Below are 57,671 nucleotides of genomic sequence, written 5' to 3'. Positions count from 1 at the left end.
AAGCCGCCGCTTGATTTAACCTAATTCTAAATAACTAGACACTTTGCAGTTCTTAAGTACTGGAAATTACTTTTACTTATCGATAGGAAACAATTTGCTTTCAAATACGGTGGCATAGATTGGTATATCTTTAAGCTTGTTGATATCGATTTTGTATGGGTCTTCTTCAAGTACGGTAAAGTTGGCAACTTTACCCACCTCAATACTGCCAAGGGTGTCTTCCATTCCCCAAGAGTACGCGGCTTCTATAGTGATGCCTTTTAATGCTGCTTCACGAGATAACGCCAAGTCTTTACGTAGTACATTGCCATTATTGGTTTGACGTGTTGCGGCACTCCAAGCTAGTAACAATGGGTCAGCTGGAGCCATTGGCATATCTGAGTGCAGAGACACCGGTATTTGCTCTTTCTCGATGGTCGCCAGACGCACCATGGCATGAGCACGCTCTTCACCTAAGCCGACTTCACCAAAACGGTCACCAAAGCCAGTGACGTAATATGGATTCACACTGATGATGGCTCCGAGTTCTTTTAACTCTTTCACTTGCTCATCCGTAGAATTAGCAAAATGCACGATAGTGAAACGATGGTCTTCACGAGGATATTCCGCCTGACGACGTTTTAAAATCTCAATCAGCTTCTCGACCCCTTCATCACCATTCACATGCACAAGAATCTGATAGTCCTTCTCCCAAAACAGTTTGGTGATGTCTTCTACTTCTTGGGGTGTTTGAATCCACTCGCCGTGGTGACCATCAAGATAACCGTCTTTCATCATCATCAACTGAGAGATGATCGCGCCATCGAACAATAGCTTAACTTGGTTTTTAAAGAAGCGAACTTTGCCTTCATCAGGGAACGTCTTAGTGATCTCTTCCACCGCCTGAACCACACCTTCTTTGCCTTTCATAAAGTAAGGCGTCTTACTTTCTGGTGTGAAGAAGGAGTACATTGGCGTCTCATCTGCACCGAGAATTTCTTTGTAAAGGCCAACCATATCCTCTGGTATAAACGCGCCTGGTTCGTTGTAGGCTGTTACCCCTTTCTCATGCAACAATTCCACCATTTGTTCGAGACCAAAACGGAATCTCGCTTCACTGCCTAGATCTTTGTAGATCCGCGGCAATAGGTAAATCAGCGCACCACCTTCCCAAAAGTGGCCGCTTTCTAAGTCTGACTGTGCAACGACGTCTTTACCTTGCTTATCAATGTCACCTTGGTTTAAGCCAAACTTCTCGACGAAGGCAGAATTGACGTAAAACTCATGCGCAGAACGATGCCAAACACCGATTGGACGTGTCTTAGAGATCTTATCAAGATCGGCACGAGTCAGTTCTCCATGAAAGAAATTGTTGTATCCCCACGTCCACAGAACTTCATTCGGATCTTTCATTTCTTTTTCCACTGCGCTAAGTGCAGCAAGATATTCTTCATGCCCATTGACTGCTGGCCATGTACGGCTTGGCAACTGCCATTCTTCTGGCGCAATTACAGGCATACTCAGCGTTAGAGCACCCAGGAACGGATGCAAATGCTGCTCGATAAAGCCTGGCATGATTACTTTGTCTTCCAAGTCGACTTTGTCGGCATTTGGGAACTGCTTGAGTGCTTGTGCCTCTTGCCCAACAAACACGATAGTACCGTCATCATCAGCAACGACCGCTTCGACGCGAGGCTGGCCTTCATCCATGGTGATGATGGTATCTGCGAGGTAAATTGTCTCACCACTATCAGCCGGAACACTCGCTTGATTTTCGGCCTGTACCTCTGGTTTTGGTTCTTGCGGAGTTTGCTTTGCTTCTTCTGCTGGGCTGCACGCCGTGAGTGTTCCCATCAAGCCGAGAATAGCCCCAGCTAGTAACGTTCGTTCGAGTGATTTCATTTCTATCCCTTATATCGCTAGTTTATTGACTACTGTTGTTATGGAATCCCGTTCCCAAAAAAAGGGGCGATGGTGTATAAAGTAAAGACGGCTTTTGTCAGTGTTGAACCGATTTAGCTCACAATCTTGAGAATGAAACATAAAATGGTTTCCTTCAGTTCATAGGATTACCAATGACAGTTTTCACCAACCGATGATCCGAACCAACTGGCTGATTTGTCGATAAGCGGGAACAGATTTTCTTGTGGGCTTTTTCTGATTTAAGCCAAAGGTGATCAATCCCTATCATCGCGAAGGCAGGAACAGGCAAGCCTTTTACTGATGTTGGCCAACTGGCAACAGGTTGAGTTTGGAAACGAGAAAACTGCCCATTAAACCTCGGGCTTGCAGCAGAGAGATTGAAATCCCCTATCACGATCATATCCGGTGTTGGATACAAATCAGTAAGGGTTTCTATGGTTCGAATCAGTGCATTGCGGCGTTGCCATAACGGCTCAGTTCTTGGCGAGGGAGGATGCGCCGTCATCAAGGTAATCGGGTTGTCCACTTGCCATGTTGCTCGAATCACCTCTTGACCATCTGGAGTGTGATAAATCGAAACAGGCTCCAAAGGATAACGGCTCAAAATCATCTGATTTGACGGGTAACCAACGCCGCGCTGGCCGCCATAATAGAAAGGATAAATATCGTCGAGAAGATGAAGCTTCTCCCCCACTTGAGGCGAGAGCTCTTGCATCACCACCAAATCCGCAGGGTGTTTAAGCAAGTAATTAATGAACTGATTGATGTCCCGATTTTCGTAGAACAGGTTGAATTGGACTATCGTCAGCGGATTTTCGCAGGTTTGGTTGTTTGTGATTTGAGTGGGTAAGAGAAACGGAATAGAAGCGAAGCCGATTAAAGCAGAGAAAATGGCTTTCGCCCAGTGACGACAAACCAAAAGTACCAGAGCAAAACCTAGGTAGACGAATAAAAGGAGAGCGGGAATCGAGGTTAGATTCTCCGCCCACCAAATATCATTATATTGCCTTGTCACCAGCCAAATTGAAGCGGGTAAAAACAACACAATCCATTGAATGACTCTCAGCACACGCACGGCTCATTTAGCGATTACATATCATAAGCTTATATGTAATCGACCAACTCGCCAGTGCGCAGCTGAACTGTATCTAAACAGATTGGCTTAAATGGAATGAACCGCTTCCGTTGCAGGCTCTGTGAGCAGCGCTTTTTCGCTCACTTCCACTTTAACCGCAGCGACCTTGAACTCAGGGATCTTCGCATGCGGATCAGTCGCCGTTGTCGTTAGACGGTTGACTGGCGATTCAACAAAGTGGAAAGGAATGAACACCACACCTTTTTGAATCCGCTTAGTCACAAAGGCATCAATCTCAATGCTGCCGCGACGTGTAGACACCGTCAGACGCTGACCATTACTGATGCCTAGCGCTTCTGCGTCTTCCACACTCACCATTGCGCGAGGGCCAGCAAGGTTATCCAACCCTTTGGTTTTGCGCGTCATAGTACCGGTATGGAACTGCTCAAGTACACGACCTGTTGTTAACACTAGTGGGTACTCTTCATCTGGCAGCTCAGCCGCATAACGGAACGGTACGCCCACCATTTGCCCTTTACCACGAGTAAACTGGGTTTGGTGCATGATGCGAGTACCCGCAGGGTTGTTCTTGTTGCTCGGCCATTGCACACCGTTTGGCGTAATGGCATCCCAACGAAGACCCGCGTATTGAGGTGTCACACGTGCGATTTCATTGGTGATATCAGACACGCAGTGGTAATCCCAATCACTGCCCATGGCATTGGCGATTTCTTGAATAATCCACCAATCTTCTTTCGCTTCACCCGGCGCCGTGACAACCGGATTCACGCGCTGAACACGACGCTCCGTATTGGTGAAGTGACCCGCTTTCTCTGCAAACGAGCAAGAAGGCAGAACCACATCCGCGTATTGCGCGGTTTCCGTTAGGAAAATGTCTTGAACCACCAAGAAGTCGAGTGCTTCTAAACCTTCAATCACATGCGCTTGGTTCGGGTCACTCAACACTGGGTTCTCACCCATGATGTACATACCACGAACGTCACGATGGCAAGCCGCATCAATGATTTCTGTCAGGGTTAGACCTTGCTCAGAAGGCAGATTTGGTGCGTTCCATTCAATCGCAAACTTCTGACGCACAATTGGGTTATATACCTTTTGGTAGCCCGGGAAGCTGTTTGGCAAAGCGCCCATATCACACGCGCCTTGCACGTTTGATTGACCACGCAGCGGGTTAATACCACCACCTTCAATACCGATGTTGCCACACAGCAATTGCAGGTTAGCGATAGAACGCACGTTGTCATGACCTGTCGTGTGCTGAGTGATACCCATCGAGTAGTACACAGCCGTACGATCTGCCGTACCGATCATGCGCGCCATTGCTTGAATGTCTTCGGCTTTAACTCCCGTAACCAACTCCACTTTATCGAGATTGTAAGCTGGCGACATTACTTCTTGCAGTAAGGTATCAAAACCGTCGACACGTTCTTCGATGTATTCTTGATCATACCAACCGTTCTTGATGATCTGCTGCATGACACCGTTTAGGAGCATCACATCCGTACCCGGACGGTGCGCCATGTACAACTCAGCATGCTCTGCCATATCGACACGTTTCGGGTCAGACACAATCAAACGAGCGCCGTGGTGGCGAATTGCTTGTTTGATGTGTGAAGCGATGATCGGGTGCGCCGATGTGGTATCCGAACCGATAATAAAGATCACATCCGAGTGCTTAATGCTTGGAATGTCGTTGGTCATTGCACCACTGCCCAGTGACGCCTCAAGACCCGTTACACTCGATGCGTGACACAAGCGCGCACAGTGATCGACGTTATTGGTGCCCAGTTCACGACGGACAAATTTTTGGAACGCGTAGTTGTCTTCATTGGTGGTTTTTGCTGAAGAGAAACCTGCCAATGCGTTGCTGCCAAAATCTTGCTTGATGCCAGAGAACTTGCTCGCAATCAGTTGAATCGCCTCTTCCCAGCTTGCAGGTTGCAGCCAACCGTCTTTACGGATCAATGGCGTGGTAAGACGCTCTTCACTGCCGATGAAATCAAAACCAAAGCGCCCTTTCACACACAGCATGCCTTGGTTAACCGGTGAGTCACCGCCCTTCACGTAACGAATCGTATTGGTTGCTTCGTCCACGTACATGGTCAACTTACAGCCCACACCACAGTATGTACAAATGGTGTCGACCGCTTTCAGATCTTCAGTACGGCCTTGCGAACGGTCACGACTATCGACCATTGCGCCCGTTGGACACACTTGAACGCACGCGCCACATTGCACGCAGTTCGAATCACCCATTAGGGTTAAGCCATTCTTGTTACTTCCAAAGTGTGGACGATCATCAGGACGTAATGCCGGACGACCTTGTTTATCGCACACGAAGTTCAGTACACCGTGTACGGCTTTGTCGCGGCACGCTTGGATGCACTGACCACAGCTAATACAGCGGTTAGCATCAAACTCAATAAACTCAGAGCTGCGGTCAACTTCGTACTTATGACGCAAGTCTTTCGCACGAAGATCTAACCAATCTTGATGTGATTTAATCTGCAAGGAGAAGTCAAAGCTCTGCTCGGCTTCATATTCGGTGGAGTAGTCACGTAGCGCACAATCGGTATTGGCCTGACAGCCACATTCTAGACAGCGCGCGGCTTCCTTCATTGCTTCTTCGTTATCAAAGCCCAACTCCACTTCAGCGAAGCTTTGCTCGCGTTGTGTTGGAGTCAGCTCTGGCATGATAGAGCGAGCGACTTTTTGGATGTTCTCGAAGTGAAGCGGATCGACTTGAGAGAGTTTCTTCTCTTTGCGCGAGTTGAACGCCGCCTTTGGCATATCCGCCATATCGCCATTCAAAAACAGGTCAATGGCTTTTGCCGCAACGCGACCATCACCCACCGCTTCAACTGCCGTTGCAGGACCACGGCGGAAATCACCAATACTGAAGATGTTGCCCGTGCCGGTGTGCATGGTCTTTTCATCTGCATCAGAGGTGTTCCAACGCGTAAGCGGAATCGACAAATCTTCGCCTTCGAGGAAGCTCAGATCTGGCTTTTGCGATACTGCCGCAATCACGGTGTCGAACTCTTCGGTAAAGAACTCGCCAGTTGGTTTAGGGCTTCGACGACCAGATGCATCCGGCTCACCCAACGCCATGCGCTCTAGACGAATCGCACTCACGCGTCCGGTTTCATCGGCAAGGTTTTCTGCAGGGTTGGTCAAGAAGTGGAATTTCACCCCTTCGTGTTCCGCTTCGACAATCTCGTAGTCTTCTGCTGGCATTTCGTCACGGGTACGACGGTAAATCAACGTGGTGTCTGCACCAGCACGACGCGCAGTACGAGCACAGTCAATTGCCGTGTTACCACCACCGATCACCGCGACTTTCTGACCCGTTACATAGTTTTGCTCGGTAACGTAATCTTTAAGGTAATCAACGCCTAAGTAGCAACCTTCAAGGTCACTGCCTGTGTAATGCATTTCAACTGCTTGAGACGCACCGACAGCTAAACACACCGCATCGTATTCTTCGCTCAATTGAGAAAGCGTGAAATCCACACCCAGCTTTTGATTAGTGTGAACTTGCATGCCATTACGGCACATCAGTTCGATTTCTTTATCGAGAATGTCTTTTGGCAAACGGTATTCAGGAATACCGTAACGCAACCAACCGCCCGCTTTTGGCATGGATTCAAAGACCGTAACGTCATAGCCTTCGTTCGATAGGTAGTAGCCAGCCGTTAGACCACCAGGACCACTGCCGACGACGGCAATGTTCAAACCTTTGCTTGGTTTCTTTTCTGGTACGTAGGCTTCATGCGCAGACAAATCCGCATCCGCGGCATGACGTTTTAGCTGACGAATTGCAATAGGCTCATCGACTAACGAGCGGCGACATTCGCTCTCACAAAATGCTGGGCATACACGGCCAATCGATAGTGGCATAGGAAGCGTACGCTTAATCACTTCAATCGCTTTTTGATGATCGTTCTGTGCGATGTGATAAAGGTACGATTGGATATCCACGCCCGCAGGACACGCGGTTTTACATGGCGCTTCACAATCGGCGTAATGGTCCGTCATGATGCGGTTGAGTGCTTTTCTGCGGTGCTCGCTTAATTGTTCTGATTGCGTGACCACATTAAGGCCGCGGTAAACTTCGAGTTCACACGCACGCTTAGTACCGCCACTTTCGACTTCAACTACACACAAGTCACACGGTACTTTTTCATTACTTTTGTTCATTCCGCACAGCGATGGGATCTCGACCCCACACACTTTTGCTGCTTCTAAAAGGGTTAGACCCTCTTCTACAATTCTATATTTTCCATCGATGACAATTTCTATCATGCAACCCCCGCAGCAAAGCAAATCCAAATCTGCACAAGTAAAACCATGCATTCTATAAGGATAATCATTTGTAAGACAAGTTAGTGTGATGTAAAACTTATAAACCACATTTTTCACGTGTCATAAAAAGCGAGGGCTTCTTTCGCTAACTTTCAACACTCGGTGTTTAACAAACGTTTTACTCCCTCGAAAGTGCGAAAACTGAAGGGGTGGACTATTTTGATAATAAGAGTAATAAATGATTGACCTTACCCTTAGGTTAACCTTTAGAATCGAAGGGTTTTCATCATTTTCATCAAACACATGGGAAAGGGTATGCACTTAAAATCGCTGCATACAATCTGGTTAACTCTCTTCACGACACTAGTGCTATTGGTATCTAGTGTGGCGAACAGTGAGCCGTTGATGAATATTCAAATGATGTCTACTGGCATGGCTCACCACCCTTCAATGATGAGTGACAGCGAACACTGCGGTATGCCTGGCATGATGGACGTCTCCATGACAGACGTTTCTATGTCCGAAGATGGCGATGCAAGAGAAACCAGCATGAACTGTGGTGGAGGCTCCGGCATGGTTCACACCTGCTGTACTGCCGCGTGTACGATAGTTTTCGTCCCCCTACCGAATCCTGTCAATAGCCCAATGCCCGTCGTCTATCGCACAACCATTACTCCTGAAGTTGCTTCCCCAGTCGTACACGTCAACCGCGACCTGTACCGACCTCCTATAGCCTAAATCCGTCCTAGCATTCGACCCTGCGCGTATATCGCAGGTTGTTTTAATGCGCCAGAACGATGAGGTAACAAGGCTTTACTGTTCCCGCAATAAAATCCGCACCTCCATCGATCCGGCGAACACTGGATTTAGATTATGGATATCAAACCATACCGCTTAGCTGCACCTATTTTTATGGTAGCTCTGGTCGCTGCGCCAACCTTGGTTAACGCCGCTGGTAAAGAGACACATGCAGCGAAAAATTCCGCATCAAGTGAGCGAGCTTCAACGACCAAGCTTGCCAAACTGATCAACGTCGCTTTGAGTAATGATGGCAATCGTAAGCAATACTCAGCGCAATCTGCTGCCATGCGTGAAACGGGCGTCGCGAGCGCGACCTTGATGGACCCAAAACTGAAAGTGGGTTTTGGTGGCTTGCCTGTCGACAGCTTCAAATTCGATGAAGACCCAATGACCAACATCTCCGTTGGTTTAATGCAACAGTTTGAGCGTGGCTCTACGCTTGATTTACAGCAGAAGAAAGCCAATCAACAAGCCGACGGCCTTGGGCTTCAAGTTCATGCTCGTGAGCTTGAGGTAGCCAACAGCATGACTCAACTTTGGTTAGAGCTTGGTTACCAACAAAAAGCTAAACAAATCATGCTTGAGAATCGCAAGTTGATGAAGGAGATGGAAAGCTTTATTCAAACCAACTATTCGATTGGTAAGAGTGAAGCGCAAGATCTGCTCAACGCCCAACTTCAAGTCAGCAAGTTGGATGAGAAACTGCAAGCCAATGCACAGATGCAACGTCGTCTTATCTCTCAACTTTCCGAATGGTTGGGATCAGACTGGTTGGCGAACGAACAGGCTCTGCACGCGAGCAATCAATTGAACTGGGACACACTGAACAGCAAACTCTCTGCCAGTCAGAATTCGACCAAGCATTATCAGCAACTCAGCCAACACCCGATGGTTAAGATGGCCGACGTCAGCATTTCTGCCAATAAAACTCAGGTAGAAATTGCTGAGCAAGCCTACAACCCGCAGTTTGGCGTCGAAGTAATGTATGCCTACCGCCAAGCCGACAACATGATGGGTGAACCCGCCTCTGATTTGGTCAGCGCTTACCTCACCATGGACATTCCCCTATTCACGGGTGACCGCCAAGATCGCAATCTTGCTGCCGCTCAATACCAAGTTGGCGCGGCACAATCGCAAAAAGACACCTTACTAACGCAGATGAATGCCAAGGTAAACACTTTGCTGGTTGATCGCGGCAACTTAACCCAGCGTTTAGAACGTTATCAATCCACCTTATTGCCTCAAGCGAAAGCGCGCATTCAAGCCGTTGAGCGGGGTTATCAAAACAACACAGCGCAATTTAACGATGTGATTTCTGCCACGACTGATGAGTTGGCTCTGCAATTAGAGCAACAACGTCTGATGACCGACCTCAACATCGCAAACAGCAATTTAGCCACCCTACTCGGTGGTTTCGACTATCAAGTGACTTCACCGGAAGCTCGCTCTATTTCGACATATTAATTTGTGATTCCCCAAGACAGTTGGGGCTACAGCTAGGCGGCAAACGAGAGAATCCCATGAGCACTTTCCCTAACAAACTAAGGGATCTTCTATGTGATTTGGGTGAACGAGAGCAGGCAACAACGCTGTAGCGTCAAATGTGAAGGGAAAAATAAGGTAAAACAATGAAAACATTAAAGATTGCAACCATCGCGCTGATTGTTGGTGGTGCTTTAGGGTTTGGTGCTAATCATTTTCTTGCGGGCTCGGCTCACGACATGAGTGCAATGAGTGGCGAATCTGCTGCAAGCTCTAATGATCCACTTTACTGGGTTGCCCCAATGGATCCGAACTACAAACGCGACAAGCCGGGTAAATCCCCAATGGGCATGGATTTGATCCCGGTTTACGCAGAAGATCTATCCGGTGAACAAGACGCACCAGGTACAGTGACTATTGACCCTTCAGTAGAAAATAACCTCGGGGTTAAAACCGCAAACGCGACACTACAACAGCTATCACCACGCATCGAAACCGTTGGTTATATTGCCTTTGATGAAAGTCTGTTATGGCAAACCAACGTTCGTGTGGCGGGTTGGGTAGAAAAACTCTACATCAATGCTGTGGGTGAGAAAGTGAAGAAAGGCGATGTGCTTTTCACGCTCTACTCTCCAGAACTGGTTAAAGCACAAGAAGAATTACTGAATGCTTACCGCACTGGCCGCAAAGGTCTTGTAAAAGGGGCGACCGAACGCTTGGTAACACTTGGTGTTGACCGTGCTCAAATCAAATCCATTACTCGTAGTGGTAAAGCATCACAAACCATTGAAATCAAAGCACCTGCTGATGGTGTTATCGCAAGCTTAAACGTGCGTGAAGGTGGCTATTTGTCCCCTGCTCAAGCGGTGATCAGTGCAGGTCCTTTGGACAATGTTTGGGTTGATGCGGAAGTCTTTGAGCGTCAAGCACACTGGATGAAAGCGGGTTCTCAAGCCACGATGACCCTTGATGCGATCCCGGGCAATGAGTGGCAAGGTGTCGTGGATTACGTGTACCCAATCCTCGATCCGAAAACACGTACGTTGCGTGTGCGTCTTAAATTCCCTAACCCAGATGGCGCATTGAAGCCAAACATGTTCGCCAATATTGCCTTGCAGCCTGTCACTGACGACGCAGTGTTAACGATTCCTAAATCATCTGTTATCCGCTCTGGGGGTATGACTCGCGTTGTTCTGGCTGAGGGCGAAGGCAAATACCGCTCAGCTCGAATTGAAGTTGGCCGTGAAGCTGGCGAACAAATCGAAGTATTACAAGGGCTTAAACAAGACGATAAGATCGTTACTTCATCTCACTTTATGCTCGACTCTGAATCAAGCCAGTCGGCAGATCTGTCTCGCATCAATGGTGTAGAAGCAGCGGCAGAAACAGCATGGGCTAAAGGTGAGATCACAGACGTAATGAAAGATCACCGCATGCTGACCATCAACCACCAACCTGTACCAGAATGGGATTGGCCGGGCATGGTAATGAACTTCACTTTCGCAGATGGCGTTGAGATGGGTGACTTGAAAAAAGGTCAGGCTATCGAATTTGAAATGCAAAAGACGGAGTCCGGTCAGTACCAAATCATCGACTTCCATTCATCAAAAAGCACTGCTGATAAAAGCGTCATTGCTGCAGAAGTTTGGCTAACTGGTGACATCACCATGCTAATGGCCGACTTTGGCATGATCACCTTAAACCACCTACCGGTTGCAGAATGGAACTGGGATGCGGGCGATATGAACTTCTCAGTAGGTGAAGACGTTGATTTATCGAGTTTTGAAGAAGGACAGAAAGTTCGGTTTCTAGTTGAAAAACAAGGAACTGACTACGTACTTAAACAGCTAGTTCCTGCAACAACAGCCGTCGAGGGTTAATTATGATCAATGCTATTATTCGTTGGTCACTGAGCAACCGATTCCTAGTGTTGGTCGCGACCTTAGCCCTTGTATTAGGCGGACTTTACAGTGTAAAGAATACGCCTGTAGATGCGATTCCGGATCTTTCTGATGTGCAAGTGATCATCAAGACAAGCTATCCGGGTCAAGCTCCTCAAGTCGTCGAGGATCAAGTCACTTACCCACTCACCACCGCCATGCTTGCCGTGCCGGGTGCTGAGACAGTTCGTGGTTATTCCTTCTTTGGTGACTCTTACGTTTATATCATTTTCAACGATGATACCGACATGTACTGGGCACGTTCACGCGTGTTGGAGTACTTAAGCCAAGTAGCGCCAAAGTTGCCACCGAACGCAAAACCAACCCTAGGTCCTGATGCGACGGGCGTGGGCTGGGTTTACAGTTACGTATTACAAGACAAAACTGGCAAACACGATTTGGCAGATCTTCGCAGCCTGCAAGACTGGTTTTTGAAGTACGAATTGCAAACCGTTGATGGTGTCTCTGAAGTCGCGACCGTTGGCGGTATGGTGAAGCAGTATCAAGTGCAGATTGATCCTGCCAAGCTGCGTGCGTACAACCTCACTTTGCAACAAGTGAACATGGCAATCCAAAACGGCAACCAAGAAACTGGAGCGTCCGTTATCGAAGTTGCGGAAGCCGAACACATGGTTCGTACCACGGGTTACCTAACCAGCATTGAAGACATCAAATCACTGCCTCTAAAAGTCACCGAGAAAGGCACACCGTTGCTATTAGGAGACATCGCAGACATTAACCTTGGTCCACAAATGCGACGAGGTATCTCAGAGCTGAATGGCGAAGGTGAAGCGGTCGGTGGCGTAATCGTGATGCGCTTCGGTGAGAACGCCAGTGAAGTGATTGCGAAAGTCAAAGACAAACTTGCAGACCTACAACGCAGCCTGCCAGAAGGCGTGGAAATTGTTGCAACTTACGATCGCTCTACCCTTATCGATTCAGCGGTAGAAAACCTATGGAAAAAGCTTGCAGAAGAGTTCATCGTCGTCGCGATTGTGTGTGCGTTGTTCCTGTTCCACATTCGTTCTTCATTGGTTATCGCTCTGAGCCTACCGGTCGGTATTCTTAGTGCGTTTATCGTAATGCATTGGCAAGGCATCAACGCCAACATCATGTCTTTGGGTGGTATTGCGATTGCCATCGGTGCCATGGTGGATGGTGCAATCGTGATGATTGAAAACGTTCACAAGCACATTGAACGAACGCCACTGACCGACAAGAACCGCTGGCAAGTAATTGGCAAAGCCGCAGAAGAGGTCGGCGCACCGCTGTTCTTCTCGTTGCTGATCATTACTCTTAGCTTCGTACCAGTGTTCGCCTTAGAAGGTCAGGAAGGCAAGATGTTCTCACCACTTGCGTTCACTAAGACTTACGCCATGGCAGCGGCCGCAGGTTTGGCAATCACACTCGTCCCTGTTCTTATGGGCTACTTCATTCGCGGTAAGGTGTTACCGGAACACAAAAACCCGGTTAACCGTGGCTTGGTCGCGTTGTACCGCCCGCTGTTGAACACCAGCTTAAAATACCCTAAGACCATGATTGTTATTGCATTAGGTCTAATGGCGTCGGCTTACTACCCAACCAGTAAACTGGGTAGTGAGTTCATCCCGCCGCTGGATGAAGGCGACTTGATGTACATGCCAACGACCTATCCGGGTATCTCGATTGGTAAAGCACGCGAGCTTCTACAACAAACCAATAAGCTGATCAAAACCGTTCCAGAAGTGAAAACCGTATGGGGCAAGATTGGCCGAGCTGAGACCGCAACCGATCCAGCGCCACTCACCATGATTGAAACCGTGATTCAGTTGAAGCCACGCGATCAATGGCGTGAAGGGGTAACAACCGAGTCACTGCGCAAAGAGTTCGACAAGCTGGTTCAATTCCCTGGTCTTACTAACGCTTGGGTAATGCCTATCAAAACACGTATCGACATGCTGGCAACGGGCATCAAAACCCCTATCGGCATTAAGATCGCGGGCCCTGATCTGAAAGTGATTGAGAAGATCGGCTCTCAGTTGGAGCCAATTCTTAACGGCGTACAAGGCACCGCATCGGTTTACGCAGAACGTGTAGCAGGTGGTCGTTATGTCACGATCGACATTAAACGTCGTGCCGCAGCGCGTTATGGCTTGAGCATCAAAGACGTTCAGCAGGTGATCTCCACTGCGGTGGGTGGTATGAATGTGGGTGAAACCATCGAAGGCTTGGAGCGTTACCCAATCAACGTTCGTTACCCACAAGACTACCGCGACTCAGTGGTTAAACTGCAAAACCTACCATTGGTGACACCAAATGGCGCTCGTATTGCGCTGGCTGATGTAGCGGACATTCGTTACGAAGACGGCCCTCCGATGATCAAGACAGAAAACGCGCGTCCAAACGGCTGGGTGTTTGTCGATATCGATGGTCGTGACCTTGGCTCTTACGTCGTAGAAGCACAGCAAGTCGTGGCCGATCAGCTGGAGCTTCCTGCAGGTTACTCACTGGCTTGGTCTGGTCAATACGAATACATGGAGCGTGCGAAAGACCGCTTGAGCGTTGTGGTTCCAATCACCATCGCCATCATTATGCTGTTGCTTTACTTCAGCTTCCGTCGCGTTGGCGAAGTGATGATCATCATGCTTACCCTACCACTCGCTATGGTTGGTGGTTTGTGGCTCATGCATATCCTCAACTACAACTTCTCGATTGCCGTTGGGGTCGGCTTTATTGCCCTAGCAGGCGTCGCGGTTGAAATTGGGGTCATCATGCTCGTCTACCTTAACCAAGCGTGGCACTACAAAAAGCTGGATGCGGAAGAGGGTAAACAAAAGCTTGAGGCGAAAGACCTAACCGATGCCATTCGTGAAGGTGCAGGCCTGCGTGTTCGCCCAGTAATGATGACGGTATTGACGGTCATTATTGGTCTGATTCCGATCATGTACGGCGAAGGTACAGGATCAGAAGTAATGCAACGTATCGCCGCGCCAATGATTGGCGGTATGGCATCAGCACTGCTGCTGACGCTGTTAGTGCTTCCTGCCATCTTCAAGCTTTGGAAACAACGCGAGTTGCGCCCAAGTAACTCAACTCCGAGTCAAGCAAGCACGCAAACTGGCCACCAAATCGAAAACGCCGACAGCACAGATCGCACTGGCAACAAGGCTTAATCCCTACCTTCCCCTTAAACATGCCGTTTTGAGGGGAAGCAACCAAGTTATTAATGAATTAAAACAAGGATATAAAAATGAAAAAGACACTAATCACTCTTGCTCTAGCCCTAACAACAACGACTGCGTTTGCCCAAATGGATCATTCAAACATGGACCACGCGAACATGGATCATAGCAACATGAAGCATGAAAATATGGACCACGGCAGCATGAAGATGGACCATTCAAACATGATGGATATGCCGGGCATGTCGGCAGTTGGTATGCCAGCGAAAGGCGCAAAGCCAGACAAGGTGGTACACGTTGTCTTGGGTGATGACATGACCATCAAGTTCAAAAAAGACGTTAAAATTGAGCCAAACGATGTTGTGCAGTTCGTAGTCATGAACACAGGTAAGATCAACCACGAGTTCACAATCGGCTCTGCTAAAGAGCAGCTAGAACATCGCGAAATGATGAAGACAATGAGCGGCGATCACATACACGACTCTGGTAACTCTGTGACAGTAGAGCCGGGCAAAGCGAAGCAGTTGTTGTGGCATTTCCACGGTGACAACAACGTTGAGTTCGCGTGCAACATTCCGGGCCATGCAGAAGCGGGCATGACGAAGAGCATTACGCTGTAAATCGTACTTGCACACCACAAAAGGAGCTGACATTTCAGCTCCTTTCTTTCCAGTTCAATTATGATTTTTATCTCATCACAAACAGCTCTTCATGATAGTTTTTATCGATATTAAATTGGCACACACCCAACTCTTTTTTCAGTGTTTTTGAGAAAGCTTCTGGTCCACAGAAATACATTTCATACTGGTTCAAATCACCACACTGAGCCGCAATTCGTTCAGCATTCAAACGTGGCGATTTTATGGTATCTATCACATGCAGTTTGACGCTTGCTTGGTGCGCTAAGTGCCAAAGTTCATCGACCAACTGACCGTCGATACCACGACTGCAGTAAAACAGATGAACGTCGCTAGCTTGCGATTGCACTTTCAATGCTTCCAAAGCGGCAAAGAAAGAAGCAATCCCTACCCCACCAGCGATCCAGATTTGAGGTTTCTCTAAATCAAACTCCAAACGTCCGTAAGGCCCTTCTACCATCACAGCATCGCCCGCTTTTACGCGTTCATACAGTCCAGTGGTAAAGTCACCTAGCTCCTTGATTAAGAAACGTAATTCGTTGCTTTCACTGCCTGATACGATAGTAAACGGATGGGCATCTTCATCACCAAAACACAAGTAAGCAAATTGCCCCGCTTTATGACCTTGCCAAGACGCATTTGGTTTGACGACCAATTCCATCACTTCAGCTTGAGGGAAGTAACGTGTCGACGCCAAAACCGCAGAATGTTTATTGCGACGACCAACGAAGCCAAACAAACTGTAAAGTGCGGCAATCGAACCCACGACTGCAAACCCAACAGTAAGATAGTAAACAGGCTCGCCCCAATACGCGCGTTTGAGCAGCAGTACAGAGTGAATCGCGATCAGCAAGTACGCCACAGACATAAAGCGGTGCGATAGTTTAAAGGGTTTGTATTTCACAGCGCCCCATAGAGAAACCACCAGCAAAACCAACAGCATGTAGAAGCCCCACTCACCTATGCCTTGAGCAAGGTCGCGCAAACCATGAATCCAAGCCTCGATTCCAGAGACATTCCCCTCCCGTCCTGCACCTGAGTGTTTCACCGGTCTTGCTAATACACCAGACATGACTAGCCATTTCGGTACCTGATACCAAAGCCAATGCGCCAAACCTAATGCAACGCCACCGATACCGAGCCATTTGTGAACTCGATACGCTTTGTCCATGCCATGTAGCCAGTTTTCAACCACAGGCAGACGCATCGCCAACACCATGGTGATCGACATCAGCATCAACGACAGAATGCCTGAATATTGGATCATGGCAGAACGCCATTCAAAGACATTTGTTGAAGAGAAAAGCTGAGGCTCCATCGCAAACCATAATACGGACATCACGGCGATCATTGCCCAGATGATATTGCGGACTGTTTTCATGATTGGTTACTCGGTTAATCGACAACTTTACTTTAGCTGTCCATATGTAAAGCAACGTCAATAAGCGTAAAAGCACGTAAAGCTTGGCATATGCAAGGATTCCTACAGAAAAAAGACAAGAATCTAACAGTGATTAGAGTATTCACTCGCTATAGTTCCGTCTCACTTCGCAAACCAGCGAACTGGGATAAATAACACTAAGAAAATCAAGAATGAAAAAGCTATTTCTGCTACTCGGATTGTTAGCCTGTTCGAGCGCAACGTACGCCGCCAAACTCAATGAAGACCTCACTGCGATTGAAGAGCATATTTCGGGTCGAATCGGTGTATCCGTTTGGGATACACAAACCGAAGAGCATTGGGACTATCGCGGTGATGAACGCTTTCCCATGATGAGCACCTTCAAAACCCTTGCGTGTGCGACCATGCTAAAAGACATGGACAATGAAAAGCTTGATAAGAACGCGACCGCTAAAGTAGAAGAGCGTAACATGGTGGTGTGGTCACCAGTCATGGATCGCATGGTCGGCCAATCCACTCGTATTGAGCATGCATGTGAAGCTGCGATGTTAATGAGCGACAACACAGCTGCGAACATTGTTTTACGCAGCATTGGTGGGCCACGTGGCGTAACCATGTTCTTACGCAACATTGGTGACAAAGCAACACGTCTAGATCGCTTTGAACCAAGATTGAATGAAGCCAAACCAGGTGATAAACAAGACACCACAACGCCTAACGCCATGGTAAACACCCTACAGACATTGTTAGAAGGGGATGCGTTGTCGTACGAATCTCGAATTCAATTAAAGATCTGGATGCAAGACAACAAAGTCTCTGATTCCTTGATGCGTTCCGTATTACCTAAGGGCTGGTCTATCGCAGATCGCGCCGGTACAGGTGGTTTTGGCTCACGCGGCATTACTGCAATGATCTGGAAGGAAAACCACAAACCGGTTTACATCAGTATTTACATCACTGAAACCGACTTATCGTTGCAGGCACGCGACCAAGTCATCGCTCAAATTAGCCAATTGGTGTTGGACGAATACAATAATATATAACGCTAAATTAATGATTTTAAACGGAGCTTTCGAGCTCCGTTTTTTATGCGATCAATTCTGATTGACACCGGTAGAACGATCGCTCTACTCTAAAGGTAGAACATTCACTCTACCCATAAGAAGACGCTATGTTGAAAGAACAGATCGCCGCCAGTCTAGAACAAGCTTTTAGCGAGCTTGGGTTTGCAGAGCCGAGTGTTGCACAGCTCAAGGCTGCCTGTGGCGTTAGCCTGCGCACCTTGTACAAACATTACCCATCCAAGGAAGACATGATCGTGGCCGCTCTGGAGCACCGCCATCAACGCTATCTAAACTTCCTTCTGGATAATTCACCACAAGCCGGGCTAGAGGCCACTCAACACGTATTCAACAAGCTCAAACAATGGATGGAAGACTACGCACCACATGGCTGTATGTCGATGAACGCCATTGCCGCTTTTCCAGAACACAACATCATCAACCAAACCGTCAAAGCACACAAAGAAGACGTTCGACAATTTTTGGGTAAACAGAGCCTTCGCGAAGATCTTGCTACGCAACTGTTTTTAGTTCATGAAGGCGTCTCTAGTGCTTGGCCTGTGTTAGGAGAAGAGGCTCTAAACTCGGCACAACAAACTGTTTTAAGATTGCTAAAGGAAGACTGATCATGACGACTCTACCAACCACAATGAAAGGCGTACTGTTGATTGGCCATGGCGGCCCAGAAATGTTGGAGTATCGCCAGGATATTCCTGTCCCGAAACCAAAGGAGAACGAAGTGCTGATTCGTGTATCCGCTGCAGGCGTGAACAATACCGATATCAATACGCGTATCGGCTGGTATTCAAAAGGTGACAACGACAGCGAGGATGCAAGTTGGAGCGGCAATGCACTGGTTCTCCCACGTATTCAAGGCGCTGACGTCTGTGGCGAGATCGTTGCCGTTGGCAGTATGGTAGATGAACGCCGTATAGGTGAACGCGTGTTGATTGAACCTTGCTTGAGCGATGTGAACGGTGAAACCATTAATCCACCTTGGTACTATGGCTCAGAATGCGATGGTGGTTTCGCCGAGTACACCGTTGTTTCTGCAAAGCATGCGTACAAAATGAATACTGCCCTGACTGATGTTGAATTGGCTTCTTTCCCATGTTCGTACTCAACGGCAGAAAACATGCTGACTCGATCTCGTGTAGCCAAAGGGGATCGTGTCCTGATTTCTGGTGCATCTGGCGGGGTCGGCTCTGCGGCGATTCAACTTGCCAAAGCGCGCGGTGCCACCGTTATTGCCATTACAAGTCCAAGCAAAAATGAACAAGTGTTGGAACTGGGCGCAGATGAAGTAGTGCCACGCAACGCAAATCTTGTTGAAGCACTTGGCAATAACAGCATCGATGTGGTGATTGATTTGGTTGCTGGCGACCAATGGTCACAGTTCCTTGAAGTCTTGCGCCCGAAAGGTCGTTACGCGGTATCAGGTGCCATTGGCGGTGCGATGGTTGAGTTAGACGTGCGCACTCTGTATCTCAAAGATCTCAGCTTCTTTGGTTGTACCGTCCTTGAGCCTGAAGTGTTTGGAAACTTGGTTCATCATATTGAACAAGGCAACATCAAACCATTGGTCGCACAGACGTTCCCACTTGAAGGCATCAACCAAGCGCAAGCGGCATTCCAAGAGAAAGGACATGTAGGCAAGATGGTTCTTACCGTGAAGTAATACCTATCTCTACATTAGGGTCTGTTGACCTTTCGAGCTGATTTTTGCAGCGAATTGTTGGGTATTTATACAAGGCAGAGACTTTGCTATGTAGCTAGCCTACATGAGAAGTCGATAACGCAGTAGAAATGACCAACAAACGCTGCCCAAAGGGTTCGGCTAGGCGCCCCCGACTAAAATCGTTTTATGCTTTGTTAAGGCGCATTTGCTTAGAGTGACTAGGCGACACACTCCTTGCCTCGCCTAAAACGATTTTGACTAGGCGTCCCCATCCGAACAAAATTTAACCGCGAAAGGTCAACAGACCCTTATAGAACGCATTAAAAAGCCCCTCTGCAAGTTCCTCGCAGAGGGGCTTCTTCGTTCAGATTAGGCCAACCAATGACCGGAGCTTCATGGGTTACCAGTAAGCAGGGCTATCCAAACCTTGCACGCAAGAGGACGTGCCTTGGATTGGCGTCAATTCACCTACAAGTGATTGTGCCAACCAACCATGTGGAAAGCTCAAAGTATGAGGCGCTTTGAACTGCGCTTCCGTCACTTGTTGGAAACCAACGCGTGAGTAGAAGTTAGGATCGCCGTAGGTAAACACCAACTCGATACCTTGTTGTTTCAAGCGTTCAAGGCCAAAGTTGATCAGGGCTTGTCCTACGCCTTTACCTTGGCACTCTGTTAGTGTTGCCATTGGGGACAACAGGTAGCCCACTTCACCATTCTCAAAGCGTAACGGCGTAAACAACACGCCTGCAATCAAGCTTTCATCTTGTTTCGCTACAAAACCTTTCAGTTCTTGCTCGGGTGTCGCGCTCAACAAATCGCTGACTAATGCGCCAATGGTTTTGCCTTCTGCTTCGCCTTCAGAATCAGAAAAGGTTTGAGTAAACAAAGCGATCATCTCGCTGCTCATGCATCTCTCATATTGAGAAAGTGTGTAGTTAGATTTTTGAGTATTTTGATTTGTTGTTTCGTTCATTTTTCTATCAATATTTTTGTAAGATATACATCTGATACGCCACTTCATTGCCACGGCGTTTAACGATATCTAATTCAACTTGTATGTCTTTTAATGCTTGTGATGCTGGCATCTCAGCTTTCAAACTTTGCACACGCTCATCTAAAGGAACGTAGTAGTTATCCCATGCCTGCTGGCGAATTGGGAACGTCTCTAGCACTCGATAACCTGCCGATTTCGCCTGCGCAATACGTCTCTCAACACTGCCCATATCTGGGTATTCTTTTTGCCAAAATACCACCGTATCTTCGCTTGGCGTATCCGTGTTCCAAACCAGATCACTCACCACTAAAATGCCGCCGTCTTTCAGCAAAGGTCGCCACGCTTTAAATGCGCTCTCTACCCCCATGATATACGCGCTGCCTTCTGCCCAAATCAGACCGTTTGAACCTTCTGTAAATGGCAGCTCTGTCATGCTTGCGCACACCGTGGTGATATTGTCACTTAAGCCAAGAGCTTGAGCTTTGCTTTGCAAACGCTGCAAAGACGGCTCGTCGTTATCGACCGCAGTGACGTGTGCATGTTTTGCCAAAGTACGAGTCGCAATGCCCTGCCCGCAGCCGATCTCCAATATTTCATCAGGTTGAGTTGGTAATAGGTTCAACGCTTTCAACGTATCTTGCTCTGAACCAGGCCCCCAAAACTCCAAGGCTTCAAATACGCGGAAGAAGTCCGCCATGTAGTCGTCGTGAGTATTCATGTCTTTTGATAACCAACGTAAGTGAAGGGCTTCTTTCTCGCTAAAACCTTGCGTCATCAGCCAATTCAAGTGCGCATCCGGCGCGACTTCATCCAATGATTCATGCCAATCGGTTAACGGTTTTTCACCAAGCAATGCTGCCAGTAACTGACGAGATTTCTGCTTTTGTTCAATCTCTTCATCGAGCTGCTTGAGCCTTTCTAGCATCAACTGGCGATCCACTTTGGCTTCTAGGCAAGCTTTACATTCCTTGAGCGTCAGTCCGCCGCTCTGCAATTGCTGGATCAAACGCAAGCGTTGTAGATCTGCATCGCTATAAGCGCGGTAGCCGTTGCTTAACCGTTGCCCTTTGATGAGCTCAATCTTCTCGTAATAGAGCAATGTGGTGCGAGACAAACCCAGCATCTCTGCCAGTTCCGTTATCCGATACATGTAATTTTCCTCAGCACTGATGAAAGCATCTTAAACTGTAGAGTTATAGACAGGTCAACATGAATTGTAGAAAAAGATTCAAAAAAACGCCCACAATGCATTTACATTGTGGGCGTTTTTATTCTGGCCGAGATTTAGCGTTATTTCACTAGTCCTTGTTCAACCAAGCTCGGGAAAACCTCATTGCGGAAAATCGTGCTTATCGCGATGTCATCCACGTTTGAAGAATCTACCCATTGGCACTCTTCGATTTCGTTACTGGCAACCACCTCGCCCGAATAATCATTAACGAAGAACACGTCCATGACTAAAGTAATGCCGTCTTTATCGTGTGCAGGCGCCTCAAAGCGACCAAACAGCGTTAAGGCATCTTCCGCCACGACAATGCTTACTTCTTCTTGCAGTTCACGACACAACGCTTGCTCTGACGTTTCGCCACTATCCAGTTTTCCACCCGGCGCATAGAAGGTGTCTTTGCCTTTTGAGCGCAGCACTAGCAACGCGCCGTCTTTAATGATGATACCTGCAGACTTGTGCATCTTGTTTTCCTTCTAAGCGTTAGAGAAACTTCTCGATCATGACTTCATTGATGTACTGGCCGTTAACTTTGGCATGCTTCTTTGCGGTACCGACCACTTCAAAGCCATGTTTTAGATACGTTGCGAGCGCGTTGGGGTTGTCTTCTCGTACATAGGCAAACAGCTTTTCATAGCCTTTGGATTTAGCATCAGCAAAGGTGGCGGTAAACAGCGCTGAAGCGACACCTTGTCGGCGGCATTTGGCATCGACGAACGTACCAATAATACCAACGTGAGCAAACGCCTTGGTATAACTGGCGAAAGGCTCTACGTTTTGGAAACCCAGCACGGCGCTGTCTTCCTCGTTCCCTTCTTTTACATTCAATGCCACATTGAACACACCCGATTCAGGAAAGCTTTCAATGAAGCCTTCTTCCTCTTCTGGGGTGAAGGTGGTATCAAGGATTGTATATAAGCCCTCTTCTATGATGGGATTGAGAACTTCGGTAATGCCTTGAGCGTGCTGTTTTTGTGCCTTTGTGACGACAACTTTCATAGTATTTTTCGTTCTTTTTATAGGGATGAAATAGGAGCTCGATTATCTTCTATCTTGATCGTAAAACCAATGACCTAACGATCGTTCGATCAGTAAATACCCTCTGGATCATCCCATAGCTAACGCCCTATAAAAAAACCACCGCTTCGATGTTGTTACCATCGGGATCATAAAAGAACGCTGCGTAGTAATTTGGCGCATAGTGTTCACGTAAACCTAGCTCTCCATGACAAGTAAACCCAGCTTCGATACCTGTTCTATGAAAAGCCTCGACGGACGCTTTGTCATTCGCTTTAAACGCAATGTGGCAAGGGGCACTTTGGTCACTCTTTTCTATCAGAAAACGCGTATTGGGTTCACCAACTAATCCAAAGCCTGCCGCTGCTTCGTCCAACCATTTTAGTTCGATGCCCAGAGGGGTAAGCACCTTGGAGTAAAAAGCGACACAAGCATCAAAATCCACAACTTTGATTTCAAAATGATCAATCATATCTATCCCTACTTGATTGAATTTGTTCCATAAAAAAGACCACCTTAATCAAAGGTGGTCTCGATTGCGAAGTCTATCGTTTTATCGGTGACAAACTTGTTGGTTATGCCCTAGCTTAACTTAAAGGACGGCCTTCATAATCACCCGTCAGTGTTTTCAAGAACGCTTTGATGGCATCCACTTCTTCATCCGACATTTCCACTCCGACTTGGTACTTACCCATGTCGTAGATGGCTTTTTCTAGCGTATCAGCATGACCATCGTGGAAGTATGGTGGTGTCAGTTCAATGTTGCGCAAGGTTGGCACTTTAAACTTGTGTTTGTCTTCTTTGTTACCAGTGAAGTTGTAACGACCAAGGTCTGCGTCCGTCATATCAGTACCACGCTCAGCAAAGTAGTCCGCTTTCATGCCCATGGTTTCAAACGTTTCACCACCCATCGCTTCACCTGCGTGACAGGTTTGACAATCGTACTTCTTGAACAACATTAAACCGTATTTCTCGTGCGAGTCCAGCGCTTGAGTATCACCCATCATGTATTGGTCGAAGCGGCTATTTGGTGTGGTTAGGGTTTTCTCAAATTCGGCAATCGCATCCGTAATGTTGTTGCCATTAATCTCACCTGAGTAAACCTTTTTGAACATCGCAACCATTTCTGGGTCTTGGCTTAACTTGTCGACGATTTCATCCCAATCCACAGAACCCATTTCAATAGGGTTAAACGGAGGACCACCCGCTTGGTCTTGCAGATCCGCAGCACGGCCATCCCAGAATTGCAGTTTGTTGTACACAGCGTTAAATACGGTTGGCGCGTTAATGCCACCAACTTGGCCGTGAATACCAACAGACGTTACGAGTCGGTCCACGCCGCCTGTATCAAGGCCATGGCATGACGCACATGAGACACTATTGTCTCCTGATAGTCGCGTGTCGTGATAAAGCACCTTACCCAGCTCAGCCTTGTCTGAATCGGTGTCGAACGTGGTGTAAATTGGTTGTAGAACTTTGGTTTTACGTTCTTCAGATACCGGAGACTGGGCATGACGCTCTGCACGCTTCTCACGAATCCATTTCAACAATGTATGCTTCTCTTCTTTCGACATGCTTGCTGACCAGTGCATCGTGAGGTAAATCGCTGGCGGCATTGAGTCGTCGTAAAGCACCTTCTCAAGACGAGCAAGTGCGACTTCAGAGACCAAATCATCTTGTTTGACATCATCAAACAGGTTGGTCATATCGAAATGACGCATCGCAACACGAACATCCGCTTCCATGATTTGTTTTGCTACTGGCATTTCTGAGTAGAACGGCATTTCGCTGTTTGGCGTATGACAATAACCACAGCCTTTGTCTGAGAGCACCTTCATTGCTTGATAGTCTAGCGTCGATTTATCCAGAGAACTGAACTGCGCTAACTGTTGTTGAGCCACTTTTTGATCGTCTTGCTTCACCATGTAGACAGTACCTAAGTAAGCCACTAAGCCTGCTCCAACGATCCCTAGCGTAATTTTCTTTTTATTCATCACTTTCCCCTAATCCGTTGCGGCAAAAGTTATTGAAATACCGATATTTTTAAAAATGGGAAAAAGGAATAGATATTAATCGAATATTTAGATGAGAAGCGGATTTAACATCTAATAGTTTTTTAAAACAGACACTTGCCGACGAACGTAAAAAATACAACATAAAAACAACAACTTAAAACTAGAACTTTTATTGATATGAGTCAAAAATGACGGGAGCTCCAATATATTAACCAAACATATTAAATTCGATTGAAAATAATTCAGAACGAAATAAAGTAAGAATGGTGGAAGGGGTAAAGGAAAATAATATGGGCACAAAAAAAGGCAGCTCGTAAGCTACCTTTTTTGCAAGTCAGCAAATTAAATTATGCTTTCTTAACGTCTTTAGCTGGGTAAGTTAGCGTTGCTTCGCCAGCTTTAACGCGTACGTAAAAACCGCCGCTGCTTAGACCTGTAACAACCATTTCACCAAGATCGATACCTTTAGTAGCTACTACTACGTCACCGATTGAAAACATATTTAATACCCTGTTTATGTAGATTATGACCTTAAGTCGTTGGCGGTATTTAAGCTGAAATCGCCCCCTTAGCCTAATCAGATTTTTTGTCGTTATGATTAACATTTATTATTGTTATAAGCCTTGTTTTTCAAGGCTTTGTTAAGGTTTGATAGAGTTCGCTTTTACGCATTCAGCTTCGCATAAGTAAAGGGGAGATTTCCCCCTATTACGCTATGATGAGGTTAACCAAACCAAGTCATTCTCGCTAAAACTTAGTTTCTTGAGGCAACTTGGATATCGAATCCTATTGGGAGAAAGACAATGAAAAATGGACTCACAATTCGCGCTTTAGAACGTTCTGATTTGCGTTTTATTCACGATCTCAACAATAACCGTAATATCATGACGTATTGGTTTGAGGAACCGTATGAGTCGCATGATGAATTAGAAGAATTGTACAGAAAGCACATTCATGATGATGCAGAACGTCGCTTTGTAGTAGAGGATGAGCAAGGCGTACTTATTGGCCTCGTAGAGCTTATTGAAATTAACTATATTCACCGTAGCGCCGAGTTCCAAATTATTATCGCCCCTGATCATCAAGGTAGAGGTTACGCGGAAGAAGTCATTAATCGTGCACTTGATTATTCGTTTTCAATCTTAAACTTGCACAAAATTTATCTATTGGTGGCGCTCGACAACGAAAAGGCCATTCATCTCTATGAGAAATGTGGCTTTATTGAGGAAGGTCATTTAGTGCAAGAGTTCTTCATTAATGGCAGCTATAGAGATGTGAAACGTATGTACATTTTGCAAAATCAATTTCGTACAAAATTTGAAATTGACCAATAAGCGCAAATCCCTTTCACACGGTTGGGTGAACGAGATTGGACATACCACTCGTGAAGTAGCGAGTGGTATGACACATGCTCGATTATTCAAACTGATATTGGTATGAGAAGATGACACGCTTGTCAGGGTCATCGAGATAAGTGTTGTTGTCCATGGCAAACGTCATCACATTAAAGGAGTGACGTTTCTGCACCAGATAACTCATGCCTACTCCACCAAAAACGCCTTGGTAATTATCCCCTTCACTGTTTTCCGAACCGTAAGATCCACCAGCAAACCCCATCAACGTTAGTTGCTCTGTCAAAGGTTTTAACGTAAATGCGCCTAAATAGCCGCTACTACCAGAAGAATTCATCATGTTGAACCCATTCTCGGGGCTAGGTGTACCACTGAAACCAGGATCCGAACATGCACTTTCCCCTGCACCGTCACAAACAGGCACATCGCCATCGTTATAGGTGTAGCCTGCCATTGGGAAGATCTGGAAGCCCGCAGGCTCGATACCGAAGTAACTCAGAGGTACAAACGTTCCAACACTATAATTGGTTTGGTCTGCGCCATTGGTGTACTCATTCTTACCAAAGTTGAAGTTCACGATACCAACGGGAAACAACCAAGAGCCGCCCACACGCCACTCACTTGCATCATCATTGATACGGACATTAATCTTGCGTGCTTCATCCAATGCTAAGGAACCAGAGAATGAGATGTTCTGGTCATCAAAATCATAGTTGTTGGAATAAGCCGCACCGAACTTGGTGATCACCTTTGTTGGATCATCGGCTAATTTGTTTTTGTTCTCTTTGGGAACGCGTTCGCTAGCCAGAGCCGACGAGCTTAAAACTAACGCTGCACATGCCAGCCAAAACGTGTTGTTCATTTCAAATTTCCTCGACGAGTTCGCTATCGTCTTTTTACTTTGTGCTTTTTGTTCAGTTGAATTGATACCGTCCCGCTACAAACAAAAACGGCGGTAAGCCTAGGACGTGCTTACCGCTGCTTTTCGTCGTATCGCTAATCTAGTGATTGCGTTAACGCCGGATTATTGGTTTTTCCAGCTGTAGCCAATGCTCAAGAAGTACAACGCTGGATCATCAAAGCTTGCAATCGTGTTACCCGCTCGACCTTTCACTTCAGACGATTCAATCAAGGTCGCTTCAAAGGCAACTGAAACCGTGCTTGCTTCATCAATCTTGTAATCAATGCCCGTACCTAGACGGTAAGCGTTGCCAGTTGGGATAGTCAGATCACCGTTGGATTGGTCTGTGTACATGCTTGAGTCAAATGCGAAACCTGCATTCCACATCACTTTGCTATTAACCTTGTACTGTGTACCAAAAGCAATCTGGTAGGTGTCTTGTGTTTCTACATCCATCAGCGTTTGGTAAGCACTCCAATCTTGCCAGTTCAGGTTACCCATCACCGCCAGTTTGTCGTTGAGCTCATGGTAAGCACTGAATACAAACTGCTGAGGCGCAACGGCACTGGTCGAGAAGTCCTTATCATCGAATTCGAACTCAGTTTCATTCGAGTAAGACAGACCTAAGCGAGTACCTGAAGTCAATTCATACAGCACACCAACGCGGCCATTCACTTGAGTGTCTGTATCTTCAATGCCACCAGCGAGTGTCGTACCATCAACTTTGACATCCATATCTAAAATGCCGTAATGGATGCCTAATGCAGCACCTACAGACCATTGATCGTTAATACGGTATGAAGCAGAGGGTTGAACCGTCACGGCCTGAGTAATTGCATTAGGAATATCAATACGGCTGAACAGCTTGTCGTATTCCAGACCCAAGCCGTAGTTGCCGTACATACCAATACCAAGCGTCCACTTGTCGTTCACTTGTTGGCTGTAAAACGCAGAACCAAGCGGCACGTAGCCAATGATGTTTCCTGCGTCACCACCACCAAATGTGTCCAGTGTTGTGTCGCCATATAAGCTGATCAAATGACCTGAGAATGACTGACCCGCCACGTTTGACAGACCTGCTGGGTTCGCCGCCATGACCGAGGCATCCTGCGCTCTTGCCGCCATACCCGCAGACGCTAAACCAATGTCTGTGGTGGAAGTCTCGTACAAGTACAGACCTCCTGCTTGCGCTGCTGCACACGAGATGAGGGACCCCACAGCAACGATTTTGGTAAGATTTTTCATACTAAAACCTATAAGTATGTTAAGAGAAAACCCGTACTGCGGCGTTGGTTGTATATCAGTGAAAGGACTGACCATCACACACAGCACAGGCAATTTGTGGATTGAATGAGAAATAAAACCGACTAAGCGGTTGGTCTTTCTTCTATTTTTGTTTTCATCTTGTCGTCTGAAATAAAACCAACGACGAACGCGCTTAAAATTTGATGCGCCTTGTTATTTCCACTTAATGTGTGACCAAACATCACACAGCAAAAATACGTAAATTATTTTTATCTTATGAGTCGTATTAGAATTGGTAGTTGTATTCGATGCGGTGGTCACCATCTCCAAAGTCGACTTGCTCATTCCAGTTAGCGAAGTAACGAATATTTGAACGCGGTGTTATTTGGTAAGAAATCGCAAATTCATGCGTTAAGATATTATCCTCACCCGCATAATACGTGTCTTTATAAACACTTGAGCCCGACAAGGTGTGCATATACATCGGGTTGTAGTTGATCCAAATTTTGTCGGTAATATCGATTTTCGAGTACATACCGACCACAGTAAACGTGCCCGGAATCTCATAGCCGTTGTCTTCACCACTGAAGTCATTGGCGATCGTCACACCTGCACCAGCTAATGGGTAAAGCTGGACAACACCGAGCTTCGGCAAGGCCTTGATGAAGCTATACGATGCATCCAACTTGTCAGCATCCACGTCGTAGTTCACATCAAGCTGACGTCCCAATCCTTTCGCAACTTCAACTTGGAAATTACGCAGGCGGAAGGAATCAATACTGTCATCCACTTTGCTGTACAACGGGTCATCTTCATCTCGAATGCCAAACAGTTCGCCACCAATACCTTTGACTTCGATAACGTTCATTGCCATCGTGCCCGGTTGAGACGCTTTATAGGTTTGGCCTATCTTAATGTTTGCCCCTTTGTCCGTAATGCCAAAGCCAGCTTGGGTATAAACCGCAAGAGGATCGGACATATCTTGTAGTTCTTTATCTGTATCTGTCTCAGCAAAAACGGGGGACGCAAACTGGATTGCTGCTGCCATCACGACAACAGACGGTTTCACCATATTCATAGGATTTTATCCATCTTTTATTCAATTAAACGCACGCGTCATCAAACCTGCATAAATCGCGGACGAGCTGAATCGAGCCTCGGAAAGTTCAATTTCCAACGCGAATTTACGAATAACAGGTTGTTTAACGCTGCATTTAAATTAAATAGAGGATAACGGTAAGTTCAATCACCTATAGTTATATGAGTTATAACCTAAATTTTGGTTTAGATTTGAAATGAAATTTAGATTAACAATTATCTAAATAGTAGATATCACAACAAACAATGAATGCTCAGTTAATATAGATTGAACATGTGAAATCAAACCAAAGAGAAAATAAACGGTCAATTGAAAGATGAAACCACCTAGACGTTTAGCTATATACTTTTTCAGCGATTTCACCAATAAATAAGTCATGTTGGCTTAAACATATATTCTACAACTGTAGAGTATTTTCATTAATAAAATGTTATTTCATCTTGGAGTTCGATACTTCCACTTCTTGGAAATTCTTCAATATCATTTATGTGAACTACGTTGGCATCGCACATTTTTCTGTTCTACCTAAAACAAAAAACGCAGCCCGAAGACTGCGTTTTAATTCCAATGTGAATGAGCTTAAGCTCTTCGGTGAATCCGCCCTCTCGCTTACAGCTTTTCAACGCCCATATTGAACAAGGTAAAGCTGTAAACATCGGCGGTTTTCTCAATAACCTTGCTGGTCGGTGTGCCTGCACCGTGACCTGCGTTGGTTTCTATTCGAATCAAAGTTGGGTTTGTACCCGCTTGCTTCGACTGTAGCTCAGCAGCAAATTTGTACGAGTGCGCTGGCACCACACGGTCATCGTGGTCACCCGTTGTTACCATAGTTGCTGGGTATTTAACGCCGGCTTTTACGTTGTGTACTGGCGAGTATCCTTTGAGGTAATCGAACATCTCTTTACTTTGTTCTGCCGTACCGTAGTCATAAGCCCAGCCCGCCCCTGCCGTAAAGGTGTGGTAACGAAGCATGTCTAATACACCCACCGCCGGCAGTGCCACTTTGAACAGTTCTGGACGCTGAGTCATCACTGTACCAACAAGCAAGCCGCCATTAGACCCACCGTTAATCGCGAGCTTGTCTGACGAGGTGTAGTCTTGATCGATAAGGAACTCAGCTCCGGCAATAAAGTCATCAAACGAGTTTTGCTTCTCTAACTTGGTGCCGGCATTGTGCCACTCTTTGCCGTACTCACCACCACCACGGATGTTAGCAACAGCGTAGATACCACCCATTTCCAACCATGCCGCTCGACTTGGACTGAAGTAAGGCGTCAGGCTGATATTGAAACCACCATAACCATACAAAATCGTTGGTGCGGTGCCGTCCATCGGCGTGCCTTTTTTGTAAGTGATGATCATTGGAATCTTGGTCCCGTCTTTCGATTTGTAGAACACCTGACGAGATTCAAATTGTGCCGGATCGAATGGTGCGTTCGATTTGTGGTAAACCTCGCTGTCACCATCTTTGATGTCTAGGCGATAGGTCGTGCTTGGCGTCTTGTAGTTGGTGAAAGAGTAGTAGACTTCAGCGTCTTCTTTCTTACCCCAAAAGCCGTAAGCACTGCCGATGTCTGGTAGCTTGATTTCACGAATGAACTTACCGTCCATATCGTATTGTTTGACCATAGAAAGCGCATCAACAATGTAGCTTGCGAACAGGTAACCGCCCGCAGTTGATGGACTAAGCACATTGTCAGTTTCAGGAATTAAATCTTTCCAATTCTTTGGCTCAGGATTGCTTGCATCCACCGTCACCACTCGTTTGTTTGGTGCATCTAAGTTGGTGACCAAATACAGCTTGGTGCCTTTGCTATCAATCACCCAAGTATCAGAATTGGTGTCATCCAAAATGGTTTTCAGCGGACTGTCTGGCTTGGTCAAATCTTTGAAGAAAAGCTTATTGCCAGACGTTGAAGTGCTTGCCGAAATAAATAGGTAACGTTGGTCGTCCGAAGTGTAACCACGAACGTATCGGTGCTTCTCTGCCTCTGTGCCACCGAAGATAAGCTTGTCTTCACTCTGCTTAGTGCCTAGCTCGTGGTAATAAAGCTTGTGTTGGTCGGTTTTTGCCGAAAGCTCGCTGCCTTCTGGCTTATCGTAACTTGAGTAGTAGAAACCTTTGTTGCCTAACCAGTTTACGCCACTGAACTTAATATCCACTAGCGTCTCACCGACAGGCTTTTTGGTTTCGGCATCAAGCACAATCACTTTGCGCCAGTCGCTACCGCCCTCTGAAATGCTGTAAGCGACTAAAGAACCATCTTTGGTGAAGCTCACATTCGCCATCGAAGTCGTGCCATCTTCGCTAAAGGTATTTGGGTCGAGGAAAACTTCTGCCTTGCCATCATCGAGTTGGCGGTAAAGCACATCTTGGTTTTGCAAACCGTCGTTCCTGTAGAAATAGGTATATTTGCCTTCTTTGAATGGACGCCCTAACTTCTCGTAATCCATCAACTGAGTTAAGCGTTCTTCAATCTGGTGACGATAAGGAATTTGCGCCAAGTAATCGAACGTGACTTGGTTCTGCGCTTTCACCCAATCAGCCGTTTCTTTACTGCGGTCATCTTCTAACCAGCGATATGGGTCACTGACTTTGGTGCCAAAATACTCATCTACCACATCGACTTTCTTTGTCGTTGGGTACTTCACAGCCATTTTTTGTACGTGTTCAACCAACTCCTGTGTTGAGTCTTCAGCGTAAGCACCCGGTAATACGCCCGACATCGCAAACGCGGTCACCAGTGCTAAGGTTTTCTTTTTCATAGACTTCCTTTTCTGTTTTTGTTTAATACTCAAGTAACCTCAAGATGCTTGGTTCAGCGAGAATGACTTGGTTTGAAGGCGAGGCAACAATTTAAAGATCTAGTGGTTCTAAATCGAAAATTGTTAACGAAGCATGCGAAGCAAGGCAACTCGCCCTTTGGGAGCGTGTCACTGAAACAATTTCTTCGCCAAACAACTTGGAAAGAGCTAGCTATTCCGCTTCGTCGTTTTCCTTGAACTTGAATCAGTGACAACGCTCTGGACCCAGCATGATGAAGTCACTTGAGTATATGCAATGCATCAAGCATCTTACCCATATCGAAGTAAGGATTCTAATGGCTTTGAGAAAATTACTTGGTAAAGGTTTTAAAGTCACCAAAGCCAAACTAACCGCTTAGCTTCGGTGATCCCCCCTCAATGTGGAGTTATAGACAAGAGCTTGTTAGCTCAGTTCAATGCTTCGGGACACACCCGACTCCGCAGCGAAATCTTGGTCATGACTGATAAGAATAAAGCCGCCTCGATACGCACTCAATGCCTGAGCAAGCATGATTTTCGAATCCAAATCGAGGTGATTATCCGGCTCATCCAAGAGCAACAAAGGCTGTGTTGGTTGATGACTGACAATCAACATAGCAAGCTTCATTTTTTCGCCGCCACTCAATACGCAGCCCAAACGAAACACACTGTCTCGGCGAAAGCCAATGCCTGCTAGTAATGTTCTGGCATCGCTTTCTTTCATCCTCTCACAATGTTGCATTAGGTTTTCCAACATGGAGATTTCAGGCTGTATCGCACCAAAGTGCTGGTCGAGATAATAAAGCGGCGTATTGATTTGTAGCTCACCACTTTGCAATAAGAACTCGCCCAAGAGGGTTTTCAGTAAGGTCGATTTACCGCACCCGTTTTTGCCCAACAAATGCAATTTATCATCCGCATGAACTTGCGCAGTGATGGGCTGAGCCGACCCAAATGGCAATACGCCTTCTAAAAGCGATATGACTTTTCGTGAGCGACTTTGACTTTCTGCCAAATACAGTTTTTGCCCTTTGATTTGCTCTTTACGCACTCGCAAACTTTGCTCTTTCTCTTGCAGATGCGCTTGGCGAAGTTGCTCGTTTTTATTACGACTGGCTGCTCGGGCTGTGGCTTTGTCTTTCATACCATCCAGTAAGATTTTCGGCTGGCTGCCATCCTTTCTCAATTTGTTCCCTTGAGCCGCTCTTTGTTCTGCTTTCTCCCGATTGCGCTGAGCTTGTTCTTCTAATTGCTTTTTTTGTTTATCGACAGCAGCTAATTGGCGTTCCACCGCTTGTAATTCGGTTCGCTTTTGCTCGGCATACACGTCGAAATTGCCGCCAAACACTTGCAAGCCTAAACCGGATAGTTCCCAGATTTCCTCCATCTCGCGTAGTAATTCTCGGTCGTGACTGATGAGCAAAATCGCTCCTGAAAAATTGCGCATCGAATGAATCAACCATAGCTTGGCGTGTTTATCGAGGTGGTTCGACGGTTCATCAAGGATCAGCAATTCCACTTCGCTTTCGAACAATTGCCACAGTTGCAAACGCGCTAACTGTCCGCCACTCAATTGTGAGCAAGGAAAGTCTGGCTGTGGTGGCAAACCCATGGTTTCTAACTGCTTAGCAAGTTGGATGGGCAAATCCCATTGTTCGCCCACCACCTCAAACAGATGCTCAGAGCAATCGCCCATTTCGATCTGCTTGAGTGCGCTTAGCACTTTGTCCTTTGCTAAAAACTGGGCAATCGAAAGCTCTCCCGCCAACAAGTGAGATGGTTGCTGGCGATACACCGCAAAGGACCTTGGTAAGGTTACTGTACCGCTGGTTGAGGTTTGCTCACCGCTGAGTATCGATGCAAACACCGATTTTCCGACACCGTTGCGTCCGACTAACCCAACACGACGTTTGGTTATAGAACATGAGATTTGCTGAAACAGTGTTTCGCCATTACCAAATTGATGACTGATATTATAAGCCTGTAAGACTGGCATAATTTGCCTCCTGTATGACAGGGACAACAGCCGTAGCTTGAGATAAATCTAGAGATGAGATCGATGCAAACACACGCGCCCATAGAAGCGCTTCAAACAAAAAATGGTAATTGCAAAGAAATATCGGAAAGTGAGCTACGCCTACTAACCCTGTAAATCCAAAAAATAAAATGAGAGTTGGATGACAGGTTTAGTTGTTCATGTTGGCGTAATCTCCTAAAGAAGTGATGGGCAAAGTCTAAAGGTTTTCTTGTATAAAAAGCAAGCAACTTCTGTCATCACATGAATCGGTTCGATCCAGAAGTGAACTAAAATCCATCGCTCGCCGTAATAGCCAAGGAGTGAAAACACCAATGGGAAACGGCTATGAATCTTTTGATTGAATCGGTCGAGGGTGGTATCTACCTCGCTTACAACGTACAAAACCAAACTAGATCATTGATCTTGAACGAGCACAAAAGCCCACTCAAGTTTGCCAGCCTCTGCGAGGCAAGAGACCACTTTCGAGGAGAAGGATACTCCTCAGCAAAACTGGTTCACCTCAACGCATCCGATGAGATGTGTGGAGAATGAATACGTTGTGACATGCCACTAGAGATTGAATTGAGCTGGTATTAGTACTGGCTCTTTTTTCGCCCTCCCCTCTGTCTCCTCTCGCTCTTAGGCTGGTGATAATTTGCCAAAACTTTGAGCGATTTCGGGATCTTATCAACACATTTTTTGTTAAAGGCGTACTATGCTATTGGTAGTGTATTCCACAAGAGGGCGTGGTTATGAAATACAAACATATCCTAGTCGCACTGGAACTGTCTGATGAGAGTACTGTGTTGATTGACCGAGCGGTATCTATGGCGAGTTATCTCGGTGCCGAGATTTCATTTATTCATATCGATGGTACTCATGGCGAAATTTATCGTGAGCTTGTCGATATTAAAGCAAACCCAGACCAAAGACCGTTGAATGAACATTCGATGGAGTGCTTGAAGTCCTTTAGCGATTACATGGAGCAGCCATTGAAGCACTTCTTCGTAGGCACTGGTGACTTGGCGGACAAACTGGAAGTGACCATCAAAGAGCAAGAAGTTGATCTACTGATTTGTGGTCACCACCAAGATTTCTGGAGCAAGATCATTTCTTACTCAAGACATCTAATCAACAAGTCTCCGGTAGATATTCTGGTTGTGCCGATTCACGAGTAGTTTGAATGAACGATCCAAAAAGCCGCCAACGATAGGCGGCTTTTTTTGTGTTTCTTATTGGTTCAATTAGGGCTCTATTTCACCAATCGAATACAGCACCAACTCATCTGGGTTATTCCCTTCCCCTAACGAGTGAATATCTTCGCCTTCTTGTTTGAGCTCGTTAATTAGCTTGAGCGCTTTATCTTGCTTCACCCCAATAATGGTCGGCATTTCAGAGGCAGAGACGCCAAAACGTGTTGCAATAAGTAAGTTTTTTACTTTGGTTTTATCCGATTCAAACATGGCACGACCTCTTTATTTTCAATCATCTAAGCATAACGAATCGCGATGAAAAAGCATCACACAATGCAGATAGAGAACGGATTTTCCAAGGGCTAGACAAGCAAGGAGAATAAAAGCTTAGTTACTGAAAACGCGATCGAAATAATTAAGTGGCGCCACCTTAGTGTTGGCTCTTCGCTGCCATTTACTCTTGTTTGCCACCAGCCACTTTTGTTTGGAGTTGGCTAAAATAGCCTTGCTCACTTTGGCTTCTCGCAACTCATGTTCCATCGCGAACGGCTGAGTATCAATCGTTGTGCTGCCGAGGTTGATCATGTCGGAATGAGACTGCGCGATTTCGGTTACGCCCGCGCAACCAATAATGCCAATATCTGCTGAAAACTGACCGAAGAAGTGCTCCGCCGAGCCATCCACCACGTCGCGATCGTTGGTACGAATACGCCCACCCGGAATCCAAGTTTCGATGTTCTCAAAGTGAGAAAGAACATGCGCCGCTTCGAAGTTATTGGTCACCACGCGTAACTCACTGTGATTGGCTAGACGCTCAGCAATCGAAGCGATGGTTGTTCCAATGCCTAGAAACAGAGTCGCACCGTTCGGGATAGCTGTGACCACCTCATCGGAAATGATCTGCTTTTCTTGTTGATTGGTGATTTGACGAGAGGCGTAGCTGCGGTTGCTGAGTGTTGCAGGAAGCCCTACTCCACCATGATGGCGCAGGGTGAGTCCTAACTGACAGAGCTCATTAATGTCACGTCGAATGGTTTGTGTTGTGACCTCAAACTGCTGAGCAAGATCCTCTATCGAACAATATTCTTGCTGATGAACCAGTTCAATAATGCTTTGTTGGCGAATAGTAAGGTTATTCATTCAAGGCGAGTTCTCGAATTGCTTTCAACTCTTCGACTTTATAACGCTGTGGTGTATCGGTAATCATCATATCCACGCCCCACTGCCAATGCGACGCTACTAATTGGGGAAAATTGGGCGTATAGCAAAACAATCGATAGCCAAACTGTTTGATACGCTTCGCCTGCTCTTCATTTAAAAAACGGTAATCGCAATGCACGCTGTAAGCATCAACTTGTTGTAACACAATGGCAAAGTCGTCAGGGATCTCTTGCCAAAGCTGACCTCTTCTGACTTCTGGCAAATAATTTTTCATCGTCATCAGTGCTTCGATGTTAAAACTAGAGAACAAAATTGCGTCCGCTTTTATCGCTAAACGTTCAATGACTTCGGCGACTTTCTCGCACAGAAGATCAACCTCATCACCAGAGTAGATCTTCAATTCAATATTCAGCTTTACCCCGGCATTTACCGTTAGCTCAAGCGTTTCTTCCAAAGTGGGAATGTACTCGCCAGCAAAATCATCACCAAACCACAAGCCAGCATCAAGAAGCCTAAGTTCATACCATGTGAGGTCCTTCACTTTGCCCTGACCATTGGTGCAACGATTGACTGTCTTGTCGTGGATGATCATTGGGATATTGTCCGCACTGAGTTGAACGTCAATTTCAATCCATTCACAGCCGAACTCGATTGCACGTTGCATCGCCGATAAAGTGTTTTCAGGAGCCAAACTGGATAAGCCGCGGTGCGCTGTTATTTTCATTTTTTATTCCGTCTTTTTCATTTGTTTTCAAATGAACTATCTCAGCCCCGAATGACGATTTGATTACAAAAAAATGACCGCAATAATGTTCAAATAAGTTCACTTTTCTGTAACTAGAACGTCATTTGGCTCATTTAGTGTTCATTTGAATTTTTTGAAGTGGATTCATTATCAAAATGAAAAACCGCAAGGGATCAACCTGTTCAAATCATCAAATGAAAAGGAATCATTATGGCTATTAAACACCTCACAGGACTTGCCGTTGCCGCGGCATTAATCAGCACGCAAGCACAAGCAAAAACAGAGGTCGAATGGTGGCACGCTATGGGTGGCGCGTTGGGTCAAAAGGTCAACGAGATTGCCGCTGACTTTAATGCAAGCCAATCGGAATACGAAATCAAACCTGTTTACAAAGGCAGTTACGCAGAAACCATGACCAGTGCGATTGCTGCCTTCCGCGCAAAAGAACAACCAGCCATCGTACAAGTATTTGAAGTGGGCACAGCGACCATGATGGGCGCTGAAAAAGCCACTTACCCAGTTTATCAATTGATGGAAGACACCAAAGAGTCGTTCAATCCAGATGATTATCTTGCAGCCGTAACGGGTTACTACACCACTAACGAAGGCAACATGCTTTCGCTGCCATTTAACAGCTCAACGCCAGTGCTTTACTACAACAAAGACATGTTCGCAAAAGCTGGCGTAGCAAACCCACCAAAGACTTGGAAAGAGATGGAAGAGATTTCTCGTAAGTTGCTGGCATCTGGCGCGAAGTGTGGTTTCAGCACCACATGGCAATCATGGACTCAAATCGAAAACTTTGGTGCGCGTAATAACGTCCCTGTCGCCAACAACAATAATGGTTTTGCTGGCTTAGACACGAAATTCAAGTTCAATGACTCTGCTTTTGTTCGCCATATTGACCAAATGGGCAAATGGTCGAAAGAAGGTATCTTCAAGTACGGTGGTCGCCAATCAGATGGCATGCCGCTGTTCTATACCCAAGAGTGTGCGATGACCATGGGCTCTTCTGCTGGACTGGCTGGCATTCAAGAGAACATGAAAGACGTAGACATCGGCGTAGCCCAATTGCCTTACGACTCTGAGCTGGTTGCTAAACCTCAAAACACTATCATCGGCGGTGCATCACTTTGGGTGCTTCGTGGGCATTCGAATGAAGAATACAAAGGCGTAGCGAAGTTCTTTACTTACTTATCAAGCGCAGAGGTTCAAGCTGATTGGCACCAGTTTACTGGCTACCTTCCAATCACCAAAGCGGCTTATGAGCTAACAAAAGAGCAAGGCTTCTACGCTAAAAACCCTGGCACAGACACCGCGGTTCTACAAATGACGTCGACAGAGCCAACGGAAAACTCGAAAGGCATTCGCTTCGGTAACTTCCTACAAACGCGTGACATCATCAACGAAGAACTGGAAGCAGTGTGGGCAGGCAAAGTAACGGCACAAGCTGCGCTAAACAATGCGGTTCGTCGTGGTGACGAGCAGCTACGTCGCTTTGAGCGTACACAGAAATAACGAATATTAATAACGAACAATGATGCGCTGAGTTTTATTCAAATAGGTACTCAGAAACGCACTTTCCCCACCTAAAATGGGTGGGGAACACGTTCACACACCTTTGCCTGCTTTACTTTGGTATTTGTATGTCCTCACCCGTTGTTTTTAAACATAAATGGCTGCCCGTTGCTTTAATTGCGCCTCAGTTGGTGATCACCTTAGTGTTCTTCATCTGGCCTGCTGGGCAAGCTGTTTTTCAATCTTCACAACTTGAAGATGCTTTCGGTATTAGCCGCGAATTTGTGGGCTTGGAGAACTTCGAGAAGCTCCTTCATGATCCACTTTACTTAGATTCATTAATGACCACGCTGCAATTTAGCATCAGTGTTGCGGTACTCGCGTTGGTCAGCGCACTTGTTCTTTCCGCTTTCGCCGAACAAATCATCCGTGGTGCGACCATGTATCGCACCTTCTTGATTTGGCCTTATGCGGTCGCTCCGGTTGTCGCAGGTTCGTTATGGCTATTTTTATTCGATCCAACCATCGGTGTGATGACCGAACTATTGAACCTGTTTGGCGTAGACTGGAATCCAACGCTCAATGGGACCCATGCGATGTGGATGGTGATCATCACCTCGACGTGGAAGCAAATCAGTTACAACTTCCTGTTCTTCTTAGCTGCGCTGCAGTCCGTGCCGAAGTCTTTGCACGAAGCCGCAGCAATTGATGGTAGCGGCCCGATCAAACGTTTTATCACCATTAGCTTCCCGCTGATTTCACCAACCAGCTTTTTCTTGTTGGTCGTGAACTTTGTTTATGCGTTCTTTGATACGTTCGCCATCATCCACGCGATGACACAAGGCGGTCCGAGTAACAGCACCTCTACCTTGGTTTACAAAGTCTACAACGATGGCTTTATCGGGCTGGATTTAGGCTCATCAGCAGCGCAGTCGGTGATCCTGATGATCTTGGTCGCCTCCCTGACTGTGATTCAATTTAAGTATGTTGAGAAGAAGGTGGCGTACTGATGGTAGAAAGAAGACCGTTTTTTAATCTGTTTTGCCATGTCATTTTGATTCTTGGCATCATTTCGATTGCGCTTCCGGTTTGGATTGCGATCGTCGCAACCACGCACGAGAACAGCGCGTTCGCCACTGGCACTCCACTTTGGTTTGGGGACTTGGGCTTTAGTGTGTTCACTGACTTATTGAGCAACGATACCCAATACAACAACAATACCTTGCCCATTGGTAGCATGCTACTGAACTCCTTCATCATGGCGATGTGCATTACTATCGGTAAGTTGAGCATTTCCATCATGTCAGCGTATGCAGTCGTGTTCTTCCGTTTTCCGGGACGAATGCTGGCGTTCTGGATGATCTTCTTCACGCTGATGTTACCCGTTGAAGTGCGCATCATGCCGACGTTTGAGGTGATTACGAACCTCAACATGCTCAACTCATTTTACGGCTTAACCATTCCGCTGATTGCCAGTGCAACCGCCACTTTCTTGTTCCGTCAGTTCTTCTTAACTGTGCCGAATGAGTTGGTGGAAGCAGCGCGAATTGATGGCGCAGGACCAATCAAGTTCTTCTTCGATATCTTGTTGCCTCTGTCGCGTACCAACATCGCTGCACTGTTCGTCATCACTTTCATTTACGGCTGGAACCAATATCTATGGCCACTGCTGATCACCACTGATGTGCAGTACTACACCATCGTGATGGGCATTAAACAGATGCTTGGAGTGGTTGATGGTGTTGTGGAATGGAACAAGATTATGGCCACCACCATTATCGCCATGTTGCCACCAGTGATTGTGGTAATTGCAATGCAAAAAGCCTTTGTTAAAGGTCTGGTAGATTCGGAGAAATAAATGTCCACGTTAACTCTTTCTAATATCGCTAAATGTTATCCGAACGGTTATCAGGCGATCCAAAAACTCAATCTTGATATCTGCGATGGTGAAATGGTCGTGTTGGTTGGTCCGAGTGGTTGTGGTAAATCCACCCTACTTCGCATGATTGCCGGATTAGAAGAAATCAGCTCAGGCGAGTTGAATATTGATGACACCACCGTGAACAACCTAGAACCTGGTGAACGTGATATTGCCATGGTGTTCCAAAACTACGCCTTGTACCCGCACATGACGGTATACAACAACATGGCTTATGGTCTGCGCAACCGCAAAACACCGAAAGCGGAAATTGAGCGACTGGTGCATGAAGCAGCAAAGATGCTGGAGTTGGATCACCTACTCGACCGAAAACCGGGACAACTGTCTGGCGGACAACGTCAACGTGTCGCGATGGGTAGAGCGATTGTACGCGAACCAAAAGTGTTTCTGTTCGACGAGCCTCTGTCTAACTTAGATGCCAAACTGCGTGTACAAATGCGCTTAGAGATCAAAAAGCTTCAGCGTCGCCTTGGTACAACCTCGGTTTACGTGACCCACGACCAAGTGGAAGCCATGACGCTGGCGGACAAACTAGTGGTGCTCAACAAAGGCAATGTAGAACAAGTGGGTACACCACTCGACATTTACGACGCACCTGCCTCTCTATTTGTTGCGACCTTTATCGGCTCTCCATCGATGAACACCTTAGACGCAAACATCACCAAGGACGGGATAACGATTGGTGATGCCCAACTGCCAGTATCGACGAATGACCTAGATTTAGGTAAGGTCAAACTTGGGCTGAGACCTGAGCATTTACAACTCAGTGAAGATAAGCCTTGGCTGCACGTCGAAGTGGAATTGATTGAATCCTTGGGCGCAGACTTATTACTGTATTGCTGCACAGAAGGTACTGATTCACAAAAGCTCGTGGTTCGAGTGGAAGGTCATACTCCGATTCAAATCGGGGACAAACTTGGCTTAGATATCAAGCCCAAGCACCTTCACTTATTTAATGCCAATACCGAAAAGCGCATTGATTGCTCACTCAAAGCCGCGTTATCAACGCCAGTTAAAAGTACGATAAATAACAAGCAGACACAGCAAGGAGTGGTGAATGCCTAACCCACTATCAGAGCTCAATACAGAGTATCTGAGAAACATTGAATGGTTGTTAACCGACGTAGACGACACATTAACTTGGCAAGGGAAGCTGCCGCCAGACACTTTAATTGCGCTCGCCGAGCTAGAGCAAGTTGGCGTGAAAGTCGTAGCGGTCACTGGCGCTTGTGCTGGTTGGTGTGACCAAATGGCAAAAATGTGGCCGCTGCATGGGATCATAGGTGAAAACGGCGCGTTTTGGATGCGGAAAGACCAACATGGTTTCAGCTCCACTTTTGCCCGCCCAGCACAGCAAATGCGAAAAGAACAGCAAGCACTATGTGAAAGTATCTCTGGCATTTTAGCGGAGTATTCTGACGTAGAGTTAAGCCAAGATCAGAGCTTTCGGTTCTGCGATGTGGCGGTCAACATTGCCCAAGATCGCCCCCCTGTAGCGACTTCAACTACGATGGAGATCCTCAACCGTATTTTAAGTCTTAACGTAGAATCAAACCCAGTCAACGCTACCCTAAGCTCCATTCATATCAATGCATGGATTGGAAATCACAGCAAACGAAGCAGCGGCGAAACCTACATTAAGCAGTTTAATCATGGTGACTTACCAAATTTGGATCACGTGACTTACGTTGGAGATTCATTAAACGATGAGGGGATGTTTGAGTGGTTACCCATGACTTTTGGTGTGAAGAACATTCGCCCATTGTTAGATAGCTTAAAACATCAACCGAGTTATCTGACTTCTGAATATGGCGGGTTTGGCTTCGCACAGTTAGCAAGCCTGATTGTACAGGCTAAAAAATACAACAACGCTAGCGCATAAATCACTCGCGGTTACACACTATAAATAGGAAGGCGTCGATGACTCTTTGGTAAACAAACCATGTATAAATCGGCGTTCATCTTGTCTTAAAAGCACGATGCAAAAAAACACTCAATCCGGGTATCCATAGAGAGGGGGGGAAATACCACGGATTGAGCGAGAGAAGGAGTAAAGACTGCGGCGGATTGCATGAGAAAAATCAAAATTCCCAATCTTTATAAACACTCCAACGAGAAAAAGAATAGCGTTTACCCTACTTTTGGAGTTAGCAGGCACGAATTTTCTTTGCCTCAAGTGCTTAAACTATCAAAGTCGTAAAATGGCATGTAAAGCGAGGTAAGCTCTACGATCTTTCCTTTTTGTTTCGCTCTCAATGCCCACTTCCATATATCTCGCAACAAAGATTGCTTGTTATTTTGACTAATTATTTTTGTTTGTCGCATCCAAGAGCAGCCCATATTATCCGCAACACAGGGGATGATATTCCTTTTCGCTCTTTAACAATCAAATGCTGTATACCGATTAGTCCCCATTCTTTCTCGTAAAAGTACACCTTTAACTTCCCATTTTTTGCTTTTACAACCACTGAGCAGAACATCTCAAGCGGTGTTCTGTATAACAGTCTATTCATGTAGGAATTCATCGTGGATAAATATCAAGCTGCATACGCAAAACGTCTAGAAAAGCTAAAGAGCAATCACTCACCAAAAGCTATTGCTCGTATTTCGGCGTGGGATGCATTTTTTAACAAAGAATATGAGATGCAAGATCTTGAGTCTCAAATGACAGAATCTGCACGTCAACGGTACGAGCAATCTGATGTGAAAAATGAAATCAGCTTTGGTTCATTCAAACGCGCATTCTATAAAGAATCGATCGTAATTTACGATTTGACCGATGGTGCATCAATTCAAAAAGTATTCACTCCGCTACTTGTGCTGATGACAGCGTGGGTCGTATTTGTGTGCTTTAACCAGTAATTGGCCATCCAAGATCAATAAGCGATAGAAACGCAATTGGCAGAGTGGTTGTCACTTTGCCTACAACAGTTGAGAGTTTAGGGATGAAAGGAAGAAATATTGCAGCATTTGCCATTGTGATGGCAGCGCTGGCATTCGGTTATGGTTTTAAAACTTATCAAGAAGCAAACGGGATTATGTACCCAACCTTCAAAAAGGAGTTTAGCCTCTAATGCCTAAAATTACGCTTCTCTTACTCGCAACGACAGTTGGGATAGGTATCACTGGTTCCGCCTTTTGTGTTGGCGTTACTTATGCGTTCACACAACTGCCAATAGAACAAATTTTATCAAGCTTATAATAATACCAGTCGTAGTAAATAACGGTTCACTCTAGCTTACTATAACGCTGTATCTGAACATTGATTTACTGTGATTGGTATAAAAAGTAGAGCACTTCGGCGCTCTACTTTTTTGCTATTTGGGTCTTAACGTTAGCGAACTCAGAATTCTTGGTTCATTTTTTTAAGGCAGGCAAACAGTATATCTTGGTGTTCAGCGTCGATATTACGCGTCAAATCTTGCACTAAGTCTAAATGCAGTTGGTTGTGATGACGATGAATCTCTTCACCAGCCGATGTTAACTTCACAACAATAGCACGGCGGTCTTCTGGATGAGGACAGCGCTCTATCAGTTCAGCATTCACCAGTTTTTCAATTTGAACCGTCAATGTGCCTGTGGTAACCCCTAGCTTTTCCGCCAGTTCTTTCATACGTAGCGCACCATGCCCACCTAGCACTTCAATGGTGTGGATTTGAGCCAGTGAATAACCGGTTCCTTTCACTACAGATTGCTCCCAAGAAGACATTTTGTCATAGAACTCGGTAAGCATTTGATTCAGCTTTTCTAATTCGCGCATCACTCAGTCGTTTGAACTTCCAAAGTAAGATGATGAATCTTATCAAACTTACTCAATAATTGCTTAAATTCATCCAGTGTTTTATCGCTCTGATTCTTCAACGCTATCGCCGCTGAATAGTGATGACCACTGACTTTCCAAATGTGTAGGTCGACAACCTCAGCATAAGGCGAAAGGGTCTCTACAATTTCGTTTCGGTAAGATTGATCAATACTCTCATCTAATAGCACAGGGGCGGTTTGCTTCATCAAACCCAGTGTCCACTTACCTATCACGATGGCACCGACAATACCCATCAGCGCATCTAACGACACCCAACCGTAAAATTTACCAACAATAAGAGCCACAATAGCCAGTAACGAAGTCAGCGTATCCGCTAACACATGAAAATACGCCGCCGTTAAGTTGTGGTCATGATGATGCTCGTGTTTGTGACCATGATGATCATGGCCATGGGTGTGGTGATGATCTTGCAAAAGCAGCATACTGGCTAAGTTCACTACAAGACCGATCACCGCCACCATAATCGCCTCATTGAATTGAATACTCTCTGGGTTGAACAGACGATGGACCGATTCCACCATCATCATCAGAGCGACAATCCCAAGCGCAATCGCACTGGTAAAACCACCTAATACGCTGACCTTACCAGTACCAAATGAAAAACGATCATTATCCGCGTTTTGTTTCGCGTAACGATAAGCAAACAGGGTAATACAAAATGCGGCTGCGTGAGTACCCATGTGCCAACCATCGGCTAGCAAGGCCATCGAGCCAAACATAGTGCCTGCGGTAATTTCTACCACCATGGTGACTACCGTCAAAATAAGTACGTAAAGCGTTCGTTTCTCACCCTTTTGATTGTGAGACACGAAGTCATGGGAATGTTGAATTGCTGCCATTGCGATACCTAATCTCTAAATTTAGTTTGATTATCAAATTATTTGAATTCAATTTAGTTTGACAATCAAACAATGTCAACTTAGTTAGATAGAAAGACAACATGGTTTTGAAAGGTTTGTGATGGTGAGGCTTTAGATTATGTTTGGCAGGAGCAACTTGAAGATTAAGGGCTAACGGTGGAGAACAAAGAGCATCGAATCTTATCGGACACAACGCCCCACTAAGTCGATTCTATGACATTTTTCAGACGAGAAGTTTATCTTCGAACTGATGCTCAGCAATCAATTCAATTCGGCTTTCTGTACGAACTTCCGGCTAGATGTCAGTTGCCTACCTCAAGCTTTGCCGATTTTCTCTACATGCTTAATCACCGTGTCGATATCGCTCATTACCCACCTCACAAAAGATTTGTGCCACCCAATTCACTTCATGATAATTGTTATTTTATAACGCATTTAAAGCTTCATTAAGGTAGCTCAGAGAAAACCCAAGATAAGACAGTGAATCACAAGACAAGCGTGCTTAGTCTTACACAAACTTGGGTATATGAATTAGATCCGTTACTCTAGAACCCCGATATCCCAAATCAGAAAAATCAAAACGGATGGCAAGGATGGAACAAGTTGGCTCTCGTGCCCTCATCGTGGAAGGCGGCGCAATGCGTGGCGTTTTTTCCTGCGGCATACTCGATCACTTCATGGCAGAAAGCTTCTCACCTTTTGACAGCTTTTGGGGTGTTTCTGCTGGAGCAAGCAACCTAGCGGCTTACCTTGCGAACATGCCAGGTCGAAACCTCAAAATTTATCTTGATTACAGCTTGCGCAATGAATTCATCTCTCCAACTCAGCTTTTGCGTGGCGGAGACATGATGGATTTAGATTGGATGTGGAAGATTACTTTAGAAGAACTGGGGATCGACCGAGACGTTTTAAGTGCAGATTCTCGTCCTTTCTTTCTTGGTGTCACCCGCCAAGACAATGGGCAAGCAGAATACCTAACCCCAACAATTGATATGCTCGCCGAAACCATGAAAGCCAGTAGTGCATTACCCATTATGTATCGCAATGGCGTCATCTTAGACGGCACGAAATATGTCGATGGGGGTGTCGCGGACGCTATTCCAGTAGCGGAAGCAATCAAACGAGGGGCAACAAAGATTATGGTCCTGCGTAGCCGGCCAGCAAGTTATCGAAAATCCAAGCCAAAATTTGAAAAGCTCACTACGCGTTTACTGAAAGATCACCCTGCTTTGGTGGAGCCGATGCTCACTCGCCATGTTCGCTATAACCAATCTTTGGAACTGATAGACAACCCACCAACAGGCGTTGAGATCATCCAAGTCTGTCCACCGGAAGGGTTCAAACTTAAACGCCTAAGCCGTTCGCCAGAGCCATTGCGTAAAGCGTATGAACTTGGGGTTGAGTTTGGTAAACACGCCATTGAACGCTGGAAGCAAAGCTAGGTACCCAAACTCAACAAAAAAAGCCACACCGAGTTGGTGTAGCCAATGCAAATTCGATGGCAGTGGATATCGTCTTTGCTAGCAGGAGAACTCAATAAAGGAGTTCTAAATCACTTTGCGCTATTTCTGGGACGCTGCTCGGTCATACAGCGCCATATCCAAACGTATTCGTATTTAACCGCCTTGGCTTAGTAGGTCTCAAACAAACCTGCGTTGTAATCTTGAATCGCTTGTTCAATTTCTTCGATGCTGTTCATGACAAATGGACCATAGTGCACCACCGGCTCGTCAATCGGTTCACCAATAAAGACAAGCACGCCGCTGTGTCCATTGGCTTTCAACTCAATCCCTTCACCTTGAAACAACAACGCCATTTCATCCTGTTTAACAGAACGATCGCCAAGGTTTATATCGCCTTTGTAGACATAAACCATCATGTTGTGATGCGAAGGCGTGACAAGGTTTAGGTAATCTCCAGAAGTAGCGCGCCAATCAGCAACCGTAACGGGTACACCCGTTTTGTCTAACGGGCCTCGGATCACTTCACCATTTACATTCAAGTCACCAGAGAGTACTCGCACCAGACCTTGCGTTTCTTGGTAGTATTCCGTGATCGTTTCAGGTTGAAAATCGTGGTATTGCGCTGGCGTCATTTTGTCGTGAGCAGGCTGGTTAATCCAAATCTGGAAACCATGCAGCTCGCCGTCTTGCATGATTGGCATTTCACTATGAACAACACCACGCCCTGCCGCCATCCATTGAGCGCCACCGGAACGAAGTTCGCCGACATTGTTCATGTGGTCACGATGCTGGAAATGCCCTCTCATCATGTAAGTTAGAGTCTCGATACCACGATGAGGATGCGGAGGAAAACCACCGACATAATCGGCACGCTGATCTGATTTCAATTCATCCACCATCAAGAACGGGGAAAAGCTGGCGTTATTAAAACCGGCTACTCGACGAATCTTTACGCCATCTCCATCAGCGGTTGCGTGCGAACGGATAACCTGACAAACCTCTCTCACAGAACTCATAATCTTGTCTCCCTTATTGATATGGATTTATTGTAGAAAGGACGAGAGAAAATCATGAGTAAGTGGATTTGTTCTACTCCATCGATTTTTTCGAACAAAAATAATTGAAAAATAAAGGTAGCTATTTTTCAAACAAGCTGTATAGTGATGGCTGGCTCTTAGAAGAGAGCTGTTAATGCTACATTTAGTTTAAGTTCCCTCTCAGTAAATTCTTGAATCCCTCAATTCAGACACCTGCGTAAAACTTCCTCTTGATTGCACATTCAATAGCTTAAAAAAGATCCACTACAACTCGTATATTATTGTTTAAATTCAGAGGTTTTTATGTCTAAAGTAACTGGTTCAGTAAAATGGTTTAACGAAACTAAAGGTTTTGGTTTCCTATCTCAAGACAACGGCGGCCAAGATGTATTCGTACACTTCAACGCTATCGTTTCTGACGGTTTCAAAACTTTGACTGAAGGTCAGAAAGTAAGCTTCAATGTAGAAGACGGTAAAAAAGGTCCTCAAGCGACTGAAGTTACTCCTCTATAAGATAGCTTTTCTTGGTGCAGCATCTCCTTGCTGCACCAAACTCTCCCCCCTTCAAAAAATTCCTCAGACTTAACACTAAGCAATAATCAATAATCAATAATCAATAAAATTTTGCTCGGTTTTCTGCTGCCTAAAATTAATCCGCAGCACATATTAAAATTAGGAAAAATTATGTCTAAAAGAACAGGTCGTCAAAGACACTGGTATCAATTATCAAATAAAGAAAAAGTCACAAAGAAACAGGAGAATAGATGTTAGAAATTGAATTCCGTTTAAAACAACCCGACATTTCTTGGAACGCCAAAATACATCAACTCAACGGTGACATTTTAAGGCGCCATATACTCCCAAAGCTTCAATCAACTTGTTATCTCATTGATTTTAAATACTGTGAGAAGAGCTACTCAGGTGAAATACTGTGTGACTCAGGTTCAAAGTTAGGAAGTTTTAGTATCAAATAAATCTATTTTGATGCATTAATTAGTAGTGCGAATAACTAGGAAGGTATTCAAATGGCCAGAAAAAGTAAAAAACAAATAGAGCAAGAAAAGAAAGAGTCTGAACAAAACGCCGCTGCGGTAAAACAACAAACGCGCCGTCGTATTGAAGACATTATGGAACAAAGAGAGTTTGATAAATTGTTTGAGCTTTAATGTTTAAACCAATGAATGAAGTCCCTCCATACTCTTCTCATCATTCTTATCTATTTACTATATCGATGTGCAAGGTATCGCCACCCCTTCTCAGTTCACAATGAGCAACGCACAGTAAACTTGATATTAAACGCCAAAATTCTCGCAAGGTGTCATTCAGTATTAGCCACTGAATGCTCGATTCTCAGCTAGGTGTGTGCTGGAACCGAAACACCCCGCGACGAAATGGCTTCAATAAAGTTTATAAAACCCACCTTCTTCTTCATTTCACAACCACAAATCCTTTTCTAGCAGCGCTAGCCAACCCCAATTTTTTGCGTATAATCGCAACCGTTTGCTTCGTATAACCCCAATGATATGGTTTGGGGGTCTCTACCAGCACCCTTAAAGTGTTGATTACGAAGAGTTGAGATCACTGTGGATCTTACTCTTTGTAATGGCGTTCGATTTTTTCCAATCTATACCTATTCTTAGAGTAACTGCATCCACAACAACCATAAGAAAAAGTGGGAGTTTATTATGAATGCATTTATTCAAGGTCTTCCAAAAGTAGAGCTACATTTACATATCGAAGGTTCGTTAGAACCAGAATTGTTGTTTGAGCTAGCACAACGCAACAACATCGACATTCCTTATGAATCTCCGCAAGCACTGCGCAAGGCTTACGAGTTCGAAGATTTACAATCTTTCCTAGATATTTACTACCAAGGTGCAAACGCGCTGCGTACCGAGCAAGACTTCTACGATTTGACTTGGGCATATCTAGAACGCTGTAAAGCCGACAACGTCATTCATACTGAAATCTTTTTCGACCCACAAACGCACACCGACCGCGGTATCGAATTCGATATCGTCATCCGCGGCATTCATCGCGCCATGCAAGACGGGCAAGAGAAGCTCGGTATCACCTCACAAATCATTGCTTGTTTCTTACGCCACTTATCTGAAGAAAGCGCGATTGAAACGCTGCAATCTATCTTGAAACATCAAGACAAAATCATTGGCGTTGGTTTAGATTCTTCAGAACTTGGTCATCCACCAGAGAAATTCAAACGCGCTTTTCAACAAGCGAAAGAGGCGGGCTTACTGACGGTTGCTCATGCCGGAGAGGAAGGCCCAGCTCAAAACATTGTTGATGCGCTAGAGATGCTTGGTGTAAGCCGCGTCGACCATGGCGTACGCTGTGTGGAAGATGCTTCTTTGGTGGAAGCATTAATTGAGACCCAAATGCCACTAACGGTCTGTCCGCTGTCGAACATCAAACTGTGTGTATTTGATCAAATGGAACAACACAACATTGTTGAATTACTGCGTAAAGGCGTTGCGGTCACCATAAACTCCGATGACCCAGCATATTTTGGCGGCTATATGACGGATAACTTTATGGCGGTAAGTGATGCTCATGCCATGACGAAACAAGAAATTGCTCAGTTCACGATCAATGCCATTAACGCTAGTTTCATCAGTGAAGAAATGAAAGCGAAGTACTGCACGCAAGTCGTGCACTACCTAGAAAATCACTAAACCAAATAGGGCTAGACCTCTAGCCCTATCTCTTCCGCGATTAGCACGCATTGCCGACCTTGTTGCTTCGCGGCATAGAGTGCTTTATCTGCCCTAGCGACTAGTTCATCAAAGCTCTCATCGGACACTAAACTTGCCACACCTGCGCTAAAGGTAATGTTCGGCACAGGATAAAAGTCTTCGCGCTTGAGATCCTCCATTAATCGTTCAGCGAATCGCTTTGCTTGCGCAAGGGTCGATTCAGCAACAACCAAGACAAACTCTTCCCCACCCCATCTTGCTAGTAGGGTATCTTGCCCTGAGGCTTGTGCAAAAAACTCTGCTACGTGTTTTAGCACTTGGTCGCCAGCATCGTGACCAAAGGTATCATTCACCTCTTTAAAATGGTCGAGATCGAGCAAGATTAATGACAAAGGCAGGCTATGCGCTCGTGCTTTCTGTATTTGATCATGTACTTTAGTGATGAGCGCACGTCGGTTGAACAAGTTAGTCAACGGATCATGCATCGCTAACCACGTCAGTTTATGGTTGTTTTTGTTGAGTAGATTGACGGAATAAGCCAGTTCTTGGTTCGCCGTATTAAGCTCTTGTGTACGAAGTGCAACCACATCTTCCAACTTTCTATTGTTTTGATGGATCTCATCGAAGGTGTTCTTAAATGCGTTGGAAAGCTGCCCGATTTCATCTTTAGAGTCGTATCCGGAAAACATGCTGTATTGATTGTTCACCGCATTTTCCACATCGTAGGTCAGATCCAAGATAGGTCGAGTGATGGAATTGGTGAGATAAAACACGATCGGCATAAAGACTACAATCACCACCGATGACGTGATGGCAACGTCTTCAAGTAACTCATTAATATCAAGGAAAATATCGGATTCTTCCGTGGTCACGAAGAGTGTCCAGTTAGGCAATGTATCTATTTTGGCAAACGTGACAATCTTGGCTTCACCAACCCTTCTGTCGTAGTAATGACCGTGCCCAACACTGTCCCAATTGGTTTGTACCGCAATATCCGCAAAGCCATCAAAGCCAACTCGCTCCCCTTCAAAAATGTTAGCATGAAGAATTAACGAGGTATCGGGATGCGAAACGACAGTACCACTGCTGTCCGATATCCAAGCATAGCTGCTATTACCAAGCTTCACTTTGGACAAACGCTGCGCTAAATATTCCACAGAGATCGAAACGCCAACAATGCCAGTCCAATTATTGTATTCGTCGTAAACAGGCACACCAAGCGCCACGATAGGCGTTTTGACAATCAAACCAACGTGAGGGGCTGAGATGTGATAACCCTCTTTCTGCCATCTGACATCATCAATAAACTCCGTTCGTTCAACTTTTATCGTTCTGCTTTTGTGATCAATTAAATTCCAATCCTTATCCACAAACAAAGTATTGATCACTGATTGTTTGGACATACTTTTTAACCACTTTAACTCTTCGACGATAAAGTCGATGTCCCCTTCCTGAACGCGTTGATGACCACTAATGGTTTGCAGTGAAGCAATATGTCTTTGTAGCTCTTGGCTAATCACGTCAGAATGCAGGTTAGAGACTTGAATAGAGTTTTCGAGGGCAACATTAAAGATCCGTTGCCGCTCTTTAAAGTACAGCACCGCGAAGAGAATCAAGACGAAGCAAATAGTCATTAATGAATACGTAACGACAAATTTAGTTCGAACGCTTTTAAATGAAAAATTGACGATACGCACAAAAGACCTTATCAAAGGTATGGTTATACATATAGTTTAGTTTGTTAATAACGAATCGGCTATTTAGTTTGACCGATATATCAACCTACATTTAATAGTTTATCGAGAACTTCCGCTGCAAGTGCACATCGCCCTCTCAACCATTAATGGTTTGGATCGTTGATACGGAAAGAATGCCATTACATTGCAATATCAATAAGCTCTTTCAAAGCGTCTGCTGCGAATGCTTTCAATTGGTACATATCTTTGTTCTGTTCTCACAAGCTCTCGGGGATAAGTGCGATGTAAGCATTATCAGACCGCCACTCAGGCGGTTTGTTTTTATGAAGCCAATGATGTCCTTACAATTCGTCTGTGGTTAGGGAACACTTTTGGCGCTAGACTGAGTGAGCTTTATAAAGCTACCCAAAAAAGGAAGAAAATCATGATTCAACAAGGCCAAGCACTACCTGCCGCAACGCTTAGCGAACTTACTGCGGATGGTATGGTAAATCACGAAGTAACCGAACTGTTTGCCGACAAGAAAGTCGTGTTGTTTGCGGTACCAGGTGCATTTACGCCAACATGTTCTGAAGCTCACTTACCTGGTTACGTTGTATTAGCAGACCAATTGAAAACGAAAGGTGTTGACCTGATTGCTTGTGTATCGGTCAACGATGCCTTTGTCATGAAAGCTTGGGGCGAAACACAAAATGCTTCTGAGCTACTCATGTTAGGTGACGGTGATGCAAGCTTCACTAAAGCACTTGGTCTGGAAATGGACACGGGCGGTTTTGGCGGTGTTCGTTCACAGCGTTACGCAATGATCATCGAAAATGGCGTAGTGACCACGCTGAATGTTGAAGAGCCAAAAACATTCGAAGCGAGCAAAGCAGAAACCATTCTAGCAGCGCTATAAATCAAGCAAGAACAACGTAAACGGAAGCCATTTGGTTTCCGTTTTTTATTGCGTTCAAACTTATTTTGAAGGGCTTACTTCATCGAAAAGCACTTGATGAATATGAAATTGGGAAAGGTTGAAAGTCGTTGGTAATCCTCTTCTGAGATCTCACGAATCTTGTCATTAACCTTACCTTCTGAGAGCGCCAACATTGCCATTCCACTCTCTGTCATTGCGTCTGTAATGTCCTGTAATGAACGACGGTAAAAGGCAACGGGTACTGGGTCACCAATGGTATTCCACATATCTTTAACCAACTCTTTTTCGTAATAGTTGCCAGACGAAGAACACTCATAATCCGCAAAAGGATGATGGGTTGAAAACACAAACTCACCACCTGCTTTAAGCACCCGCTTGACGTCATTAAACAGTGGGCGTAAATCTTGGATGTAATGAATCATCAAAGGGCAAATCACCAAATCGTATTGCGCATCGTCTTCTTCTGGTAGCCCTTTTGATAGGTCTTGTGCGTAAGCGGAAACCGTCTCTCCCAACTTATCTTTTACTATTTCAATCATTTCTTGAGAAGCATCGATACAAGTGACCGCGCTTGCTCCTCGCGCTAAAAGAATCTGAGCATAAAGTCCTGAACCACAACCTAGATCCAGTACCTTTTTCCCTGAGACATCACCGATAAGTTCAAGCGTATTTGGGCGCTCAAAATGCGCGTTGTACAAATTATCTTGCGCGACCAAATCGTATTGTTGCACATGGGTGGTGTACATTTCTTGCTTCATGGTGACTCCAACGAAAAAGTGGGATGCGAAGACTAGAAAATACCCGATATGAAGTAAAGTCAAAAGCACGTTAGATCAGTGATCTTTCGCGTAGACTGAAGATTTAGATTTCTAGAAAGGCAGAATAAGCCCTCTTGAAGTCACAAGAAGGCTCCAGCTAAGTTAGCGCATTCGCACCACACTGGTCTCTTGCTTGCGTTGCATTTCACCAAATGTCAGTACAAACGGGGAAGATTGCTTAACGCGACTTGGCAACGAAGACAGTGCGTTATAGGCGTCTTGCTTGGTTTTGAAATCCCCAACCGTCACGGTATACCATCGCGTACCACGGCTGTTTTTCCAGTTCACCCAAACCGGATGTTTCGGATCGATATAGCGAATGTACTCTTTGACATCCTTTTCTTTTTTGAGTGCCAGTACCTGCATCGTGTAGTGATTTGGGTTGAGATATCCATAAGCATCTTGCGATGACATCACGCCGACACATTGCCCAGAATCGACAGGTTGATGCTGCGGCAGCACACAGCCAGTAAGGGAAAAAGCCAAGGCCAAAGATAGAATCTTGCGCACACGTAACTCCGTTTTTTGTTCTGAATGGTTCTCTTAATGAGTGCTCAAAACAAAAAGGCGACCATTTCGGCCGCCTTAGTAAATCAATTTGTGTGTAATCGAGATTTAGAACCAGCTCGCGACCAAGCGCTTAAACCAATCCATTAGACGTTTGAAGATGCTGCCTTCATCAACTGGCTCTAACGCCACTAGCTCAGCTTCTTTCACGACGTCACCGTCGACCTTATACAAAACCTTGCCAACCACTTGGCCTTTTTGAATCGGGGCCATTAAATCGCCGTTGTATTCAACTTCCGCTTGCAGCTTGTTTACATCGCCTTTTGGTAGCGTTAGGTAGATATCGCGGTCAACACCGACTTTCATTTCATCCTGATTACCCATCCAAACGCGCGCTGTCGCGGCTTCTTTGCCGGCTTCAGTTGGTACAACCGTATCAAAGAATCGAAAACCGTAACTCAGCAGTTGTTTGCTTTCTGACTCACGCACACTTGGGCTTTTTGCGCCCATTACAACCGCGACCAAACGCATGTCACCATTAGTTGCCGATGTCGCAAGACTGTAACCTGCGCCACTGGTGTAGCCGGTTTTCATGCCATCCACACTCATGCTGCGATCGCGTAGCAAACCGTTACGGTTGTATTGGGTAATGCCGTTGTAAGTAAACGAAGTCTCGCTGTACAACGGGTAGATGTCTGGTAAGTCACGAATGATGGCACGGCCGAGAGTCGCAATATCACGAGGAGTCGAGTACAAACCATCGCTGTCCAATCCGTGTGGATTGGTAAATGCAGAATTTGACAAACCAAGCTGATTCGCCCAACTGTTCATCAATCCGACAAACCCGGCTTCACTGCCTGCGACGTGTTCAGCAATCGCCACACTTGCATCGTTACCCGATTGAACAATCAAACCACGGTATAGATCAGACAAAGAAACGGAGGTGCCCACCTCAATGAACATTTTTGAAGAATCTGGGAAGTTCTTTGCCCATGCGTTACGGCTGATCACCACGTCGTCATCCAGACTGATGTTCCCGGATTTGACTTCTTGACCCGCGACATAGGCGGTCATCAGCTTGGTCAAACTTGCTGGGTTCAGACGCTTATCAGCATCTCTTTCCACCAACACTGTACCAGTGTGGTAATCCATTAAAACGTAACCGCGTGAGCTAAGCTCCGGTGCATTAGGAACAACGGTAGGTGCAGCAAAACTAAAAGTAGATACAGCAGTCAGGGCAGTCGCTAACGTAGCATTGAATAAAGTGTTTTTTCTCATAGCAGCATTCTGTGGCTTACAAACTAAGTGGAGTATATTGAAACGCTGTTCAGTTACAGCAGCTCTGTTACGATTCGTTACGTTTACTCGATATTTGTCGAAAAGAATGCGATGTCGGTAGAATATTGCGCACAAAACCAGCATATAAATACGCCAGCTAAGCGTATATCCCCTCACTGATTCATCACCATTCAAAATACCAAAGCGCTGCTCGCAAAGATCCGGATTTTCCCTCTTAGCGCCCGACCCTCCAACCCTTATTCTCTGTGTTCAGCCCAAAAAGATTACACATCAAAACATTACACCTCATAACTTTTTTACTCTAAGAGCACGGTCAAACCTCTCACAAAAGCGCAAACTAGCCTCAAATTTGCATATTTTTACATAAAACATTATCATCTCGTCGCATTTTTTAATTTGAACTCAAAATAAATGGAGGGCGGTTTTTGTGTTTTTCTTGAAAAAGGACAGCACTTTTAAAAAGCGTACATGTTGTATTTATGGATAATGCACTAAAAAAATATAGTATCGACACCACCGACTATCAGGTTGGCCAAGACAACGTTCAAAAGTGGGGATTCGATATCCACAATCCAGTATTCGGAATTAGTGCTGGTCTTGTTCTTCTTTGTCTTGCTTCTCTTCTTATTGTTGACCCTGCGACTGCTCGTGATGCCCTAAACGGCCTAAAGAACGGCATCATTTCAGATTTCGACTCGTTCTTTATGTGGTCAGCAAACTTCTTCATCTTATTCGCCATCGCGATTCTTTTTTCTCCTCTCGGAAAAATCAGAATCGGCGGTAAAGACGCCATTGCAGAACACTCAACCATTTCTTGGTTATCTATGCTTTTTGCTGCCGGTATGGGTATTGGACTGTTGTTCTGGAGTGTTTCAGAACCGACCGCTTACTTTACCAATTGGTTCGGCACACCTCTCAAGGTAGAGCCTTATACCGAAGAAGCAAAATCACTCGCGATGGCCGCAACCATGTTCCACTGGGGCATCCACGGCTGGGCGATCTACGCCATTGTTGCACTATCATTGGCCTTCTTCGCCTTTAATAAAGGCTTACCACTTTCTTTACGCTCAGCGTTTTATCCAATCTTTGGGGACCGCGCTTGGGGCTGGTTGGGTCACGTTATCGATATTCTAGCGGTACTCTCCACTCTATTTGGTCTAGCGACGTCTCTCGGTTTAGGCGCACAGCAAGCAACCAGCGGCATTAACCATGTATTTGGTTTAGAAGGTGGCATTGGTACGCAAATGATTGTTATCGCATTCGTTACTTTTATCGCAGTACTTTCTGTGATCCGAGGTATCGATGGAGGTGTCAAACTACTGAGTAACATCAACATGGCGGTGGCTTTTGCACTGCTGGCGTTCGTGATGTTCATTAGCTTCGATATCGCGACAACATCCATTTGGGATACCACCGTCGCTTACGCACAGAACATCTTTGCACTCAGCAACCCTGTTGGTCGTGAAGACACTGAATGGATGCACGGTTGGACTGTTTTCTATTGGGCGTGGTGGGTATCTTGGTCACCATTCGTGGGTATGTTTATCGCACGTGTATCGAAAGGGCGTACCGTTCGAGAGTTTATCTTCGCGGTTATCGTGATTCCAACCACAGTAACCTTAATTTGGATGGCCGTATTCGGTGGTATCGCACTTGATCAGGTCGTCAATAAAGTCGGTGAATTAGGCGCGAATGGCTTAACAGACATCTCACTGACGCTGTTCCATGTGTACGACGCAATGCCATTTAGCTCAGTCATTTCAATCCTGTCTATCGTTCTAATTTTGGTGTTCTTTATTACCTCATCAGACTCTGGCTCGCTGGTTATCGATAGCATCACCGCTGGCGGTAAAATTGATGCACCAG

The 57,671-nt window shown here is 45.7% G+C and carries 51 protein-coding genes and 1 riboswitch (1 of these 52 only partly in view); of the genes, 25 read left to right on the top strand and 26 right to left on the bottom strand.

Annotated features, from left to right (window positions below; translation table 11 throughout):
• Positions 1-72: 72 nt before the first annotated feature.
• The 3 genes from C1S74_RS20330 to fdhF all read right to left on the bottom strand — a co-directional run bounded on the left by C1S74_RS20330 (position 73) and on the right by fdhF (position 7,303).
• The gene (locus C1S74_RS20330; RefSeq protein WP_045397371.1) at positions 73-1,881 is read right to left on the bottom strand and encodes an amidohydrolase; all 1,809 of its coding nucleotides are present in this window, start codon (positions 1,879-1,881) and stop codon (positions 73-75) included.
• 154 nt (positions 1,882-2,035) lie between these two features.
• Positions 2,036-2,971 carry an endonuclease/exonuclease/phosphatase family protein gene (locus C1S74_RS20325; protein ID WP_045397369.1) on the bottom strand — a complete coding sequence of 312 codons (936 nt, stop codon included), beginning with the start codon at positions 2,969-2,971 and terminating at the stop codon, positions 2,036-2,038.
• Positions 2,972-3,064: 93 nt separating this feature from the next.
• The gene (gene fdhF / locus C1S74_RS20320) at positions 3,065-7,303 is read right to left on the bottom strand and encodes a formate dehydrogenase subunit alpha (protein WP_045397368.1); all 4,239 of its coding nucleotides are present in this window, start codon (positions 7,301-7,303) and stop codon (positions 3,065-3,067) included.
• A 315-nt stretch (positions 7,304-7,618) separates the two neighbouring features.
• On the opposite strand from fdhF, the gene C1S74_RS20315 reads away from it, so the two are divergent.
• The 5 genes from C1S74_RS20315 (at position 7,619) to copI (ending at position 15,307) form a co-directional block, all read left to right on the top strand.
• A complete protein-coding gene (locus C1S74_RS20315) occupies positions 7,619-8,041 on the top strand; it encodes a hypothetical protein (RefSeq protein WP_045397366.1) in 423 nt (140 codons plus the stop codon).
• A gap of 135 nt (positions 8,042-8,176) precedes the next feature.
• Positions 8,177-9,568 carry a TolC family protein gene (locus C1S74_RS20310; protein WP_045397363.1) on the top strand — a complete coding sequence of 464 codons (1,392 nt, stop codon included), beginning with the start codon at positions 8,177-8,179 and terminating at the stop codon, positions 9,566-9,568.
• Positions 9,569-9,732: 164 nt separating this feature from the next.
• Positions 9,733-11,466: an efflux RND transporter periplasmic adaptor subunit gene (locus tag C1S74_RS20305; RefSeq protein ID WP_045397361.1), complete on the top strand. Its 1,734-nt coding sequence runs from the start codon at positions 9,733-9,735 to the stop codon at positions 11,464-11,466.
• Positions 11,467-11,468: 2 nt separating this feature from the next.
• Positions 11,469-14,678, top strand: coding sequence for an efflux RND transporter permease subunit (locus tag C1S74_RS20300; RefSeq protein WP_045397358.1), 3,210 nt, complete (start codon positions 11,469-11,471; stop codon positions 14,676-14,678).
• 77 nt (positions 14,679-14,755) lie between these two features.
• Positions 14,756-15,307 carry a copper-resistant cuproprotein CopI gene (copI, locus tag C1S74_RS20295; protein ID WP_045397356.1) on the top strand — a complete coding sequence of 184 codons (552 nt, stop codon included), beginning with the start codon at positions 14,756-14,758 and terminating at the stop codon, positions 15,305-15,307.
• 67 nt (positions 15,308-15,374) lie between these two features.
• On the opposite strand, the gene C1S74_RS20290 is transcribed toward copI, so the two are convergent.
• Positions 15,375-16,706, bottom strand: coding sequence for a ferredoxin reductase family protein (locus C1S74_RS20290; RefSeq protein ID WP_045397354.1), 1,332 nt, complete (start codon positions 16,704-16,706; stop codon positions 15,375-15,377).
• 212 nt (positions 16,707-16,918) lie between these two features.
• Between C1S74_RS20290 and blaCARB the strand changes: the two genes are divergently transcribed.
• From blaCARB to C1S74_RS20275, 3 genes are all read left to right on the top strand, one after another.
• The gene (gene blaCARB, locus C1S74_RS20285) at positions 16,919-17,770 is read left to right on the top strand and encodes a CARB/PSE/RTG family carbenicillin-hydrolyzing class A beta-lactamase (protein ID WP_045397352.1); all 852 of its coding nucleotides are present in this window, start codon (positions 16,919-16,921) and stop codon (positions 17,768-17,770) included.
• 128 nt (positions 17,771-17,898) lie between these two features.
• Entirely contained in the window at positions 17,899-18,414 is a 516-nt protein-coding gene (locus C1S74_RS20280; protein ID WP_045397350.1) for a TetR/AcrR family transcriptional regulator, read from the top strand.
• A gap of 2 nt (positions 18,415-18,416) precedes the next feature.
• The gene (locus tag C1S74_RS20275) at positions 18,417-19,466 is read left to right on the top strand and encodes an alcohol dehydrogenase family protein (RefSeq protein WP_045397347.1); all 1,050 of its coding nucleotides are present in this window, start codon (positions 18,417-18,419) and stop codon (positions 19,464-19,466) included.
• Between the two features lie 400 nt (positions 19,467-19,866).
• Here C1S74_RS20275 and C1S74_RS20265 read toward each other — a convergent pair whose 3' ends face one another.
• The 7 genes from C1S74_RS20265 to C1S74_RS20235 all read right to left on the bottom strand — a co-directional run bounded on the left by C1S74_RS20265 (position 19,867) and on the right by C1S74_RS20235 (position 25,217).
• Complete coding sequence (locus C1S74_RS20265; RefSeq protein WP_082037688.1) at positions 19,867-20,439, bottom strand: GNAT family N-acetyltransferase; 573 nt, start codon at positions 20,437-20,439, stop codon at positions 19,867-19,869.
• A gap of 7 nt (positions 20,440-20,446) precedes the next feature.
• Positions 20,447-21,610, bottom strand: coding sequence for a MerR family transcriptional regulator (locus tag C1S74_RS20260; protein WP_045397343.1), 1,164 nt, complete (start codon positions 21,608-21,610; stop codon positions 20,447-20,449).
• Between the two features lie 140 nt (positions 21,611-21,750).
• Positions 21,751-22,149 carry an NUDIX hydrolase gene (locus C1S74_RS20255; protein ID WP_045397341.1) on the bottom strand — a complete coding sequence of 133 codons (399 nt, stop codon included), beginning with the start codon at positions 22,147-22,149 and terminating at the stop codon, positions 21,751-21,753.
• Between the two features lie 19 nt (positions 22,150-22,168).
• Positions 22,169-22,684 (bottom strand): GNAT family N-acetyltransferase, encoded by a 516-nt coding sequence (locus C1S74_RS20250; RefSeq protein ID WP_045397338.1) that lies wholly within the window; start codon positions 22,682-22,684, stop codon positions 22,169-22,171.
• A 127-nt stretch (positions 22,685-22,811) separates the two neighbouring features.
• Positions 22,812-23,174, bottom strand: coding sequence for a VOC family protein (locus C1S74_RS20245; protein WP_045397337.1), 363 nt, complete (start codon positions 23,172-23,174; stop codon positions 22,812-22,814).
• A gap of 115 nt (positions 23,175-23,289) precedes the next feature.
• A complete protein-coding gene (locus tag C1S74_RS20240) occupies positions 23,290-24,696 on the bottom strand; it encodes a cytochrome-c peroxidase (protein ID WP_045397334.1) in 1,407 nt (468 codons plus the stop codon).
• 368 nt (positions 24,697-25,064) lie between these two features.
• Positions 25,065-25,217 (bottom strand): hypothetical protein, encoded by a 153-nt coding sequence (locus C1S74_RS20235; RefSeq protein WP_095760490.1) that lies wholly within the window; start codon positions 25,215-25,217, stop codon positions 25,065-25,067.
• A 303-nt stretch (positions 25,218-25,520) separates the two neighbouring features.
• Between C1S74_RS20235 and speG the strand changes: the two genes are divergently transcribed.
• The gene (speG, locus tag C1S74_RS20230) at positions 25,521-26,051 is read left to right on the top strand and encodes a spermidine N1-acetyltransferase (protein ID WP_038876723.1); all 531 of its coding nucleotides are present in this window, start codon (positions 25,521-25,523) and stop codon (positions 26,049-26,051) included.
• A gap of 82 nt (positions 26,052-26,133) precedes the next feature.
• Here the strand turns inward: speG and C1S74_RS20225 are convergent, their stop codons facing one another.
• The 5 genes from C1S74_RS20225 to C1S74_RS20205 form a co-directional block, all read right to left on the bottom strand.
• Complete coding sequence (locus tag C1S74_RS20225) at positions 26,134-26,931, bottom strand: hypothetical protein (RefSeq protein ID WP_045397332.1); 798 nt, start codon at positions 26,929-26,931, stop codon at positions 26,134-26,136.
• A gap of 162 nt (positions 26,932-27,093) precedes the next feature.
• Entirely contained in the window at positions 27,094-28,215 is a 1,122-nt protein-coding gene (locus tag C1S74_RS20220) for an OmpP1/FadL family transporter (protein ID WP_045397330.1), read from the bottom strand.
• A 286-nt stretch (positions 28,216-28,501) separates the two neighbouring features.
• Positions 28,502-29,293, bottom strand: a complete 792-nt coding sequence (locus tag C1S74_RS20215) for a hypothetical protein (RefSeq protein WP_045397327.1) — start codon at positions 29,291-29,293, stop codon at positions 28,502-28,504.
• 630 nt (positions 29,294-29,923) lie between these two features.
• Positions 29,924-32,080 carry a prolyl oligopeptidase family serine peptidase gene (locus C1S74_RS20210; RefSeq protein WP_045397325.1) on the bottom strand — a complete coding sequence of 719 codons (2,157 nt, stop codon included), beginning with the start codon at positions 32,078-32,080 and terminating at the stop codon, positions 29,924-29,926.
• 442 nt (positions 32,081-32,522) lie between these two features.
• Positions 32,523-34,094 (bottom strand): ABC-F family ATP-binding cassette domain-containing protein, encoded by a 1,572-nt coding sequence (locus C1S74_RS20205; protein ID WP_045397323.1) that lies wholly within the window; start codon positions 34,092-34,094, stop codon positions 32,523-32,525.
• Between the two features lie 366 nt (positions 34,095-34,460).
• On the opposite strand from C1S74_RS20205, the gene C1S74_RS20200 reads away from it, so the two are divergent.
• Together C1S74_RS20200 and C1S74_RS20195 are read left to right on the top strand one after the other, a co-directional pair.
• Positions 34,461-34,667, top strand: coding sequence for a DUF6482 family protein (locus C1S74_RS20200; RefSeq protein WP_045397320.1), 207 nt, complete (start codon positions 34,461-34,463; stop codon positions 34,665-34,667).
• Positions 34,668-34,867: 200 nt separating this feature from the next.
• Entirely contained in the window at positions 34,868-35,293 is a 426-nt protein-coding gene (locus tag C1S74_RS20195; RefSeq protein ID WP_005439056.1) for a universal stress protein, read from the top strand.
• A gap of 66 nt (positions 35,294-35,359) precedes the next feature.
• Here C1S74_RS20195 and C1S74_RS20190 read toward each other — a convergent pair whose 3' ends face one another.
• The 3 genes from C1S74_RS20190 to C1S74_RS20180 form a co-directional block, all read right to left on the bottom strand.
• A complete protein-coding gene (locus C1S74_RS20190; protein WP_045397318.1) occupies positions 35,360-35,578 on the bottom strand; it encodes a hypothetical protein in 219 nt (72 codons plus the stop codon).
• 117 nt (positions 35,579-35,695) lie between these two features.
• On the bottom strand, positions 35,696-36,448 hold the full coding sequence (locus C1S74_RS20185) for a DeoR/GlpR family DNA-binding transcription regulator (RefSeq protein ID WP_045397316.1): 753 nt from the start codon (positions 36,446-36,448) through the stop codon (positions 35,696-35,698).
• Positions 36,441-37,193 (bottom strand): glycerophosphoryl diester phosphodiesterase, encoded by a 753-nt coding sequence (locus C1S74_RS20180; protein WP_045397314.1) that lies wholly within the window; start codon positions 37,191-37,193, stop codon positions 36,441-36,443. The genes C1S74_RS20185 and C1S74_RS20180 overlap by 8 nt, the downstream gene beginning before the upstream one ends.
• 231 nt (positions 37,194-37,424) lie before the next feature.
• Between C1S74_RS20180 and ugpB the strand changes: the two genes are divergently transcribed.
• The 7 genes from ugpB (at position 37,425) to C1S74_RS27005 (ending at position 43,745) form a co-directional block, all read left to right on the top strand.
• A complete protein-coding gene (gene ugpB, locus C1S74_RS20175) occupies positions 37,425-38,732 on the top strand; it encodes a sn-glycerol-3-phosphate ABC transporter substrate-binding protein UgpB (RefSeq protein ID WP_045397313.1) in 1,308 nt (435 codons plus the stop codon).
• Positions 38,733-38,860: 128 nt separating this feature from the next.
• Complete coding sequence (gene ugpA / locus C1S74_RS20170; RefSeq protein WP_045397312.1) at positions 38,861-39,742, top strand: sn-glycerol-3-phosphate ABC transporter permease UgpA; 882 nt, start codon at positions 38,861-38,863, stop codon at positions 39,740-39,742.
• Entirely contained in the window at positions 39,742-40,590 is an 849-nt protein-coding gene (gene ugpE, locus C1S74_RS20165; protein ID WP_005439065.1) for a sn-glycerol-3-phosphate ABC transporter permease UgpE, read from the top strand. The genes ugpA and ugpE overlap by 1 nt, the downstream gene beginning before the upstream one ends.
• Positions 40,591-41,736, top strand: a complete 1,146-nt coding sequence (locus C1S74_RS20160; RefSeq protein WP_045397310.1) for a sn-glycerol-3-phosphate import ATP-binding protein UgpC — start codon at positions 40,591-40,593, stop codon at positions 41,734-41,736. It begins immediately after the preceding gene.
• Entirely contained in the window at positions 41,729-42,553 is an 825-nt protein-coding gene (locus C1S74_RS20155; protein WP_045397307.1) for an HAD-IIB family hydrolase, read from the top strand. Before C1S74_RS20160 ends, C1S74_RS20155 begins: the two co-directional genes overlap by 8 nt.
• A 644-nt stretch (positions 42,554-43,197) precedes the next feature.
• Positions 43,198-43,533, top strand: coding sequence for a hypothetical protein (locus tag C1S74_RS20145; RefSeq protein ID WP_045397300.1), 336 nt, complete (start codon positions 43,198-43,200; stop codon positions 43,531-43,533).
• An 83-nt stretch (positions 43,534-43,616) separates the two neighbouring features.
• On the top strand, positions 43,617-43,745 hold the full coding sequence (locus C1S74_RS27005) for a hypothetical protein (protein ID WP_258075311.1): 129 nt from the start codon (positions 43,617-43,619) through the stop codon (positions 43,743-43,745).
• Positions 43,746-44,014: 269 nt separating this feature from the next.
• Here C1S74_RS27005 and C1S74_RS20140 read toward each other — a convergent pair whose 3' ends face one another.
• Positions 44,015-44,431 carry a MarR family winged helix-turn-helix transcriptional regulator gene (locus C1S74_RS20140; protein WP_045397297.1) on the bottom strand — a complete coding sequence of 139 codons (417 nt, stop codon included), beginning with the start codon at positions 44,429-44,431 and terminating at the stop codon, positions 44,015-44,017.
• Positions 44,431-45,333 (bottom strand): CDF family Co(II)/Ni(II) efflux transporter DmeF, encoded by a 903-nt coding sequence (gene dmeF, locus C1S74_RS20135; RefSeq protein WP_045397293.1) that lies wholly within the window; start codon positions 45,331-45,333, stop codon positions 44,431-44,433. Before dmeF ends, C1S74_RS20140 begins: the two co-directional genes overlap by 1 nt.
• Before the next feature lie 614 nt (positions 45,334-45,947).
• Between dmeF and C1S74_RS20130 the strand changes: the two genes are divergently transcribed.
• A complete protein-coding gene (locus C1S74_RS20130) occupies positions 45,948-46,796 on the top strand; it encodes a patatin-like phospholipase family protein (RefSeq protein WP_045397290.1) in 849 nt (282 codons plus the stop codon).
• Between the two features lie 188 nt (positions 46,797-46,984).
• On the opposite strand, the gene C1S74_RS20125 is transcribed toward C1S74_RS20130, so the two are convergent.
• On the bottom strand, positions 46,985-47,833 hold the full coding sequence (locus C1S74_RS20125) for a pirin family protein (protein WP_045397287.1): 849 nt from the start codon (positions 47,831-47,833) through the stop codon (positions 46,985-46,987).
• Between the two features lie 324 nt (positions 47,834-48,157).
• Here C1S74_RS20125 and cspE point away from each other — a divergent pair, with 324 nt between their 5' ends.
• From cspE to C1S74_RS20105, 4 genes are all read left to right on the top strand, one after another.
• Positions 48,158-48,367: a transcription antiterminator/RNA stability regulator CspE gene (gene cspE / locus C1S74_RS20120; RefSeq protein ID WP_042606279.1), complete on the top strand. Its 210-nt coding sequence runs from the start codon at positions 48,158-48,160 to the stop codon at positions 48,365-48,367.
• Positions 48,368-48,618: 251 nt separating this feature from the next.
• Complete coding sequence (locus tag C1S74_RS26920; RefSeq protein WP_038865152.1) at positions 48,619-48,828, top strand: hypothetical protein; 210 nt, start codon at positions 48,619-48,621, stop codon at positions 48,826-48,828.
• 51 nt (positions 48,829-48,879) lie between these two features.
• Positions 48,880-49,020: a PA3496 family putative envelope integrity protein gene (locus C1S74_RS20110; protein WP_045397282.1), complete on the top strand. Its 141-nt coding sequence runs from the start codon at positions 48,880-48,882 to the stop codon at positions 49,018-49,020.
• Between the two features lie 319 nt (positions 49,021-49,339).
• A riboswitch (purine riboswitch) is annotated at positions 49,340-49,439 on the top strand.
• 100 nt (positions 49,440-49,539) lie between these two features.
• Positions 49,540-50,544, top strand: coding sequence for an adenosine deaminase (locus C1S74_RS20105; RefSeq protein ID WP_045397279.1), 1,005 nt, complete (start codon positions 49,540-49,542; stop codon positions 50,542-50,544).
• Between the two features lie 11 nt (positions 50,545-50,555).
• Here C1S74_RS20105 and C1S74_RS20100 read toward each other — a convergent pair whose 3' ends face one another.
• Complete coding sequence (locus tag C1S74_RS20100; RefSeq protein ID WP_045397276.1) at positions 50,556-52,199, bottom strand: sensor domain-containing diguanylate cyclase; 1,644 nt, start codon at positions 52,197-52,199, stop codon at positions 50,556-50,558.
• Between the two features lie 487 nt (positions 52,200-52,686).
• On the opposite strand from C1S74_RS20100, the gene C1S74_RS20095 reads away from it, so the two are divergent.
• A complete protein-coding gene (locus tag C1S74_RS20095) occupies positions 52,687-53,160 on the top strand; it encodes a peroxiredoxin (protein WP_045397273.1) in 474 nt (157 codons plus the stop codon).
• Between the two features lie 74 nt (positions 53,161-53,234).
• Here the strand turns inward: C1S74_RS20095 and C1S74_RS20090 are convergent, their stop codons facing one another.
• The 3 genes from C1S74_RS20090 to C1S74_RS20080 all read right to left on the bottom strand — a co-directional run bounded on the left by C1S74_RS20090 (position 53,235) and on the right by C1S74_RS20080 (position 55,784).
• Positions 53,235-53,939 (bottom strand): class I SAM-dependent methyltransferase, encoded by a 705-nt coding sequence (locus C1S74_RS20090; protein ID WP_045397270.1) that lies wholly within the window; start codon positions 53,937-53,939, stop codon positions 53,235-53,237.
• Between the two features lie 162 nt (positions 53,940-54,101).
• A complete protein-coding gene (locus C1S74_RS20085) occupies positions 54,102-54,509 on the bottom strand; it encodes an SPOR domain-containing protein (protein WP_038865140.1) in 408 nt (135 codons plus the stop codon).
• Between the two features lie 105 nt (positions 54,510-54,614).
• On the bottom strand, positions 54,615-55,784 hold the full coding sequence (locus C1S74_RS20080) for a D-alanyl-D-alanine carboxypeptidase family protein (RefSeq protein WP_045397267.1): 1,170 nt from the start codon (positions 55,782-55,784) through the stop codon (positions 54,615-54,617).
• Positions 55,785-56,284: 500 nt separating this feature from the next.
• On the opposite strand from C1S74_RS20080, the gene C1S74_RS20075 reads away from it, so the two are divergent.
• Positions 56,285-57,671 carry the 5' portion of a BCCT family transporter gene (locus C1S74_RS20075; protein ID WP_045397264.1) on the top strand. Its footprint extends 221 nt past the window's final position, so only the first 1,387 of its 1,608 coding nucleotides appear in the window; the start codon lies at positions 56,285-56,287; its stop codon lies beyond the right edge, outside the window.

The sequence above is a fragment of the Vibrio hyugaensis genome, assembly GCF_002906655.1.
GTDB lineage: Bacteria > Pseudomonadota > Gammaproteobacteria > Enterobacterales > Vibrionaceae > Vibrio > Vibrio hyugaensis.
This window is presented reverse-complemented; position numbering and strand designations above follow the sequence as displayed.

Coding starts and splice junctions, on each gene's coding strand:
- C1S74_RS20080 (WP_045397267.1), bottom strand. CDS start 55,784: ATGAGAAAAAACACTTTATTCAATGCTACGTTAGCGACTGCCCTGACT.
- dmeF (WP_045397293.1), bottom strand. CDS start 45,333: ATGGCAGCAATTCAACATTCCCATGACTTCGTGTCTCACAATCAAAAG.
- copI (WP_045397356.1), top strand. CDS start 14,756: ATGAAAAAGACACTAATCACTCTTGCTCTAGCCCTAACAACAACGACT.
- C1S74_RS20280 (WP_045397350.1), top strand. CDS start 17,899: ATGTTGAAAGAACAGATCGCCGCCAGTCTAGAACAAGCTTTTAGCGAG.
- C1S74_RS20315 (WP_045397366.1), top strand. CDS start 7,619: ATGCACTTAAAATCGCTGCATACAATCTGGTTAACTCTCTTCACGACA.
- C1S74_RS20240 (WP_045397334.1), bottom strand. CDS start 24,696: ATGAATAAAAAGAAAATTACGCTAGGGATCGTTGGAGCAGGCTTAGTG.
- C1S74_RS20185 (WP_045397316.1), bottom strand. CDS start 36,448: ATGAATAACCTTACTATTCGCCAACAAAGCATTATTGAACTGGTTCAT.
- C1S74_RS20220 (WP_045397330.1), bottom strand. CDS start 28,215: ATGAAAAATCTTACCAAAATCGTTGCTGTGGGGTCCCTCATCTCGTGT.
- ugpE (WP_005439065.1), top strand. CDS start 39,742: ATGGTAGAAAGAAGACCGTTTTTTAATCTGTTTTGCCATGTCATTTTG.
- C1S74_RS20245 (WP_045397337.1), bottom strand. CDS start 23,174: ATGATTGATCATTTTGAAATCAAAGTTGTGGATTTTGATGCTTGTGTC.
- C1S74_RS20095 (WP_045397273.1), top strand. CDS start 52,687: ATGATTCAACAAGGCCAAGCACTACCTGCCGCAACGCTTAGCGAACTT.
- C1S74_RS20225 (WP_045397332.1), bottom strand. CDS start 26,931: ATGAACAACACGTTTTGGCTGGCATGTGCAGCGTTAGTTTTAAGCTCG.
- C1S74_RS20160 (WP_045397310.1), top strand. CDS start 40,591: ATGTCCACGTTAACTCTTTCTAATATCGCTAAATGTTATCCGAACGGT.
- speG (WP_038876723.1), top strand. CDS start 25,521: ATGAAAAATGGACTCACAATTCGCGCTTTAGAACGTTCTGATTTGCGT.
- C1S74_RS20125 (WP_045397287.1), bottom strand. CDS start 47,833: ATGAGTTCTGTGAGAGAGGTTTGTCAGGTTATCCGTTCGCACGCAACC.
- ugpA (WP_045397312.1), top strand. CDS start 38,861: ATGTCCTCACCCGTTGTTTTTAAACATAAATGGCTGCCCGTTGCTTTA.
- C1S74_RS20210 (WP_045397325.1), bottom strand. CDS start 32,080: ATGAAAAAGAAAACCTTAGCACTGGTGACCGCGTTTGCGATGTCGGGC.
- C1S74_RS20090 (WP_045397270.1), bottom strand. CDS start 53,939: ATGAAGCAAGAAATGTACACCACCCATGTGCAACAATACGATTTGGTC.
- C1S74_RS20155 (WP_045397307.1), top strand. CDS start 41,729: ATGCCTAACCCACTATCAGAGCTCAATACAGAGTATCTGAGAAACATT.
- C1S74_RS20195 (WP_005439056.1), top strand. CDS start 34,868: ATGAAATACAAACATATCCTAGTCGCACTGGAACTGTCTGATGAGAGT.
- C1S74_RS20330 (WP_045397371.1), bottom strand. CDS start 1,881: ATGAAATCACTCGAACGAACGTTACTAGCTGGGGCTATTCTCGGCTTG.
- C1S74_RS20275 (WP_045397347.1), top strand. CDS start 18,417: ATGACGACTCTACCAACCACAATGAAAGGCGTACTGTTGATTGGCCAT.
- ugpB (WP_045397313.1), top strand. CDS start 37,425: ATGGCTATTAAACACCTCACAGGACTTGCCGTTGCCGCGGCATTAATC.
- blaCARB (WP_045397352.1), top strand. CDS start 16,919: ATGAAAAAGCTATTTCTGCTACTCGGATTGTTAGCCTGTTCGAGCGCA.
- C1S74_RS20110 (WP_045397282.1), top strand. CDS start 48,880: ATGGCCAGAAAAAGTAAAAAACAAATAGAGCAAGAAAAGAAAGAGTCT.
- C1S74_RS20305 (WP_045397361.1), top strand. CDS start 9,733: ATGAAAACATTAAAGATTGCAACCATCGCGCTGATTGTTGGTGGTGCT.
- C1S74_RS20255 (WP_045397341.1), bottom strand. CDS start 22,149: ATGCACAAGTCTGCAGGTATCATCATTAAAGACGGCGCGTTGCTAGTG.
- fdhF (WP_045397368.1), bottom strand. CDS start 7,303: ATGATAGAAATTGTCATCGATGGAAAATATAGAATTGTAGAAGAGGGT.
- C1S74_RS20200 (WP_045397320.1), top strand. CDS start 34,461: ATGAATCTTTTGATTGAATCGGTCGAGGGTGGTATCTACCTCGCTTAC.
- C1S74_RS20260 (WP_045397343.1), bottom strand. CDS start 21,610: ATGTATCGGATAACGGAACTGGCAGAGATGCTGGGTTTGTCTCGCACC.
- C1S74_RS20205 (WP_045397323.1), bottom strand. CDS start 34,094: ATGCCAGTCTTACAGGCTTATAATATCAGTCATCAATTTGGTAATGGC.
- C1S74_RS20105 (WP_045397279.1), top strand. CDS start 49,540: ATGAATGCATTTATTCAAGGTCTTCCAAAAGTAGAGCTACATTTACAT.
- C1S74_RS20265 (WP_082037688.1), bottom strand. CDS start 20,439: ATGAACGAAACAACAAATCAAAATACTCAAAAATCTAACTACACACTT.
- cspE (WP_042606279.1), top strand. CDS start 48,158: ATGTCTAAAGTAACTGGTTCAGTAAAATGGTTTAACGAAACTAAAGGT.
- C1S74_RS20130 (WP_045397290.1), top strand. CDS start 45,948: ATGGAACAAGTTGGCTCTCGTGCCCTCATCGTGGAAGGCGGCGCAATG.
- C1S74_RS20180 (WP_045397314.1), bottom strand. CDS start 37,193: ATGAAAATAACAGCGCACCGCGGCTTATCCAGTTTGGCTCCTGAAAAC.
- C1S74_RS20310 (WP_045397363.1), top strand. CDS start 8,177: ATGGATATCAAACCATACCGCTTAGCTGCACCTATTTTTATGGTAGCT.
- C1S74_RS20215 (WP_045397327.1), bottom strand. CDS start 29,293: ATGAATATGGTGAAACCGTCTGTTGTCGTGATGGCAGCAGCAATCCAG.
- C1S74_RS20235 (WP_095760490.1), bottom strand. CDS start 25,217: ATGTTTTCAATCGGTGACGTAGTAGTAGCTACTAAAGGTATCGATCTT.
- C1S74_RS20250 (WP_045397338.1), bottom strand. CDS start 22,684: ATGAAAGTTGTCGTCACAAAGGCACAAAAACAGCACGCTCAAGGCATT.
- C1S74_RS26920 (WP_038865152.1), top strand. CDS start 48,619: ATGTTAGAAATTGAATTCCGTTTAAAACAACCCGACATTTCTTGGAAC.
- C1S74_RS20140 (WP_045397297.1), bottom strand. CDS start 44,431: ATGCGCGAATTAGAAAAGCTGAATCAAATGCTTACCGAGTTCTATGAC.
- C1S74_RS20290 (WP_045397354.1), bottom strand. CDS start 16,706: ATGAAAACAGTCCGCAATATCATCTGGGCAATGATCGCCGTGATGTCC.
- C1S74_RS27005 (WP_258075311.1), top strand. CDS start 43,617: ATGAAAGGAAGAAATATTGCAGCATTTGCCATTGTGATGGCAGCGCTG.
- C1S74_RS20300 (WP_045397358.1), top strand. CDS start 11,469: ATGATCAATGCTATTATTCGTTGGTCACTGAGCAACCGATTCCTAGTG.
- C1S74_RS20100 (WP_045397276.1), bottom strand. CDS start 52,199: ATGACTATTTGCTTCGTCTTGATTCTCTTCGCGGTGCTGTACTTTAAA.
- C1S74_RS20190 (WP_045397318.1), bottom strand. CDS start 35,578: ATGTTTGAATCGGATAAAACCAAAGTAAAAAACTTACTTATTGCAACA.